This window comes from Oleiagrimonas sp. C23AA, assembly GCF_011759385.1.
Classification (GTDB): domain Bacteria; phylum Pseudomonadota; class Gammaproteobacteria; order Xanthomonadales; family Rhodanobacteraceae; genus Oleiagrimonas.
This window is the reverse complement of sequence record NZ_JAARLY010000010.1, coordinates 1-56,816: the sequence shown is the minus strand read 5'-3', so window position 1 is coordinate 56,816 and position 56,816 is coordinate 1. Positions and strand designations below refer to the sequence as shown.

Genomic DNA, 56,816 nt, shown 5'->3' with positions numbered 1-56,816 from the left:
CCAAGTACGCGCGTACCACGGAAGCGGCACGGGCCAAGTACTACAGCGCCGATCGCGCCATGGCCTGGCTGCTGGCGGGCGTATGCGTGTTGCTGTTGGGTGTGACGGCGCTGGGCATCGTCGGCCTGACCAGCTTCTGGGTGACCCAGCGGCGCCACCAGATTGGCATCCGCCGTGCCATCGGTGCCACGCGCCGCGACATTCTCACCTATTTCCAGACCGAGAATTTCCTGATTGCCAGCGCCGGCATCGTGCTCGGAATGGCGCTGGCCTACGGCATCAACTTGCTGCTGATGCAACGCTACGAGCTGCCGCGATTGCCGTTCTATTACTTCCCGGTGGGCGCACTGGTGTTGTGGGTGCTGGGGCAGTTGTCGGTGCTGGGGGCGGCCTTGCGTGCCACCCACGTGCCGCCAGTGGTGGCCACGCGAGCCGCGTGATGAAAGCAACGCACGCAACCACGTCGATCATGCGCATGGCCGGTGCGGTACGCCGGGCATGCATGGTGTGCGACAGGAGTTGACCGATGTTTGCCTATTACCTTGATCTGGCGATGCGCAGCCTTCGGCGCCACAAGATACTGACCGGCTTGATGGTGCTGGCCATCGCGCTGGGTATTGGCGCGTCCATGACCACGCTGACGGTGATGCATGTACTTTCCGGTGACCCGCTGCCTGGCAAGAGTGCGACGCTGTACTACCCGCAGCTTGACCCGCGTGACAGCCAGGATGTGCGTCCCGGGCAGGAGCCGCCGGCGCAGGTCAGCTGGATGGATGGCATGAACCTGCTCAAGGCCGGGCGCGCCGACCGGCAGGCGCTGATGACCGGCGGTGCGGTGCCCATCCAGCCGCCGGACGCGTCGATCGATCCGTTCTTCGAGGACGCACGGTTCACCACGCGCGAATTCTTCGCCATGTTCCATGTGCCGTTTCTGTACGGCCATGCCTGGAGCCGCGAGGATGACAGCAACGATGCACGCCTGGTGGTGCTGTCGCGCCGGATCAACGACAAGTTGTTCGGTGGCGCCGACAGCACCGGCAAGATGCTTCGCACCGGCGGCAAGGAGTTTCGCATCGTCGGCGTGATCGACGATTGGCGCCCGACGCCGCATTTCTACGATCTGATGACCGGGGGTTATGCGGACAGCGAGGGCGTGTATCTTCCGCTGCTGACCGCCACCGACCTGAAATTTCCCACCAATGGCTCGCGCGACTGCTGGGGCAATGGCGCCAACATCGACGCCAAGACCGCGCTGTGCACCTGGCTGCAGTTCTGGGTGGAGCTGGATACACCCGCCAAGGCCGCTGCCTACAAGCAGTTCCTGCTCAACTACTCGCGTCACCAGAAGTCGCTCGGTGTCTACCAGCGCGAGCCGAACGTGCGTCTTCGCAACGTCATGCAGTGGCTGGACCACAACCATGTGGTGCCATCGGACGTGCACCTTCAGTTTTGGCTGGCGATGGGCTTCCTGGTGGTGTGTCTGGTCAATACCGTAGGCCTGATGCTGGCCAAGTTTCTGCGTCGCGCCGGTGAGCTTGGGGTGCGCCGGGCGCTGGGGGCGTCGCGGCGATCGCTGTTCGCGCAGTTGCTGGTGGAGGCCGGGGCCGTCGGTTTGGTGGGCGGCCTGGGCGGTTTGCTGCTGTCGCTGCTGGGCTTGTGGGTTGTGCGCATGCAGCCTTCCGACTACGCGGCCCTGGCACATCTGGACCTGAGCATGTTGCTTGCCACTTTTGCGCTTGCCATTGGCGCGACGATGGTGGCCGGCCTGCTGCCCGCCTGGCGCGCCTGTCTGGTGCCGCCCGCCCTGCAACTGAAGAGTCAGTGACATGGACATCGGACCGATTCTCTCGACCCTGCGCCGGCACAAGATCACCGCCATGTTGCTGATCGTGGAAATGGCATTGACCTGCGCCATCGTGTGCAACGCGGTGTTCCTTATCAGCCAGCGGCTGGAGCGCATGCACATTCCCAGTGGCGTGGCCGAGCATCAACTGGTGATGGTGCAGGTGGCCAATATCGGTATCCAGCCCGACGCCAAGGCGCGCACGCAGGCCGACCTTGATGCCTTGCGCCGCATACCGGGTGTCAAACAGGCCACTCTGGCCAGCCAGGTGCCGTTTACCAACAGCTCGTCCAACACCAGCATTCGCCTCACGCCCACGCAGAAGCTGGCCACCGTCAATGCCACCCAATACATGGGCGAAGACCTGATCGACACCCTGGGTGCGCAGCTGATCGCCGGGCGCCGTTTCCGCGCCGATGAGTATCTGGATTACGACGCGGTGGTGCACAACCTGGATCTGGTGCGCAATCACACACCCTCGGTGATCATCACCAAGGCCTTGGCCGAGCGGCTGTGGCCAGGTGAATCAGGCCTTGGCAAACAGTTCTATTTCGCCGGCGTGGGCGTGCGCGTGGTGGGTGTGGTCAAGGCGCTGATTCGCCCGTCGCTGTCGCTGGGCGACGCTGCCGCGCATTGGTCGATGGTGTTTCCCATGCGCATGAGTTCGGACAACGCCAATCGGTACCTGTTGCGTACCGACCCCAAGGATCGGGATCGCGTGATGGCCGCGGCCGGCAAGGTGCTGCGGCAACTGGATCCCAATCGTATCGTGCTGGCCAAGAAAACACTGGATCAGTTGCGTGCCGATTTCTTCCGCAATGATCGGGCCATGACGGCGACCCTTCTCGGCGTGATCGTGGCGCTGCTCACCGTCACCGCGCTGGGCATTATCGGGCTGGCCAGCTTCTGGGTCGCGCAGCGTCGGCGCACCATCGGCGTGCGCCGGGCTCTGGGTGCCACCCGGGCACACATCCTGCGCTACTTCCAGACCGAGAATTTCCTGCTCGCCAGCATCGGCATCGCGCTGGGCATGGTGCTGGCGTGGGGCATCAACCTGTTCCTGATGCAGCACTACGAGTTGCCCCACCTGCCGTGGACCTACCTGCCCATCGGTGCCCTCGCGCTGTGGTTGATTGGTCAGCTGGCGGTGTTGGGCCCTGCGTTGCGTGCCTCGCGCGTGCCGCCGGTGGTGGCAACAAGGAGCGTGTGATGACGGCGAAGATGAAAGCACGAGGAGTGCGCATGGACCTCTCTCTCTTGCCGGCGGGGGGATATCGGGAAGGTGAGACATGTTGAAGTACTACCTGCAACTGGCCTTGCTCAGCTTGAGACAGCATCGCGTGCTCACTGCACTTATGGTGTTGACGCTGGCGGTGGGCATTGGCGCGAGCATGACCACGCTGACGGTGATGCGTGTGCTTTCCGGCGATCCGGTGCCCAGCCGTCAGGGGCAGCTGTTTCACCCAGAGGTCGACCCGTGGCCCATGGATCGCTACGTGGCGGGCCAGACCCAGCCACCGCCAAACCTGAGCTATGCCGATGCGATGGGGTTGATGCATGCCAGCCGCGCTACGCAACAAGTGACGCTGACCACGTCGCGCGCCAAGCTGCTGCCGCATGCAAATGGCGAGCATCCGTTTTTCGCCGATACGGTGATGACCACGCATGGCTTTTTCGGCACCTTCGATACGCCGTTCGAGTACGGAGGTGGCTGGAGCCAGGCACAGGACGACAGCCGCGAGCGCGTGATGGTGATTGCCGACGCGCTCAACCGCAAACTGTTTGGCGGCACCAACAGCGTTGGCAAATCATTGCGCGTGGCCGGACACGACTACCGCATCGTCGGCGTACTGGCACCCTGGGATCCACAGCCGCGCTTTTACGATTTGACCTTGCGCGGACGCGGCTATGGCGCGGGCGACATGTTGTACATGCCACTGGAAGCCGCGCTCGATGATGGACTGCATTCCAGCACCATGAACTGCTATGACAGCGGCGATTTCAGCAAGCCGCGTGTGGCGCCGTGCATGTGGCTTACGCTTTGGGTGCGCCTGACCTCGTCTGCCCAGCAGCGTGACTATCGCGCCATGCTGCATAGCTACGTCAAGCAACAGATCGCCATGGGCCGATTGCATCGGCCGGATGCGCGGCTGATGTCGATGCGCCAGTGGCTGGATGATCGCCAGGCAGTACCCGATGACGTACGCGTGCAAACCGGCATGGCGCTGGGCTTCTTGTTGATCTGCATCGTCAACACCATTGGCCTGTTGCTGGCCAAATGTCTGCGGCGCAGTCGCGAAATTGGTACGCGTCGTGCGCTGGGTGCCAGTCGCGCGGCCATCTTCGCGCAGTTCATGGTCGAGTCGGCCATCGTCGGCCTGAGTGGCGGGGTGCTGGGCCTGGTGCTGGCGGAGATCGGACTGTGGGGCGTGCGTCATCAGCCGGTGTCCTATGCCAGCTTGGCGCATCTGGACCCTTTGATGTTCGCGTTCACGTTCGTGGTGGCCGTCTCGGCGGCGTTGCTGGCGGGGCTGTTGCCGGCGTGGCGTGCGTGCGTGGTGGCGCCGGCGCCGCAGTTGAAGGCCGGTTGAGGGAGTGCCCTGATGAACATTCGTCCCATTCTGGCCAGCCTGCGCAAACATCGCCTGCCGGTGTTCTTGCTGGTGCTGGAAATTGCGCTGGCTTGCGCCGTGCTGTGCAACGCGGTGTCGATGATCGCGACCCGCTGGTCCGACCTTGGCGTCAACAGTGGCATTGAAGAACCGGGTTTGAGCCTGGTCACCGTCAACGGCAACGATGGCGACCGGGCGGCGGCGGATATCCCGCGAAATCTCGCGGCGCTGCACGGCATCGGCGGTGTCAGGTCCGCCGGTATGATCACCGGCGTGCCGCTGTCCAACAGCATGTGGGTGACGGCCACCGGCACCACGCCGTTCGACAGTACCGACATGCGCCAGAAGGCATCGAGTACGGCCGTCTATATCGCCGGTCGCGGTGCACTGGATACTCTGGGTGTAAGGCTGGTGGCCGGACGTCTGTTTCGCGATGAGGACTACATCGGCGCGGGTATACGCAGCGATTATCAATCCCAGGCGTCGGTCGTGCTGATCAGTCAGTCTTTCGCGCAAACGCTATGGCCGGGCCAGTCGGCGCTGGGCAAGACGATTTACAGCCTGGGGCACACGCACTACACCGTGGTGGGCGTGCTGGCCGATCTGGCCGCGCCAAGCCTGTCCGGCCTCGGTCCGAACACGCGTTATCACACCATCGTGTTTCCCGGCGCACCCAACAGCGAGTTCGACACCTATCTGATTCGCAGCCGTCCCAACGAGCAGGCGCGGGTGATGCGGGAAGCCATGGCGACCTTGCAGCGCCTGCAGCCGCAGGCGGTCATCAGTGCCAAAACCTACGCCAAAGTGCGGGCCGGCTATTTCGACGATGCGCGCAACATGATTGCCATGCTGGTGCTGGTGGCCGCGATCATGCTGGCGGTAACGGCGGTTGGCATCATTGGCCTGAGCAGCTTCTGGGTCAGCCAGCGCCGCCGGCAGATTGGCGTGCGACGCGCATTGGGCGCTCGGGCCATCGACATTCTGCGCTACTTCCAGACCGAGAACCTGTTGCTCAGTTGCGGCGGCATCGTGCTGGGCATGGCTGCGGCTTACGGCATCAACCTCTGGTTGACCATGCATTACGACGTACCACGCATGCCCTGGTTCTATTTGCCAGTGGGCGCCATCGCGCTGGCGTTGCTTGGCCAACTGGCGGTGTTGGGGCCGGCACTGCGCGCCTCGCGCGTGCCGCCGGTGGTGGCAACAAGGAGCGTGTGATGGTCATCCGTACGCAAGCGCCAGGCGCCGTGGGACATCTTCCTCCCCTGCTTGCAGGGGAGGGGCGGGGGGCGGTGAAGGCTTGTGGCGCGTATTTCACCCCCGCCCAGCCTGCCCCCGCAAGCGGGGGGAGGCGTTCAACCACACCGGAGTGGCGACCTGGAGCGCGTGCTTTGGTGCCAGCGTGGTCCATGGGTGCCAATCGCGCGGGACTCTGCGCTGTCCCTCTTGCGCGCGTCACTGGCCGTGGCGATACCGAACGCATGATGGCCATCCATACGCAACCGCGAGGCGCCGTGGGACATCTCCCTCCCCCGCTTGCAGGGGAGGGGCGGGGAGGGGTTAAGGCATATGGCAGGCGCATACCCCCTGAAAAACTCCCCCTGAACGCAGAGGAAGGCGTCAAGGAGGGCGACGCATGTTGAGGTATTACCTGCAACTGGCCTGGCGCAGCCTGCGTTCAAGCCGAATGTTGAGTGTGCTGATGATGCTGGCTGTCGGCCTGGGTATCGGCGCCAGCATGACGATGCTCACCGTGCTGCATGTGATGAGTGCCGATCCGCTGCCTCAGGCCAGTGCTCATCTATATGTGCCGCAGCTTGATCCACGCGGCATGGAGGGCGACGCCGAGGACGTCAAGCCGCCTTCCCAGATGAGCTGGCCTGATGCCATGAATCTGCTTCGCGAGCACAAGGGCGTGCAACAGGCGGCCATGGCCAGTGGCCAGGTGACGGTTATTCCCACCAGTGGTGCCAGTCATGCCTTTTCGGCGCAGGCGCGCTTTGCCACTGCAGACTTCTTCGGCATGTTTCATGTGCCCTTCCTGCACGGAAGTGGGTGGACAGCCGCAGACGACCAGAATCAGGCCCAGGTCGCCGTGATCGACCGGAAGCTGGCCGACAAGCTGTACGGAGCCGACCGCGCCGTGGGCAAGCTGCTGCATCTGGGCAGGAACGCCTACCGGATTGTCGGTGTGATCGGCGACTGGAATCCGACGCCGCATTTTTACGATATCAATCAGGGAGCCTATGCCGACGCGGCCGGCGTTTTCCTGCCCCTGCAGACGGCGATTGCGCTCAAGCAGGGTTGGTCCGGTGCACTGGAGTGCTGGGGCCGGTTCGACTTCAGTCAGGATATGCGCCAGGCCCCATGTGTCTGGCTTCAATACTGGGTGCGCCTGGATACGCCCGCTCAGGTCGTGGCCTACCGGCAGTACCTGGTCAATTATTCACGCTCGCAGAAGGAGACCGGTCGCTACCAGCGGCCGCCGAATGTCGGCCTGCACGACCTGATGGGCTGGCTGGCCTACAACCATGTGATTCCCGGCGCGGTGCAGATGCAGACGCTGCTGGCGCTTGGGTTCTTGCTGGTCTGTCTGGTCAATACGATGGCTTTGCTGCTGGTGCGTTTCCTGCGCCGTTCCGGCGAACTGGGCGTGCGTCGCGCGATGGGAGCCACGCGCGGATCGGTGTTTGCACAATTGCTGGCCGAAGCCGCGCTGTTGGGAGGCGGTGGAGGTGCGGCGGGTCTGGCGCTGGCCTGGGGCGGGTTGTGGATGGTGCGACAGCAACCGGTGGCCTACGCGAGTGCGGCGCATCTTGATCTGACCATGTTGATCGCCACGATCTGTGCCGCTGTGGTGGCTGCGGTCCTGGCCGCGGTGTTTCCTGCCTGGCGCGCCTGCCAATTGCAGCCGGCCCGTGCGCTCAAGTTGCAGTGAGGAGCTGATATGTCGTTGCCACCGGTTGTTTCCGCTCTCAAGCATCACAAGACCACCGTGGCGCTGGTGATCCTGGAGATTGCACTGGCCTGCGCCATTGTGACCAATGCGGTGTTCGTGATCGGACACACCCTGAGCACCATGCGCTATGACACCGGGCTGGATAACCGCTCGCTGGTGGTGGTAACGGCCAGCGACCTGGACATAGGCACCAGCCACCGGGGCACGCAGGCCAGCGACCTGGCCGCCCTGCGTGGTATCGCCGGCGTCACTTCGGCCAGTGTGGTCAATACCTTGCCGCTGTCGAATGGTTTCTGGGCCACAAGCCTGTGGCGCGCGCCGGGAGACAAGTCGTCTACGGTGAATAACGTCATCAGCTACGTCGCTACACCTGGCGTGATGAAGACACTGGGCCTGAAGCTGGCCTCCGGTCGCGGCTTTCGGCCCGATGAGTTCGTCGATTACAACATGTTCAAGGGCGATGCCCCGCCGTCGGTGGCCATTGTGCCCAAGGCTTTCGCCGAGTCCTTGTGGCCGGGAAAGAATCCGCTGGGCCAGCGCTTATACCTTGGCCAGGGTGGCAAATACCCGGTGCAGGTTATCGGTGTGGTCGATCACCTGCTCAACGCCTCGATCGATCCTGCCCATGGATCGGAGCGCAATTTCCTTCTGCCAGTTGCCTCGGTGGAGGGTGGTCGTTATGTGCTGCGCACCGATCCCGCGCAGCGTGGCCGGGTGATCGCCGCCGCGCGCAAGGCGCTACTGGCCATCGATCCGGCACGCATGGTCAAGGCGCGTGCCTATACCGATATCGTGCAAGCGTATTTCCATGACGATCGTTCGGTCATTTGGCTACTGGTGGCGGTGGTGGCCTGCTTGCTGGCGGTCTCCGCACTGGGAGTGGTGGGTCTTTCCAGTTTCTGGGTACAGCAGCGCACGCGGCAGATCGGCATTCGTCGTGCGGTAGGTGCCAGACAGCGCGACATTCTGGGTTATTTCCACGCGGAGAACCTGCTGATCGTTAGTGTGGGGGCCCTGCTTGGCGCAGCTGGCGCGGTGCTGTTGAACCTGTGGCTGATGAAGCACTACGAATTGCCGCGCCTCTCGCTGGGTTATCTACCGGTGGGCGCGGTGTTGCTGTGCGTGCTCGGACAGCTGTCGGTGCTCGGCCCTGCCTGGCGCGCTTCGCGCGTACCGCCGGTGGTGGCCACGCGAGGCAGTTGAGTATCACTCCCTCCCTTGCTTGCAGGGGAGGGCTGGGGAGGGGTAAAGGCGGGCGGCACCGCTTACGGCCTCTCAATCTCTCCCGTAAGGCAGAGGACGACATCAAGGAGGGTCACGAGTGTTGAGGTATTACCTGCAACTGGCCTGGCGCAGCCTGCGTCGGCATCCGGTGATGAGCGGTCTGATGGTGTTGGCCATCGGGCTGGGTATCGGCGCCAGCATGACCATGCTCACCGTGTTGCACGTGATGGATGCCGATCCCTTGCCGGGGCGGAGCGCGCAGCTGTTTCGGCCATACCTCAACCCCTTGCCGCGCAGCTACACCAACAACGGCCTTGGGCCCGACCCTTCCATCAATCTCACTTGGCCCGACGCCATGGCGCTATTGCAGGCCGGCAAGGGTGCACAGCAGGCCGCCATGGCCGGTACCCGTGCGTTGGTGATGCCCGGTGGTAACCGCCGTCCGTTCCGGGCTCAGGGGCGCATGACCACTCGGGGCTTTTTTGCCATGTTCGGGCTGCACTTTGTCGATGGCGCTTCGTGGTCGTCTGCTGACGGCAGTTCGGCGGCGCAGGTGGTGGTGATCAGTCAAGGCCTGGCCCGGCGTGTCTTCGGCTCGAACCAGGTGGTCGGGCGCAGTCTGCATCTGGATAGTCACGATTATCGCGTGGTCGGCGTGGTGCGCGACTGGGCGCCGCGACCCATGTTCTACGTGGATGATTCGGCCCAGCGCTACAAGGGCGCGGATGACTACTTCGTGCCGCTGTCCACGGCAGTCAGCCTTGGCCTTCGCGTCAGCGGTAATCAAAGCGGTTGGGGCAAGGATGGCATCGGTCCCAAAAGCGCCACCATGAGCTGGCTGCAGTTCTGGGTGCAGCTGGATACCCCGGTGCAGGTGGCCGCTTATCGGCGTTTCCTGCACAACTACGCGGCGCAGCAAAAGGCGGCCGGTCGCTTCGAGCGTTCACCGGAAAAGGCTGCCCGGCTTTACAGCCTGATGGGCTGGCTGGCGGCGCGGCATATCGTGCCGGGTGATGTGAGCATGCAGGCTGGATTGGCCATGGCGTTTTTGCTGGTGTGCCTGGTCAATATCGTGGCCTTGCTGCTGGCCAAATTTCTGCGCCGAGCGGGGGAGATCAGCGTGCGCCGTGCGCTGGGCGCACGGCGGCGCGACATCTTTGCGCAGTTCTGTATCGAATCGGCGGCGGTGGGCGTGCTGGGCGGTGCGTTGGGCTTGCTGCTGGCAGAGCTGGGTCTGTGGAGTGTGCGCCAGCGCCCGGACGATTACGCGCATCTGGCACAGATGGACGTGGGCATGCTCGGCCTGACGATCGCGGCTGCCGTGGTCGCCAGTCTATGTGCCGGTGTGTTGCCAGCCTGGCGTGCTGCCCGGGTGGCCCCCGCGTTGCAACTAAAGGCCTTGTGAGGCGATGACCATGCGACTACCTCCGATGATCGCCAGCCTGCGCAAGCACAAGCTCACCGCCTGGCTGTTGGCCCTGCAGGTGGCGGTAACCTGCGCCGTGGTCTGCAATGCGGCGTTTCTTATCGTGCAACGCATGCAGCGGGTGGATGTGCCAAGCGGACTGACTGAGGCCGGCCTCTCGGGCATCATGCTGGCGCCGTTGCATCCGGGGAGCTTTCCTTTGGACGGCTATCTGGCCGACGTCAACGCCGTGCGTGGTATTGCCGGCGTGCAGTCGGCCTCGCTGATCGACGAGTTTCCGCTCGATGGCAGTGAAAGCTCGGCCACCGTGTGTGGCAGCCTGAAGGCCGCACAAGCGCTGATCGCCAGCCATAGTCGCCGGGTGCCCGGTTGTGCGCAGCCAGCGCTGTATGCCGGCAGCGAGCACATCGTGCGCACGCTGGGGCTGAAGATGGTGCAGGGACGCGCACTTCAGATGTCGGATTTCGTACCCGGCAAGCCCGGCTATCAAACCGGCCCGGTGGCGACGGTGATTATCTCGCAGGCGCTGGCCGATCACCTTTATCCCGGTAAATCGGCCGTCGGCCAGCCGCTGTACTACGAAGGTGGCCTCGCCAGCGGCAAGGCGGTGCGCGTTGGCGGCGTGGCCGCGCATTTGCAGCGTGGACGACTCAGCAATCCGGCCGATGTCGATCTGGGCATGCTGTTGCCCTCCGAGCCGGATGATCCCGAGGTTTTTCTGGCCATCCGAAGCAATGCGCTCGATCAGGCGCGCGTACTCAAAGCCGCTACTGCACTGCTACGAAAACGTCACCCTGATGCACTGGCCGATGCCTATCGCGGGCAAACCTATGCGCAGATCCGTGCGCGCTACTTCCAGCGCGATACCACCATGATCGGGCTGCTGATGGCCGCTGCCATCGGCCTGCTGTTCGTCACCGCGCTGGGCATTGGCGGGCTGGCCAATTTCTGGGTGGGGCAGCGCACCCGTGCCATCGGTATCCGCCGCGCCGTGGGCGCGCGTCAGCGCGACATCCTGGCTTACTTCCACACCGAGAACGCGTTGATTGTCGGTGTCGGCGTGGTGTTCGGATTGCTGCTGGCCTACGCGCTGAACATCTATCTGATGCACCGCTACGAAATTCACCGCCTGCCGTGGATTTACCTGCCCATCGGGGCACTGGCGCTATGGGCGCTGGGCCAGTTATCGGTATTCCACCCGGCGCTGCGCGCCTCGCGCGTGCCGCCGGTGGTGGCCACGCGGGCGGTCTAGCGGATGTTGTGCTTATTTTTTGCTGCGGGAGTTGGGATGTTCGGCTATAGCGTCAATCTGGCCTGGCAGGGCGTTAAGCGCCACCCACGCAGCAGTGCGATGGCGGTGGTGGTGATGGCCTTGGGGTTGGCCGCGTGCATGACCGTATTGACGGTGTTTCATGCGTTGGCCGCCGATCCCCTGCCGGGGCGCAGTGGCGTGCTGACCACGGTGCTGTTGCCCCGGCACGGTGAGGCATCCAATCGAACGGATGCCACCTTGAGCGTGGATATGGCGCAACGTGCGTTGGGTCAGCTTTCGGGCGTGCGGATGGCGGCGGTGATTCCCGCCAATGGTGGCGTTGGACTGGCGGACACGGATACGCCGTCGCTATCCAATGTGGATATCCTGGCGACGACCTCAAACGTTGGCGAGGTGTTCGATATCCCGCTGATACGTGGCCGCTGGTGGTCGGCGCAGGATGATGCCTCGGCGACACCGGTGGCGGTGATATCGCAACGCTTGGCGCAGCGGCTGTTCGGTTCGACGTCGGCGCTGGGACAGCAGATCAAGGTAGGCGGCAAATTGGTACGTGTGGTGGGCGTGCACGCGCCATGGGCGCCGTCGCTTCGCTTCTACGCGCAGCTTGACGCGGTGTACGACCGTGATCCGGCACAGGTGATCATGCCGATGTCGGTGGCCAGTGGCTTGAGCCTGTATTCAAGTTCCACCTCGTGCCCCAGTGTTTCGCTGACCAACCGCGACTGGCACAGCTGCTCGGCCGCTTCCTTGTGGGCGTATGACCTGTCGCCAGCGCAACGGCAGCGCCTGCGTGCGGTGGCCAAGGATATCGGCGCTCATCTGCCGGTGGCTAGCAACGACACGTCTTTGCCGCGCGCAGTGAAGCTGCTGAACGTGGACGGCTGGCTGCGCTTGCAGCGGGCTGTGCCCGATAGCATGCGAGCTTATGTATGGGTGGCACTTTCGTTTCTGGCGCTGTGCCTTTTCAACGCCGCCGGTGTGCTGGCTGCACGCTTCATGCGCCGCGGCTCGGAGCTGGGTATTCGGCGCGCGCTGGGGGCATCGCAGCGCGATGTCTTTGCGCAGCACCTGGTGGAATCGGGGGCGCTGGCCGTATTGGGCGGTGCGCTGGCATGGCCACTGATTCTGGGCGGCATGGATCTGCTACGCATGCAGCAACTGGCGTATGGCGACCTGGTTCGTTTTGATATCGGAACCTTTCTGGCCTTGTGTCTGGCGACCTTGATCACCGGTTTGGCGGTGGGCGTCTATCCGGCCTGGCGCGCGGCGATGGTGCCGCCCGCGCTGCAAGTGAAGCAGAATTAGGGGTGGGTGCGATGGCCGGTTCAATCATGCTCAAAACACTGCGTCGCAACGGTTTCATGCCACTGCTGGTGATGGCGCAGGTGATATTCGCACTGGTGGTGCTGGTCAATGTGGGCACTTTGTTGCGCCAGCAGCTGGCGCCCGTGTTGGCTGACAGTGGCGTACCCCCAGGGCAGATATTGATGACCAAGAGCATCAGCGCGGACCTTGCTTCACGCAGCCTGTGGAAGGCGAGCGATGTAAAGACCGCCGAGCATGCCGTGAAGTCCATCCCCGGTGTGCAGGCCGTCAGCGTCGGCGCGGGCTTGCCGATGATGGCCTCGGGTTTGTGGATGCATCTTCTGCCCACGGTGGTAGGGAGCCATATCGAAGCCGACGCTGACGGCTTTGCTGGTGATGATGTTGCCAATGCGCTGGGTCTTCGACTGCTGGCCGGCAGCCAGTTTTCGCCCGATCAACTGGTGCGCGGCGGACTGGACAAGGTCTTCTCTGATACCCGCGCGGTGATGCTGACCCAGTCACTGGCCAGGCAACTGTTTGCGCACCAAAGTGCGGTGGGCAAGCGCATCTGGCTGTTGCCGAAGAAAGATCCCAATGCGCCCGCACTACGCGTGGTGGGCGTGGTCAGCAATACCTTGCGTGGTGCAGTGGTGGGGCATGGCACGCACAAGACCTATAACGCGGTCATCCTGCCCTATCAACTGGATGACTTTCCCCAAGTCGCGATGATTGTGCGCGCTACGCCACAGCGGCGAGACGCGGTGGCCAAACAGCTGCCCGGCGTACTGGAATCAGCCTTGGGCATAGACAAGCCGGGAAGCATCAAGGTGATGCGTTACGAAGACCTTCGCGAGCACACCTTGCATGGCAACAAGGTGGCCGCCTTGTTGCTGGCCGTGGTGTTGCTGATGGTCGGGGTGGTGGTGATTCTCGGCATTACCGGGCTCAGCGGCTTCTGGGTGCAAAAGCGCATCCGCGACATCGGCGTGCGCCGCGCATTGGGAGCACGACGCGGGGACATCTTGCGCCAATATCAGTTTGAAAATCTGGCCGTGGTCGGCGCCGGTGCCGTGATCGGCGTCGTGTTGGGGTTGCTGGTATCGGTATGGCTGCAAACGCACTTCGAACTGGCCAAACCTTCGTGGTTGGCGTGGGGGCTGGGCGTATTGCTGATGCTGCTGTTCGGGCAGCTTGCCGTGCTTGGCCCGGCATTACGTGCCTCGCGGGTACCGCCGGTGGTGGCCACGCGGGCCGTATAAGGGCGCTGCAAGGAAGGGATGGAGGAAAGGATGCTGACCTACTACCTGTCGCTCGCCTGGCAGCGCGCCATCAAGGGGCCGTGGATCACCGGGCTGATCGTGCTCACCATGGCCGTGGGCATTGCTGCCTGCATGACCGCGCTGACGGTATCGCGCGCGCTCTCGGGCGAACCGCTGCCCGGCGTTAGCGAGCATTTGTATATCGCCAGTGTGGATGCCTGCGCGGACCCGACGTGTTCGAGTAGCAACCGCTCCAAGCCCTCCCTGCTCGGCCTTGATGATGCCCGCGAGGTAGTGGACAAGGCGCCGGTTCGCGTTGCCGCGGCTGTTGCGCAAGCGCAGGTGACGCTGAGCACGAGTGACGATCAGCGTGGTGGTGTCAGTGAGCGGGGACTGATCGCTTACGGGCGCCCACTGGCGCTATTGGGCCTGCCTATGCGCCTTGGTCGCGGATGGACCGCCGCCGAGGAGGCATCGGCGGCTCCGGTGATGGTGATCGACGTCTGGCTGGCGCGCCAGCTGTTTGGGCAGGCCGATGTTCTGGGGCGTACCGTAACCATCGGTGGCCATGGCTTTCGGGTGATCGGCGTCAGCGCACCGCGCACGCCGCGTATCCAGTTTCTCGATGTGGCCCGCAATAACGACATCACGGGAGTCGCCCAGCATTTCTACCTTCCGGTCACGGCGGCGCTTGCCGCAGGTATCGGGCCAACCGATTCGGGCATCTGCGCAGGCGGCACGTCACGCAAGACATTCGGCAGCACCATGCTTGCCCATTGCGTGTGGCTGAACGTGTGGGCCCGTGTGCCGGATGTCAGCGCACGGGACAGGTACGCGCGTTGGTGGCGTGCTTTTGTGATCGACCATCAACACGATGGTCGGTATGACAACAAGACACCAGGGCGCCTGTATCGAGCGTCCCGTTGGACCAAACTCAATAACGTGGTGCCGCCGCAGGTGGGCATGAACACCTTGATCGCCTTTGGCTTGTTGGCGCTGTGCATGATCAATGTGGCTGGCCTGCTGGCGGCACGGTTTCTCAGACGCCAGGGTGATATCGGCGTGCGGCGGGCTTTGGGGGCGCCTCGACAAAGCATTTTTGCGCAGCATGTGATCGAGTCGCTAGGCCTGGGGCTGATCGCCGGCCTGTTGGGGTGGCCGCTGACTTGGCTGGGCTTGTGGATCGTGCGCATGCAGCCGGTGGGGTACGCCGATAGGGCTCATATGCATCCGGCGACCTTTGCGTGGCTTCTGGGCATGGCCGCGCTGGTGGGTGTCACCGTAGGCATCATGCCCGCCTGGCGTATGTGCCTGCTTTCACCAGCTTTACAGATCAAGCGGACGTGAGAGGGATGGCGATGCGACAACTGGTAAAGCCATTGGCACGCCGTCCGATGCTGCCCTTGCTGGTGCTTTTGCAGGTGGCGGTAGCAAGTGCCATGGCGTGCAATATCGCTTTTTTGCTTGCCCGCCAACTGACGCCGTTGATGACCAGTGATGGCATCGGGGACCCGTCACATTTGCTGCTGGCTTACAACATCGTGGCGCGCGGCAAGCCGTTTTCCTACGCGGAAACGCAGGCCGTGGAGGCTTCGTTGAAGGCCATCCCCGGGGCGCGCCTGGTATCGACCATGCCGATGTTGCCGATGGTCTCGCTTACCAGCGCCAATGCCGATGTAAACCGACCCGGCCATACGACAAAGGCGAACGCGGCACTCTATCTGGGCGATCACGTGATGCGCACGCTGCGCCTCCGGATAGTGGCCGGCCGCGATTTTCTGCCGGAAGAGCACAGTCTGGTGGGTGGCGGCATGGGCTTTCATTCGGCTGGCCCGGTGATTATCAATCGGGCGCTGGCACGGCGCTTGTTTCCCACGGGGACAGCCGTGGGCGGACATATCGTCATCGACAGCAAACAGGTGCCGCAGGGACGCACTGTGGTTGGGGTGGTGGCGAATCTGGCCCGCAACGATCTCGATCAGTCCGATTCGGGTAACGATTGCGCCATGTTTTTCCCGGATTTGCCCAGGCATTGGCCGGTGACCGGGTTCGCCATACGTACCGAAGGTCACGACTCCAGCTTGCTTAAAAAGGTACGCGAGCACGTCGAAGGTGTGCTGGCAGGGCGGTTGTTCACGCGCATGGGGGTGGCGCCCTACGCGCAGATCCGCGCGCAGGCGCAGGCGCCGTATCGTTCGGCGGTGTGGTTGCTGAGTGGATTGAGTGTGGTGGTATTGCTGATTTCACTGGCCGGCATCATGGGCATGACCGGGTATTGGGTGCAGCAGCGCACGCACACCATTGGCGTGCGCCGCGCCTTGGGCGCGCGGGTGGCGCAGATTCGCCGCGAAATTCAGCTGGAAAACCTGCTGGTGGTCGGCGCTGGCCTGGTCTTGGGTGTGGTCGCGGCGGAGGGGCTCAACCTTTGGCTGATGCAGCATTACGAGGTGCCGCGCATGCCGTGGACTTATCTTCCGGTAGGGGCGGCGGTGTTGCTGGTGCTCGGGCAACTGGCGGCGCTGGCACCGGCCATTCGCGCTTCGCGGGTGCCACCCGTGGTGGCCACACGGGCGATGTGATGCAGCGGGCGGCTCGAATGACCGCCAGGCGCGCGGGGGAAGGGAGGTATGGCAAGGGTTTACCCCCTCCCAACCTCCCCCTGCGAGCAGGGGGAGAAGCCAAGGGCATGCGGGGCTGTGTCGGTGGTGTCTCCCTCCCCTGCTTGCAGGGGAGGGTTGGGGGAGGGGTGAAGTCGTGCGGCAAGGGTTTATCGATCTTTGTACCCCCTCTCTCGGCACGGGCCGAGGCTTGTCCGCGTGCAGTAGGGTTATTTTCAGGATCAAGGACATCAGAGGGGCGGATGCCCGCCTTATGAGTCTTTCAACCTTTTTCCGCATGGACGCGTCCATGCATGCATGTGCAGAAAACCGATGCGAACCGTACTGATCATCGATGACAACCCGGCCGTGGGTGAGGCCTTGTCGCTGCTGCTGTCGTTGCACGAGATTCGTCCCGTGACGGCGCTTTCGGCCGAGGAGGGTCTGGCCACACTGGCACGCGGACACATCGACGTGGTGATCCAGGACATGAACTTCTCGGCCGACACCACCTCGGGCGAGGAGGGCGTGCAGCTGTTCCGGGCCATCCGCGAGCGCCATCCGGACCTGCCAGTGATTTTGCTGACGGCCTGGACGCATCTGGAAACGGCGGTGGAGCTGGTCAAGGCGGGCGCCGCCGATTACCTGGCCAAGCCGTGGGACGACGCCAAACTGCTGGCCACGGTGGAGAATCTGCTGGAGCTGGCCGAATCCAGTCGCGAGGTGTCGCGCCACCGCACCGATCGGCGCCGCCTGCGCGAGAAGCTGGAGGCCAATTTCGATCTGGATGGATTGGTGTTCGCCTCCGACGCCATGGCGCGCACGGTGGAGCTGGCCGGTCAGGTGGCGCGTTCGGATGTGCCGGTGCTGATTACCGGCCCCAACGGGGCGGGCAAGGAGCGCATTGCCGCCATCGTGCACAAGAATTCGGCGGTGCGCCGCGGGCCATTTGTGGCAGTCAATTGCGGCGCCTTGCCGGGTGAGCTGATCGAGGCCGAGCTGTTTGGTGCCGACGCTGGTGCCTACACCGGCGCCAACAAAGCGCGCGAAGGGCGGTTCGAGCTGGCCGATGGCGGTACGCTGTTCCTGGACGAGATCGGCAATTTGCCGTTGTCCGGCCAGGTGAAGTTGCTGCGTGTGCTGGAAACCGGGCAGTTCGAGCGCCTGGGCTCGGGCCGCACGCGGCGCGCCAATGTGCGCGTGATCAGCGCCACCAATGCCGACCTCAAGGCGATGATTGCCGAAGGCAGCTTCCGCGAGGATTTGTATTACCGCCTCAATGTAATCGAGGTGAATCTGCCGCCGCTGGCCGAGCGCATGGACGATGTGCCGGTGCTGGCCGAGCATTTTCTGGGCGATCGCGGCACCTTGTCGGACGAGGCGCGCGATGCGTTGGTTGGCCATGATTGGCCAGGCAATGTGCGCGAGCTGAAAAACGCCATCGAGCGTGCGCGTCTGCTGGCCGGCGACGGTGCGATCGAGGCTGCCCACCTCAATTTGCCGGCACCGCGCCATCAAGGTGCGCGCAATCTGGACGAGCCCTCGCGCGAGGCTGTCGAGGGTGCGCTGGATCGCGCCGGGGGCGTGGTTTCTCGCGCCGCCCAGCAACTGGGGCTGTCGCGTCAGGCCCTGTATCGACGCATGGAGCGTTACGGCATCCCCACACAGGCGTAAAGTGGGCAGGGGCGCCGAGGGGGTGCCGGGAGGAGTCGCTTATGTCACGTTTCTGGATGATCACGATGCTGACCGCCTTAGCACTGACCATGGCGTGCGCCAGCAGGGCCAAGCCGCCGGTGGCCGCGTCGTCTACTGCAACGCCCCAGCCCTCGCTGTCATCGCTGCTGGATCAGGGCGCCCACTCGGCCGAGCGTGCTGACGGCCAGGCTACTGAGGGCGAGGAAGCCCAGTCGCCGCGTTTCAAGTTCAAGGACAGCACGCGCGACCGGGCGCGCCAGCGGCAGACCGATCCGGCGGCGCTGGGTCGCATGATGCCGCCGCAGCATGCCAATGCCACACCGCAAAGCTGCGCCGAGAATCCGCATCAGCCGCAGTGCTGATCCGATCACACGATGATGCGCGGCAGCGTTCATTGGCGCCGGGATCGCGCTAGGATGAAGCGCTATCGGTAACGCAGATAGAAGGGTTGGCAAGATGATGACACGGGCTATTCGACACGCAGTCGGCGTCGGCGCCGCTGTGCTGGCGCTGACGCCCGCGCTTGCGGCGGCCTATTCCTGCCGTAACTGGCTGGCCCCGCCGGGGCTGGAGTCGCTGCTGCGTCAGGCCGCAGCAGCGGCGCCTCATGCCAGCGATCTTTCGACCCATGGTGATGGCGCCGCGTCGGTGTCAGCTCGCTCGCGTGCCATACCGGCGTTGTTCCAGTTGCCGGCGCCATCGCAGTCATCCACGCGCCCGTACTGGCATGCGGCAGTGGTGCCTGTCTCCGCCCCTGTGGGCGACAAGCATGTCGCCCATTGCGCGCGGCACGCAGCCCATCCTCACGATTGCCCATGACATGCGACTGACTTCGTTGCAGGGGCGCATGGCGCTCTGGATGGGCCTGACCGCGACCGGCGGCATGCTGGTGTTCCTGGCCGTTTCGGTATGGCCGATACCCTCCATCTTGCGCGCGCTGATTGTTTCACTGGGAGGCGATGCCAGTGGCGTGGGCTGGCTGCAGCATCCGCTTGGTGCCGCACTGGTGACCATGGCGCTGGTAGTGCCGCTGTCGATGATGCTGGGTTTTCGCGCCATGCGACCGTTGGCCACGCTGTTGCGCGCGCTGGAAGGCGGCGTGGCCAGTTATCGCGATGGCGATTTCAGCTTTTCCATCGCCACGCGGCGCCACGACGAGCTGGGCGATCTGGTACGCATGCACAACCAGTTGGGGCACACCCTGCGCGAGCAGCGCCAGCACTTGGTGCAGCGTGAGTTGCTGCTGGACACGGTGGTGCAGAACACGCCGGTGGCGCTGGTCCTGGTCGATCGCTCCGAGCGCGTGGCCTACGCCAATATCGCCGCACGCCACCTGCTCAACGAGGGGCGCAGTCTGGCCGGCATGGCCTTCGCGCAGGTGCTCGACGCCATGCCCGAGGCCATGCGCATGGTCATCAGTGCCGGCGAGGACACGCTTTTCAGCATCGACAATGAAGGCATGGAAGAGACCTTCCACGTTTCGCAGCGTGGATTCCGCCTGCAGGGCAGGCCGCATCGCTTGTACCTGTTCCGGCGCATGACGCGCGAACTGGCGCGGCAGGAAGTGACCACCTGGAAGCGCGTGATCCGTGTCATCAGTCACGAGCTCAACAACTCGCTGGCTCCCATCTCGTCGATGGCGCATTCCGGTGCCGAACTGGCCCGCCGCGGCGAGCTGGATCGGCTGTCCGGCGTATTTGGCACCATCAGCGAGCGTGTGAAGCATCTGCACAACTTCATTTCCGGCTATGCCAATGTGGCCAAGCTGCCGTCGCCGCGGCCCGAGCCGGTGGACTGGCAGCGCTTTGTCGAGGCGTTGGCGCGGCATTGCCAGTTCACGCTGGTCTCGGAGGTGCCCGCCGAGCAGGGGCATTTCGATGCCGGGCAGATCGAACAGGTGTTGATCAATCTGATCAAGAACGCGCACGAGTCGGGCAGCCCGCCCGAGGCGGTGGCGTTGAACATCCAGCGCGGGCTGCGCGAATGGCGCGTGGATGTGCTCGACGGCGGACCGGGCATGAGCGAGACGGTGCTGGCGCAGGCGCTGTTGCCCTTCTATTCCACCAAGCGTTCCGGCACCGGGCTGGGTCTGGCCCTGGCCCGTGAGATTGTCGAGGCGCATGGTGGCCGGCTGGCGCTGGCCAATCGCGACGAGGGCGGCTTGCGCGTCACCCTGGTGCTTCCCGAGCGCCATATCTGACGCCCTGCTGGTGGCTAAGCGCCGGGCCTCAGCCGATGTTGAACGTGGCCAGTAGATAGACGTCCAGGCCCACCACCAGCGCGGTGGCCAGTATGGCGATGGCCAGGTGCAGGCGGCCAAGGGCAAAGCGTCCCATCAACTGGCGGCGTGCGCACAGCATCAGCAGCGGCACCAGCGCGAACGGCAGGGCCAGCCCCAGAATGCACTGGCTCAATACCAGCAACGTGTCGGCATTGGCGTTGGGCAGCAAAGTGATCAGCGCGAATCCCGCCAGCACGCCGCCCAGGCGGCTCAGCACGCCGCGCAGCAGCAAGGTGCGCGGGCCGCGATCGAAACCGGCGCTGATGGTTTGTCCGGCCATGACGCTGGTGATGGCCGAGCTTTGCCCGGCGGCGTACAGCGCCACGGCAAAGATGATGGCGGCGCTGATGCCCAGCTCCGAACCCAGCGCCTGATAGGCGCCGGCAAGGCTTTGCACGGGCACTTGCAGGTGGCCGAACGAGGCGGCCGCCACCAGCAGCATGGACAGGTTCACCACCATGGCCACCGCCAGCGCCGCGCGCGAATCGCTGATCGACAGGCGCATCGCGTAACGGCGCTGGCGTGTATCGACATCGGTCATGCGTTCGGCCACCAGTCCCGAATGCAGGTACAGGTTGTGCGGCATCACCGTGGCGCCGACAATGCCCAAGGCCACCGCCAGCATGCCCGGATGGGTCACTACTTCCAGACCGCGCGCGGCGCCGTGCAGCATGCCGGCGAGCGGCGGCTGCGCCCGGATCAGCAGCCACAGGAAGCTGACCGAGACCAGCGCCAGCAGCAGGCCGACCACCCGTTCGTGCAGTTGCTGATGACGTGACGACAGCGCCATGACCGCCAGCGTGCCGCCGGCGGTCACCAGCATGCCGCCCAGCAGCGGCAGGTCAAACAGCAGGTGCAGGGCCAGCGCGCCGCCAATCAGTTCGGCCAGTGCCGTGGCCACGATGGCCAGCTCCCCCGCCAGCCAGGCGGCGATGGCCAGCCCGTGCGGCAGGTGTTCGTGGGTCAGTCGTGCCAGGTCCTTGCCGGTGGCAATGGCCAGGCGCGCGCACAGGCCCTGGAACAGCATGCCCAGCAGGCTGGCGATGATCACCGTGCCGACCAGCACATAGCCAAAGCGCGAGCCGGCGGCAATGTCGGTGGCCCAGTTGCCGGGATCGACATAGCCCACGGCCACCAGCAGACCGGGGCCGATCAGCCGGCGCAGCGCGGCCGGCAGGCGTGGTCGATGGTGTCGGCCCGGCAGGTGGTGCGAGAAGCTGGCGATAAGCGCGGTCATGAGGTCAGATGAGAATGATTCGCAACGATGGCTCACTGTGCTTGGCGCTGCGTGCGGCGTCCATTCGAATGTGCCAATGGCGGTGATCGACGCAGCCAATGATCCATGCGGTGACGTTCTTGATGCTGGCATGCCCCATGTGCACGGCATGGCATGAAAACTTTTCGCTTTTTGTTGGCGCTGCTTTGCCGATAATGCGCCATCGCTTAACGTATGACCCATCATGCCTTGGTGTTTCCTCCGCCCTGAATTGGCTCGCACTACTGCGCGGTGTCACCCCGCGAAGGCGCGTGCGCGCGCATGAATATCGAGCCATTGCCGCTGGCAGCCACTGCGGCTCTCAACACACGCATTGTCTTCGTGATCGAGTTGGCGCGCCGGTTGCATCAGTTCGGCACCGCTGCGCCGCGTCTGGAGGACGCCGTGTCCAGCGCAGCGCAGCGCCTGGGCATGCGCGCCGAGGTCTGGTCCAGCCCCACTGCCATCATCCTGTCCTTCGCCGACCAGGCGCAGGGCGATGACAGCGTGGCGCAGGTGACGCAGGTGATTCGCCTGGCCCCGGGTGACGTAAACCTGGCGCGCCTGTGCGAAGCCGATGCCATTGCCGATGGCGTGATCGGTGGGCGCATCGGCATCGAAGAGGGAGCGCGTCAGTTGCGGGCTCTGCCCAAGCCACTGGACCGCTTTACCCGACGCAGCATGGTGCTCGGTTATGGGCTGTCGGCAGGCACCTTCGCCGTCCTGATCAATGCCGCCTGGCCAGATGTGTTCATGGCCGGTCTGATCGGGCTGGTGATCGGGGCCATCGTATTGCTGGCCGGTTCACGCCCCCGCATGGCACCGGCCACCGAGGCCGGTTCGGCGATGGTTGCCACGCTGATCGCCTCGCTGACCAGTGCCTGGGTAGTGCCGCTCAATGTGAACCTGGTGGTGTTGGCATCGATGATCGTGCTGGTGCCGGGCATGATGCTGACCACTGCCGTACGCGAACTGTCCGCGCAGCATCTGGCCTCGGGTGTGTCGCGCCTTTTCGGTGCGCTGGCCAGCTTGCTGAAGCTGATCTTCGGCGTGGTCGCGGTGGTCCAGATCCTGGGCTGGTTTGGCGTGGCCACCCCCAGTGTGCAGGCTCCGGCGGTCCCGGCCTGGGTGCAGTGGCCCACCTTGCCGGTAGCCGGTGCCGGCTTTGCCATGGTGTTCCTGGCCGCGCGTCGCGACTGGGTGCTGGTGGCGCTCAGCGCCATGACTGGCTACGTGGTCGCGACGCTGATCGGTCATACCTTTGGCCCGGCCTTTGGCGTGTTTGCCGGTGGGCTGGTTCTGGCCGCGGCCAGCAATGTCTATGCGCGCATTACTCACCGACCAGGCGCGCTGGTACGTGAGCCGGGCATCATTTTGCTGGTGCCGGGCAGCGTGGGGTTTCGCACCTTTTCCTATCTGGCCGAAAACAACCTGGGTACAGGCACCCATACCGCTATTTTGCTGGTCACGCTATTGGTAGCGCTGGTGGCGGGGCTTTTGTTCGGCGATCTTCTGGTGGCGCCGCGTCGATCACTTTAGATGCGCGGTCACCGCCCACAAAAAAGCCGGCTTCAAAAGCCGGCTTTTTCTTAAAGCTTGAGCCGCCGAGCGATTACGACGGGATGCGCAGATCGTCTTCGCTCTTGCCCGAGGCCAGCGCGTCGTTGAACCAGCGCGGACGCTTGCCGCGGCCGGACCAGGTCTGCGACGGATCGGCCGGGTTCTGGAACTTCGGTGCCACGGTGCCGGTGCGACGCGTCTTGCGGCCCGGGGCACGGTTACCGAACACGTCTTCGAAGGTAAAACCTTCATCCTTGATGATGTTCAGGACCTTTTCGCGGACCTCGTTGAGCTTTTCCTTCTGCAGCTCTTCCTGGCGCACGCGGGCCTGGTTGATGAGGTCGTTCAGTTCATTATGGTTGAGGTTCTTGATATCGACAGCCATGGTGGCTCCTCAGAATGTATCGGGGGACAGATAAAAACGCATTTGGGACGGCGCTAGGCCAGCGCTTCGCGCAGGATTTTCTCTCATGTGACGTTCATATGCAAAAGACATTGCACGAATGGTGAAGGTTCCCGTTCATTTTTAAAGTCGGTAGATAAAAAAACGCGCCCGGCGGGGCGCGCTTTTACAAAGCCGATAGTGGCTTTTGGACCGATTAAATATTGCCCTCAGCCAAAAGTGGCTTGTCGAGAAGTTCAAAAAGTTCTTCGCGGGTAACGGCCTTCGAATCGGCTTCATGGCGCGCGCGGTATTCAAACGTGCCCGCCGCGAGGCCGCGCTCACTGACCACGATGCGGTGCGGAATGCCGATCAGTTCCATGTCGGCAAACATCGGTCCCGGGCGCAGGCCGCGATCGTCCAGCACACATTCGATGCCGCGCCCGGCCAGGGCCTGATAAAGCTCGGTAGCCGCATCCAACGCCTGCGTGCTGCCCTTGTTGCCGATCACGCAGATAGCCACGCGCCACGGCGCCATCGGTTCGGGCCAGAGGATGCCGCGCTCGTCGTGATTCTGTTCAATGGCTGCGGCGACGATGCGGCTGACACCCACGCCGTAGCAGCCCATCAACATGCTGCGCGACTTGCCACCCTCGTCGAGCACGTTGGCGCCCATCGATTCGGCATAGCGGCCACCGAGCTGGAACACGTGGCCCACCTCGATGCCACGAGCCAGGCGCAGCGTGCCTTCGCCGTCGGGAGACAGGTCGCCGGCGACTACCTTGCGGATGTCGGCCACGCGCGCAATGCGTGCGTCACGCTCCCAGTTGGCACCGACATAATGAGTGCCGTTGGCATTGCCGCCGCAGACAAAGTCGGCCAGTACGGCCGCGCTGCGGTCGACGATGACCGGGATGGAATCAGGCAGGCCAACCGGGCCGATGAAGCCCGGTTGCGCACCAACGGCGGCGAGGATTTCCTGCTCGCTGGCCAGCACCGACTCGCCCGGCAATTCCTCGAGCTTGGCCGCCTTGACCTCATTGACCTCGTGATCGCCGCGCACGCACAGAGCCACCAGACCCTCAGTGCCGCGTACCATCACGGTTTTCACGCAATGGCGCGGATCTTCGCCGAGAAAATCGGTGACTTCGGTGATGCTGCGCTGGGTCGGGGTATTGACCCGTTCCAGCTCGGCCAACGGTGCCGGACGCTCGCCTTCCGGGGCCTTGGCTTCGGCCAGTTCCACGTTGGCTGCGTAATCGGAACCATCCGAATAGGCCAGTGCGTCTTCGCCCGAATCGGCCAATACCTGGAATTCGTGACTGGCATGGCCGCCAATAGCACCGGTATCGGCCTGCACCGCGCGAAAACGCAACCCCAGGCGCGAGAAAATACGCGCATAGGCGTCGTACATGGTGCGGTAGGTGTTATCCAGCGACTCCATATCCAGATGGAAGGAATAGGCATCCTTCATCATGAATTCGCGCGCGCGCATCACACCAAAGCGCGGACGGATCTCGTCACGGAATTTGGTCTGGATCTGATAAAACGTGATCGGCAGCTGTTTGTAGCTTTTCAGCTCATTGCGCGCAAAATCGGTGATCACTTCTTCGTGTGTCGGGCCGTAGCAGAATTCCTGCTCCTTGCGATCACGAATTTTCAGCAGCTGACCACCGAATTTCTCCCAGCGCCCGGTTTCCTCCCACAGTTCGCGCGGCTGGATCGACGGCATCAGCATTTCGATGGCACCGGCGCGATCCATTTCTTCGCGCACCACCGTTTCGACCTTGCGCAACACGCGCAGGCCCAGCGGGGTCCATGTATAGATGCCAGCGGCCAGTTTGCGCAGCATGCCGGCGCGCAGCATCAGACGGTGGCTGGCAATCTCCGCGTCGGCGGGGACTTCCTTGACGGTGGCGAGGTGAAACTGGCTCAGGCGCATGGGCGATCCGAACTTGGGTGGGGGCGGGACAAAAGGGGGCGAGTATAGCGTGCCAGTCAAGCGCAGGGAGCCCCCCGCGATAGACGCTTTCATGGCAGACCGGGCGTGGCGTGGAGCGTGTTCAGCCGCTCACGGCTGGCAGTGCTCCTTGTAGTCGTGCTGGGCAGTGGCCAGTTGCTGGCGGCGTTGCTGGTCGGAAAGCTGGTTGAGCTGGCCGTTGTCGCCGTGGATGGACAGCTTCTGATCACCGGAGAGCAGTGCCATATTCTGCTTGGTCTGCGTGCAGAAACTGTCACGGTTCTTGGGCGTGTTGGCCATGGCGCCCGTGCCGGCGGTCCGCTCCGACGGTTTGGGCGAGTGGGCCTGATCGGTCGGCGCCTGGTCCTCGGGCGTGGGCGTGGTGCGCGCGTTCTCGCGCGTGTGCAGCTTGTCGAACTGGGTGCCCTGCGGCGGCGGCGCGTCGGAGTAGTGCACCGTGCCCTTGGCGTCGGTCCACTTGTATACCTGGGCCTGGGCGGCCAGCGGCAAAGCCAGCACCAGCAGGGGCAAAAGCAGGGTAGGGATGCGTTTCATCACGGACTCTCCGATCGCGTGCCGCTTGACTCAAGGCGTCCTTGTTAACACCGCCACGATGGCGGCACAAGCACGTGGCGTGCGATGGTTTACACTTCGCCGCACGATTTCCCACCCGTGATACGACGCTGCACCACATGAGCCAGACCCCGCCCGCACGCGCACCCCGCCATCGCGGCATCTATCTGTTGCCGAACCTGTTGACGACCGGTGCCATGTTTGCCGGCTTCTACGCCATCGTGGCCGCCATCGATGCGCGCTTTGCCGATGCCGCCATTGCCGTGTTCATTGCCGCGTTGCTGGATGGCACCGACGGCCGCGTGGCGCGCCTGACCGGCACACAGAGCGAGTTTGGCGTGCAGTACGACTCGTTGTCGGACCTGGTCAGCTTCGGGCTGGCGCCGGCGCTGGTGATGTACACCTGGTCACTGAGCGCGCTCAAGGCATTCGGTCCGTTCTGGGGCAAGGTCGGCTGGGCGGCCGCTTTCATCTATGCCGCCTGCGGCGCGCTGCGCCTGGCCCGCTTCAACACCCAGGCCGGGGTGGCCGACAAGCGCTACTTCCAGGGCCTGGCCAGTCCCGCGGCGGCCTCGGTACTGATGGCGTTTGTCTGGGCGATGACGCGCGACGGCGTCTCCGGTGACATGGTGTGCGCGTTCACTCCCTTGCTGGTGATCTTCGCCGGCCTGCTGATGGTCAGTGGCGTGCGCTACTACAGCTTCAAGGCCTGGCCGCGACAGGACCGCGTGCCATTTGTGTGGGTGATTGCCGCCGTGCTGATTCTGGTGCTGCTGGCGCTGGATCCGCCACACGTGCTGCTGGCGGTGTTCGGCCTGTACATGTTGTCGGGGCCGGTGCTGACCATTGGTGGCCGCATGCGCCACCGCGCGCGCCGTGCACGGGGGCAGGGATGAGTGCGCTGCCGTTGCGCGCCGGCGCGCATCGCCAGCGCATGCTGCGCGCCATGGGCATCACGCCGATGCGTCTGCGCCACGTATCTGCCGCTCAGCTGCCGCCGGCCGAGACGATAGCGGCCGATGTGCCCACCTCGCCGATGGCGGCTGCGGCACCGCTGGCGCTGGTGCTTCCGGCCGGGACCGAACCGCGCTTGCTGGACCTGCTGGGGCGGGCCATGCAGGTCGGTGGTGCGGCTTTCGCCCGCGCACCGCGCCTGGAAGTGGTCGATGGCCAGTTGCGTCAGCCGCCGGTGCACGCCGGTGCCTATCTGGCCTTTGGCCAGGAACAGGCACGTGCGCTGGGACGCGCCTTGCCGGTCGAGGTGATGTCGGTGGCGCAGGTGATGCTGGTCGAGCCGCCCGAGGCGCTGCGACTGGCCGATGGCAAGCGCAAGTTGTGGTCGGCGATGCATGCGCTGTGGCGTCAGGTTCGCCGCAACGGCTGAAAGCCGCGGCCCGTATGTGCCGAGTGATCGGCCGCTGAGAGGAAAAAGCGATGGTGGCGGTGGTTCAAACCCCGGTTCCTTCCATGCGGGCGATGCGTCCGGAGGATATTCCCGCCGTGTTTGCCATCGAGCAGCGCGCGTACCTGTTTCCCTGGACCGTCGGGATTTTCCGTGATTGTCTGCAGGCTGGCCATCCCAGCTGGGTGATGCTGGAGAACAACGCCATCATCGGCTATGGCGTGATTTCCGTCGGTGCCGGCGAGGCGCATGTGCTGAACGTGTGCGTGGCGCCCGAACATCAGGGGCGGGGCTTGGGACGGCGCATGCTGCGCCGCCTGGTCGATCTGGCGCGCTGGCACCGCTGTCAGCGCATGTTTCTGGAGGTGCGCGTATCCAACCTGGCCGCACAGCACCTTTACGACAGCGAAGGCTTCAACGAGATTGGCCGGCGTCCGAACTACTACCCGGATCGCAAGGGGCGCGAAGATGCGCTGGTGATGGCGCGCGAGCTGATTTGCGACGACGTGTAGTGCGCCGTGTTGCCGCGCATGAAAAAAGCCGCGACCTGACAAGGCCGCGGCTTTTTTGCTTCCACGTGAGCCTATCGATCAGCCCAGGCGGGCGGCCTGTTCGCGCAGCGTGGTCAGCTGGGCGCTCCAGTCGCTCAGGCGCTCGCGCTCCTGCGCCACCACCTCGTCGGGGGCGTTGGCGACAAAGCGCTCGTTGCCGAGCTTGCCTTCGCATTTCTTGATCTCCACCTCGACGCGCTTGATCTCTTTTTCCAGGCGCGCCTTTTCGGCGGAAAGATCGATCAGGCCTTGCAGCGGAATCAGCACGCGCAGCTTGCCCACCACGGTCGCCGCGGCGGCCGGTTCGGCCTCGCCTTCGGCCAGCCAGCGCTGCGCCTCGATGCGACCCAGGAAGGCAATCTGTGCGCTCATCTTCTCGGCGCGCTGGCGATCCCCGGCGTCGCCATCGGTGAACAGCAGCGGGATGGTCTTGCCCGGGGCAATGTTCATCTCGGCGCGAATGCGGCGCACGCCGGTGAGCACCGCCTTGATCCACTCGATGTCCGCTTCCGACTCGGCCGCCACCGGCAGCGTCTCGGCCTGCGGGTAGTCGCGCAGCATGATGGTGTCGCCGTCGATGCCCAGCTTCGGCGCCACCGACTGCCAGATTTCCTCGGTGACGAACGGAATCAGCGGGTGCAGTGCGCGCAGCAGGGTTTCCAGCACGTACAAAAGGGTGTGGCGCGTGGAATCGGCGGCGGCCTGGTCGTCGCCTTGCAGCGCCGGTTTGGCCAGCTCGACGAACCAGTCGCAGTACTCGTTCCAGGTGAATTCGTACAGCGCGTGGCTGACCAGATCGAAGCGATAGGCGGCAAACTGCGTTTTCACCTCGGCCAGGGTGTGATGCAGGCGGGTCAGAATCCAGCGCTCGGCGGCGGTGGCCGCGGCCGGCTCGCCGGCCGGTGCGGTGTATCCGTCGGCGTGCATCATCACGAAGCGCGCGGCGTTCCACAGCTTGTTGCAGAACGCCTTGTAGCCGGCGCAGCGGTCCATGTCGAACTTGATGTCGCGCCCGTGCGTGGCCAGCGAGGCGAAGGTGAAGCGCAGCGCGTCGGTGCCGAACGCCGGGATGCCCTCGGGGAATTCCTTGCGCGTGGCCTTTTCGATCTTGGCGGCCATCTGCGGCTGCATCAGGCCGCGCGTGCGCTTGGCCACCAGCGCGTCGGCGTCGATGCCGTCGATCAAATCCAGCGGGTCGAGCACGTTGCCCTTGGACTTGGACATCTTCTGGCCCTGCGCATCGCGGATCAGGCCGGTGATGTAGACATCGCGGAACGGCACCTTGCCGGTGAAGTGATCGGTCATCATGATCATCCGGGCCACCCAGAAGAAGATGATGTCAAACCCGGTGACCAGCACGCTGGTCGGCAGGTAACGGTCGAAGCCGTAGGTCTTTTCGTCGTCCGGATCGGGCCAGCCCAGCGTGGAGTGCGACCACAGCGAGGACGAGAACCAGGTCTCCAGCACGTCCGGGTCCTGTTCCAGCGGCCCGGTGTACCCGGCCTTGTCGGCCGCGGCGCGCGCCTGCGCCTCGTCGTGACCGACGAAGATCTGCCCGTCCTGGCCGTACCAGGCCGGAATGCGATGGCCCCAGGTCAGCTGGCGGCTGATGCACCAGTCCTGGATGTTGTTCAGCCAGTGGCGGTAGGTGTTGATCCAGTTGCCCGGCACGAAGCGCACATCGCCCGGCTTTCCATCGACACCTTCGACCAGTTCCAGGCCGCGCTTGGCCAGGCCGTCCATTTTCACGAACCACTGCCAGGTCAGGTACGGCTCGATCACCTGACCGGTGCGATCGCCGCGCGGCACCTGCAGCGTGTGCGCCTTGGTCTCGACCAGCAGACCCTGCGCGTCAAGATCGGCCAGCATCTGCTTGCGCGCCTCGTAGCGGTCCAGCCCTCGGTAAGTTTCAGGTATGAACTCGCTGCTTTTGACGCGTTCGTAGTGACTGCTCTGGATCGTTACTCCCGAGTCGCCTGTCGTTTGCATCGACCTATGGACGAAGTCAGTGCGCTCCGCCGTTTCATGGATGCGCGCATCGTCGGTGAATACGTTGATGATAGGGAGATTGTGACGTTCCCCGACGGCATAGTCGTTGAAATCGTGCGCCGGGGTGATCTTCACGCAGCCGGTGCCGAAATCGCGCTCGACGTAATCGTCGGCAATGATCGGAATCTGGCGATCGGACAGCGGCAGGCGCAGCGTCTTGCCGACCAGGTGCGCGTAGCGCTCGTCGTCCGGGTGCACGGCCACGGCGACATCGCCCAGCATGGTTTCCGGGCGCGTGGTGGCCACGATCAGGCCCGGCTTGCCATCGGTGCCGACCAGCGAGCTGTCGCTGAACGGATAGAAGATGGACCACAGGTGGCCCGACTCTTCCTCGTTGACCACTTCCAGATCGGAAATGGCCGTCTTCAACACCGGATCCCAGTTGACCAGCTTCTGGCCGCGGTAGATCAGGCCTTCCTCGTGCAGGCGCACGAAGGTTTCGATCACCGCCTTGGACAGGCCTTCGTCCATGGTGAAACGCTCGCGGCTCCAGTCGCCGGAGCTGCCCATGCGGCGCATCTGCCGGCCGATGGTGTCGCCCGATTCTTCCTTCCACTCCCAGATGCGCTCGATGAAGGCCTCGCGCGTGAAATCGGCGCGGCTCTTGCCCTCGGCGACCAGCTGACGGGTGACCACCATCTCGGTAGCGATGCCGGCGTGATCGGCGCCCAGCTGCCACAGCGTGTCGTGGCCGAGCATCCGGTGATAGCGGATCAGCGTGTCCATCAGCGTGTGCTGGAACGCATGGCCCATGTGCAGCGTGCCGGTCACGTTCGGCGGCGGCAGCACGATGCTGTAGGGCTGGCCCTGGCCGGACGGCTTGAAATAGCCGTTATGTTCCCAGTGGCTGTACCACTTCGACTCGATCTGGCTGGGTTCGAAACTCTTGTCCATGGGCAGGCCTGTACATGGCGCCGCAGCGGCAGCGCAAAGACGTAACGGAAAAGTGCGTCATTGTACGGGCCGCGCCGGCCAGGCCCAAGCGCTCAGGCAGGTTCGGCCAGCATCGCTGCGTTGGCGGCGGGTGCTTCGGCGGGTGTGCCCACCTGCGCCTCGTGCACGCGCAGCACCAGCCGGGCAAAGCTCAAGGCGGCGATGATGGCCAGCACGCGAGCCACTATTTCCATGCCGATGGCAATCAGCATCAGGTCCTTGTTGTCCTTGGCCAGTGCCTGCGAACCGCGCAGCAGGATGCCGTAGAAAAGGTAGGTGAGCCACCAGGTGGTGACCAGTCCGGGCGTGCCGTGCTCGACCCACTTGTCTCGCCAGCGACTGCCGCGGTCGATCTCGCTGACCACGCGGTACGGCATCACCAGGTTGGCCACGGGAATGAACCACCAACCCACGCACCAGCCCGGCGAGTAGTTGAGCCCCGCCACGTTGAGTGCGTCCAGGTTGGCACGGCTGCGGTGCAGCCAGAAGAAGCTGAGCAAGGCGGTAACAAGTAGGCCGGCAACAATCAGCACGGACAATTTCGGCGAAAGCCAGACGGCGCTGCGCACGGCCATGATCATGGCGCTGGAAAATGGTACATCGGCGCCGTGCGAGCGGATGTAGAACACCGCGAAAAACAGTGCGTCGGCCAGAATGTAGGCGCCGAACAGCAATACGCTGGTGTAACACAGCCAGGCAATCCAGCGGCTCAGTCCGGCCGTGGGCTTGATGGTTTGCATGTGTTGTCTCCCCCTTGGTGAGGGGAGATTAGCAACAAGTCAGGGCGCACGAGTAGGTGCGGGCGCGAAGCGCGCGCGGCCTGCGATCAGCGCTTTCTGATCCGCCTTCCGGCGTCGTGCACCGCATCGACCAGTGCCCTGACGTGATCCGGGTCCACGCCCGGCGTGACGCCGTGACCTAAGTTGAACACATGCCCCGGATGCGGGCCGAAGTCGGTGATGGCCGCGTGTACCTCGCGGGTGATGATCTCCGGCGAGGCGTACAACGTGGAGGGGTCCAGATTGCCCTGCAGCGCGACCTTGTCACCGACGCGGTGGCGCGCCTCGCTCAGGGCGATGGTCCAGTCCAGGCCCAGCGCGTCACAGCCGGTGCCGGCCAGCGCCTCCAGGTGGCCATTGGCGCCCTTGGAAAACAGCACCAGCGGCAACTCGGCGGTGGCGGAGTGCGCTTTCAGCGCATGCGTCACCTGCGCCAGATAGCGCAGCGAGAATTCGTGGAACATGCCCGGCGAGAGCAGACCGCCCCAGGTGTCGAATACCATCAGTGCCTGCGCACCGGCCTCGGCCTGGGCGATCAGATAAGTGGCCACCGATTGGGCCACGGTGTCGAGCAGGCGGTGCATCAGCGCCGGCGCGTTCCAGGCCATGGCCTTGACCTTGGCAAAGTCACGCGAGCCCGAGCCCTGCACCATGTAGCAGGCCAGCGTCCACGGACTGCCGGAGAAGCCGATCAGCGGCACGCGGCCGGCCAGCTCGCTGCGGATCAGGCGCACCGCGTCCATCACGTAGCGCAGCTCGTCGTCCATGTCCGGCACGCGGAGCTTGTCGACATCGGCAGCGCTGTCGATGGGACGCTCGAATTTCGGCCCTTCACCCTCGGCAAAATACAGCCCCAGGCCCATTGCATCGGGAATGGTCAGGATGTCCGAAAACAGGATGGCCGCGTCCAGGTCGAAACGCTGCAGCGGCTGCAGCGTGACCTCGCAGGCCAGTTCCGGCGCCTGTGCCAGCGCCATGAAGCTGCCGGCGCGGGCGCGCGTGGCGCGGTACTCGGGCAGGTAGCGCCCGGCCTGGCGCATGATCCATACCGGCGTGGTATCGGTTTCCTCGCGGCGCAGGGCGCGCAGGAAGCGGTCGTTGGCAAGCGTTTCAGCCATGGGTGGTTTCCGTGCCCTGGGCAAACATCACCTTGAAGCCGCGTTTGAGCTGGGTGTCGCGCGCGCGGACGAAGGCGGCCAGGGCTTCTTCGCGTTCAAGGAAAACGTCACGACGCAGCGTGCTGCGGCCGCCCTGCGCACCGCTTTCGCGGTACAGGGTCCAGCCGCCAAGCAGGTCCTGCTCCAGTGCCAGCTGCACGAAGCGCGGCGTCTGGCCGGGTTCCGGATGGGTCTGCATGTAGATGCGCATGGGCGTGAAGTGTAACGGCTACGGGCTTAATGCCCGACAGGCGCCGCATTGTACAGAGCCGGAAGGGGACAGCGGGGAGCGAGAGCGCAAGTGAGGAGTGAGGAGTGAGAAGTGAGAAGTGAGAAGTGAGAAGTGAGAAGTGAGAAGTGAGAAGTGAGAAGTGCGGCGCTTGGTTGGTGCCGCAGGCGCTTAAGGCGCTCGATGCGGTGTTCGGTGCCAAGACGCTCGACGACCAGGGCGTCATGTTTGAACCCACCACGATGCCCACGCCGGCGACAGCGCATGGGCCCCGATCTCACTTCTCACCCCTCCACTCTCACTTTTTCGCTCTTCAACCCAGCACCGCGCGCACGTCGGCAGGATCGATGGCATCGACGATCTCGGCCCGACCGATACCGCGCCAAAGGATGAAGCGCAGCGTGCCGCCGTGGTTTTTCTTGTCCAGCTTCATGTGGCCCAGCAGGGCATCGGCGGCAAGGCCCGCGGGCGGCGCGGTGGGCAGGCCAAGGGTGTCGAGCAAGGTCTGCAAGCGCTCGGCATCGGCGGCGCCGGCCAGCCCCAGTCGCTGTGACAGGCGCGCGGCCTGGCCCATGCCGATGGCCACCGCTTCGCCGTGCAGCAGGGTGCCGTAGCCGCATTCGGCTTCCAGCGCGTGGCCGAAGGTATGGCCGAAATTGAGCAATGCGCGTTCGCCGCGCTCGGTTTCATCGCGCGCCACCACGCCGGCCTTGAAGGCGCAGCTGTGTGCAATCACCTCGGCCAGTGCCGCCTCGTCACGCGCGGCCAGCGGCTGCGCCAGCGCTTCCAGGCGTGCGAAGTACTCGGCATCGCCCAGCGCGCTGTGCTTGACGATTTCGGCCAACCCGGCGCGGTATTCGCGGTCGGGCAGGGTGGCCAGGGTGCCGGTGTCGGCAATCACCGCCTTGGGCTGGTGAAAGGCGCCGACCAGGTTCTTGCCCGCCGGCAGATTGACCGCGGTCTTGCCGCCCACCGAGGAATCGACCATCGCCAGCAGCGTGGTCGGCATCTGCACAAAATCGATGCCGCGCATCCAGCAGGCGGCGGCGAAACCGGCCAGGTCGCCGATGACGCCGCCACCCAGTGCCAGGATGGTGGCGTCGCGACTGGCGCCCATCGCTGCCAGCGCGTCGAAAATGCGTTCGGCCTGGGCCAGGCTCTTGTAGGCCTCGCCATCGGGCAGGGCGATCGATTGATGTTCGAACCCCTCAAGCCCCGCCTGCACGCGAGCCAGATACAACGGCGCCACGGTGGTGTTGCTGACTACCAGCACGTGCCGGCCGGCGATGGCGCGGCGCCAGATGGCGGCATCGTCGAGCGCGCCATTGCCGATGTGGATGGGGTAACTGCGGGCCCCAAGGGCCACGTTGAGCGTTTGCGTCATGCCGATTGCCGGGAGTCTTGGCGTTGCCAGTGCGTGTCGATAAGGGAGATGGCGCGGCGCGAGGCGGCCGCTACCGGTTCGTGGCGGCCGGGCACAGCCAGGTCGGCCAGTGATTGATAAAGCGGCTCGCGTTCGCGCGCCATGGTTTCGAAGCGGGTGTGTCGATCATCGCCGGCCAGCAAGGGGCGGCTGGCATCGTGCTGCAGGCGCTCGACCTGCTGGGCGATGCTGGCCTGAAGCCACACCACATAGCCGTGCGCGCGGAGGATGGTTCGATTGGCGTCGGCCAGCACGGCGCCGGCGCCGGTGGCCAGCACCACCCCCTGGGCATGGGCGCATGCGGCCAGCGTCTCGCTTTCGCGGTGGCGAAAACCGGCCTCGCCTTCAATATCGAAAATGGTGGGAATGTCCACGCCGGTACGCGCCTCGATCTCGTGATCCAGGTCGAGAAAGGGCAGGCCATAATGGGCGGCCAGGCGACGGCCGATCGAGGTCTTGCCGGCGCCCGTCGGCCCGATAACGAACAGGTTGGGCGAGGGGTTCATGTCATCATGCTAACAGTGGGTCAAAGGCACTTTATATGACGAAACGTGTGCTGATAGCCGGTTGTGGCGATGTCGGCCTGCGCGTGGCGCAGCGTTTGATGGCGCGCGGCGAGCGCGTACTGGGGCTGCGCCGGCATGTGCCGCAGGCCGCCGGAGTGCCGATGCTGGCCGCCGATCTCAGCGACGTGGACAGTCTTCGCGCGCTGCCGGATGACATCGACCAGGTGGTCTATCTGCCCACGCCAGGCGCGCGTGAGCCGGCGGCGTATCGGGCCGTGTTTGTCGATGGCTTAGGTCACCTGCTGGACGCGCTTTCCGCGCAGAGGGTCAGGCGCTGGGTGTGGGTATCCTCCAGTGCGGTCTACGGCGATCACGCCGGCGGCTGGGTGGATGAAACCACGCCGACAGCGCCGCCTGGCTTCAACGGCCAGGTGTTGCTGGAGGGCGAGCGGCTGCTGGCCGAACGATTGGGTCAGCGCGCCGTGGTGCTGCGCCTGGCCGGACTGTACGGCCCGGGCAGAGCCGGTTTGATAGAGCGCATCGCGCAGGGTCGCGCAAAAGCGGTGCGTGAACCGGCGCACTGGGCCAACCGCATGCACGTGGATGATGCGGCGGCCGCCATCGTGCATCTGCTGGATCTGGCCGATCCGCACGCCTTGTATCTGGGCGTGGACGACACCCCATTGCCGATCGACGTGCTCTATGCCCGCATCGCCCAATGCCTGGGGGTAGCGGTGCCGGCCGAAGGTCCGGCACCGGCGGGCGTGGGCAGCAAGCGGCTGAGCAATGCACGTCTGCGCGCCAGCGGGTTCGTGCCGCGCTGGCCGGATGCGCGCGAAGGTTACGCCGCACAGATCAAGGCGATGCGCGCTACAGCCGGCTGAGCGTGACCACCGGCGCGCGGCCGGCATCCAGCCAGACTATGAGGTCGGCCAGCGCCGGTAATCTGGCCAATGCCTGGCGGCTGATGCGCTCGTAGTGGGCGATGAAACGCGCCAGCGCTTCGGTGTCCATGGCGTGCTTGGCACCGGCCTCGCGCGCAGCCTGTTCGGCCTCGTCGCGCCAGTGGCGAACCACCGACCAGTTCGGCGCCTGCAGCACGGCCAGCGCATCAAAGCGCTGCCACAGCGCCTGGTAATCGATCAGGCGCAGGTTGACCCGATGCCGCCACAGGCCGTCGGCGTCTTCCTCCGCTTCCAGGGTGTTGATCGGCGCGTCCAGTTCGGCCTCGGTTTGCGCCGGCACGCCCAGGCACCAGCCTTCGACGATCAGCAGCCTGGGCGGCTGCGACTGGTGACGCCAGCGCGAACGCGGCAGCCGGGTGTCGCGGCCCTTGTCAAAGCGCGGCACGATCAGCGGCTGCGCGGGGCTGATGGCGTTGATGCCGTCGATGGCCGCGATCAGCGCATCGAGATCGTGGGTGCCGGGCACGCCGCGGGTGATCATCAGCGGATGCATCTTGCGCGCCAGTGTGCGCCGGTCGCCGCGACCCAGATAGTAGTCGTCCAGCGACAGAACCAGTGTTGGCAGGTCTCTCGCTTGCGCGGCCTCGGCCAGGGCCTGGGCCAGGGTGCTTTTGCCGCTGCCCTGCAAGCCGGAAAGACCCAGCACGAAGGTGCCCTCCGATGCCTGAATGGACGGCTGAAGGCGGGTCAGCAGATGCGCGGCCAGGGCCGCGGCGGGCGTGCTAGCATTCGTCTCACTCATCACGGTGTCGCGTTCCGTCGATGGCCCTCAAGCATAACGGGCGCGCGCCGAATCACCACCTCCGGCCCGCGCGGGCCGTTTTTCAGGCCGATCCATGCTGAGTCCAGAGATCCTCGACACCTTCCGCAGCCTGCTGGACGAGGCCAAGTCCTCGCCCGATCCCGAACCCACGGCCATGACGCTGTCCACGGCCAATGCCGATGGTCGCGTGTTCTCGCGTGTGGTGTTGCTCAAGGCCGTTGACGAGAGCGGTCTGCGCTTTTACACCAACTACGAAAGCGCCAAGGCCGAGCAGATGGCCGAGCATGCGCAGGTGGCGCTGTGCTTTCACTGGAAGCACCTTCGTGAAGGCGTGCAGGTGCGTATCGAAGGCCGTGTGAGCAAGGTCACCGAGGCCGACTCGGATGCCTACTTCGCCAGCCGTCCGCGTGGCAGCCAGATCGGCGCCTGGGCCTCCAAGCAATCGCAGACATTGCCCGATCGGGACACCTTCGAGGAGCGCGTGGCGCATTACGAGGCCGAGTTCGAGGGCCAGGACGTGCCGCGACCGCCGCACTGGGGCGGCTACCGCGTGGAGCCGGATGTCATCGAGTTCTGGTACGGCGCACGCTATCGCCTGCACGAGCGCCAGGTGTATCGCCGCGACGGCCAGACCTGGAGCAAGAGGATGCTGTACCCATGAGCGATCAGGTTCACGTGTTTCAAAAACGGTTTGCCGTCTCCACGCGAGGCCGCGGTCCGCAGGAGATCACCGACTACGTGGCCGACATCGTCGCCGAGTCGGGCGTGCGCACCGGCACCGTGCAGGTATTCACCCATCACACCAGCTGCGGCCTGCTGATCGGCGAAAATGCCGACCCCAGCGTATGCCGCGATCTGGACCGTTTCTTCGGCAAGGTGGCGCCCGATGGCGACCCGATGTTCGAGCACGATGCCGAGGGCGACGATGACATGCCGGCGCACGTGCGCTCGGTGCTGACCGGGGTCAGCCTGGGCATCCCGGTAAGCGACGGACGCGCGGCGCTGGGTACCTGGCAGGGCATTTTCGTGTGGGAGCACCGCACCGTGCCGCACGAGCGCAGGGTCACAGTCACAGTGACGGGTCTTCGCGGTGGTTGAGGGCTATCCCGAGCGCATCGTCTGCCTGACCGAGGAGCCGACGGAGGTGCTGTATGCCCTGGGGCAGCAGCATCGCATCGTCGGCATTTCCGGCTTCACCGTGCGCCCGCCACAGGCGCGCAAGGAAAAGCCCAAGGTCTCGGCCTTCACCAGCGCCAAGGTGGACAAGATCCTGGCGCTGGAGCCGGATCTGGCAATCGGTTTCTCCGACATCCAGGCCGATATCGCGCAGGCGCTGATCAAGGCCGGGGTGGAAGTGTGGATTGCCAACCACCGCAGTGTGGCCGGCATCCTGGGCTACATCCGAAGGCTGGGGGCGATGGTCGGCCAGGCCGAGGCGGCCGAGGCGCTGGCAGCGCGCGCCCAAGCCCATCTCGATGACATTACCGCGGCGGCCGCGTGTCTGCCGCGCCGACCCAGGGTCTATTTCGAAGAATGGGACGAACCGGCCATCACCGGCATCCGCTGGGTCGCCGAGCTGCTGCGCATCGCTGGCGGCGATGACATTTTCCCGGAGCTGGCCGAGAAATCGCTGGCCCGCGATCGCATCCTGGCCGATCACCAGCAGGCGGCGGCACGCGCGCCGGATATCGTCATCGGTTCGTGGTGCGGCAAGAAATTCCAGCCCGGGCATGTGGCCGCGCGGGACGGTTGGCACAGCGTGCCGGCGGTACGCGATGGCGAGCTGCATGAGGTGAAGTCGCCGATCATCCTGCAGCCGGGACCGGCCGCGTTGTTCGACGGCATCGACGCGCTGCACGGCATCATTCGCGGCTGGGCGCAGCGCCACGCCGCCTGAAGAGCGCTACGGCGATCCGTTTCCGGTGATGTAGTCGTGATTGAACTGCACATGCGTGGTGACGCCGGCCGGATCGGTCACCGCCAGTGAAAAGCGCAGCGTATCGGTGCCCGGCACCTTGAAGGTGCCCAGGTAGCTGATGCCGTTGTCGTCCTTCACGGTGCGAAAGCGGATCGGCACGTCGGTGCCGGTCAGTGTTACCGCGTGGCCTTCCACCGATGCCGGTACGGTGGGCGCATCCGGCCCTTCGCCGCGCGTGACGATGACATTGACCAGTCCCTGGCTGGCGCTGCGCGGAAGGTGCAGCGCGCGTACCGCCGTGGCTGGCAGCGCGGTTGCCGACAACGCGTTGTAACGCAGGGTGTAGTCACCGGCATGCACCTGTCCGGGTGCGGCCGTCTGGGCAAGGGCCGGCGCGCTGCATAGCGCGACGGCCAACAGGGCGAGACGAGCGTACATGACCACAAGCCCCCTTGGCGGTAGTAGGGCGAAGCCTACGCCCGATCAGCCACCCAGGGCCAGTCGGGTGCCCAGGTCGATCAGCGGCTGGATCAGCAGGATGCGCGCCAACGCCAGCAACAGCATCACCACCGCCGGCGAGAAATCCAGCCCACCCAGACTGGGCATGCGCCGACGCACCGGGCGTACCGCCGGTTCCACCATGCAGGTGAGCAGGCGCGCCACCGGGTGGACTGGCGAGGTGCCGAGCATGCTCATCAGCGCCCAGGCAAACACCAGCACCAGGTACACCAGTGCAATGAAGTCGGCCAGCTCGGCCACGCCCAGCAGCAACAGGCCGCCGATGGCCGGCGCCGCGCCCATCAGGGCGAAATTGAGCGCAATTTCCAGCATCTGCAACACCCAGGCCACCAGCAGCGCGGCCAGGTTGACGCGGCGCCAGTTGGGTATGGCGCGACGTACCGGCGCCAGCACCGGGTTGGTGGTGCGATACAGGAACTGGCTGAGCGGATTGTGGAAATCCGCGCGGCAGGCCTCGGCCAGCAGGCGGAACACAAACAGGCCGATCAGCGCGCTGAAGATGAAACCGACCAGCAGCTGGCCGGCATTGGCTAGGTAACTCATGGGCCCTCACGGGTCAGGTGCATGCTCTGGGCCGCAAGTATGCCCGAACGCGGGTGCCTGTCCGAAGCACCCGGCGCACCGGCGCCGGAACCCGAAAGCGCCGGCACCGGTGGGTATCACGGAAAGTTCAGTCGTTTTCGTCGGCCAGCTCGCCACCGCGCTTGCGCGCCGCGGCCACGGCGCGAGCCACGATCCGGCGCAGGTTGTCATTGGCGAAGCTGTCCAGCGCGGCCTGCGTGGTGCCGTTGGGCGAGGTCACGCGGCGGCGCAGTTCGTCCGGCGCCTCGCCGCTCTCGACCATCATGCGGCCGGCGCCCAGGCAGGTTTGCGAGGCCAGCCGGCGCGCTACGTCGCGGCCCAGGCCTTCGGCCACGCCGGCTTCTTCCAGCGCCTCGACCATCAGGAAGAAGTAGGCCGGCGCCGAGCCGGCGATGCCGGTGACCACGTCGATGAGCTTTTCCTCCTCGACCCAGGCCACTTCGCCGGCGGCCGAGAGAATGTGCTCGGCCTGCGCGCGCTGCGGGGCGCTGACGCGGGCATTGGCATACAGCCCGCTGGCGCCGGCGCCGATCAGGGCCGGCGTGTTGGGCATGCAGCGCACCACCGTGGCCTTGCCACCAAGCCAACGCTCGATCTGGTCGGTGCGGATGCCGGCGGCAATGGAGATGACCATCGGGCGGCTGGTCTGCAAGGTCTCGGCCAGTTCCTGGCATACCTTGGGCAGAATCTGCGGCTTGACCGCCAGCACCACGGTTTCGGCACCAGCCACCGCTTCGGCGTTGTCGGCGAAGGTCTTCACGCCGAACTCGCGGGCCAGCGACTCGCGCGCCTCGGCGTTGGGCTCGGCCACGGCAATGGCGCTGCCGCCGGCACTTTTGGCCATGCCGCCGATCAGACTGCGTGCCATGTTGCCGCCGCCGATGAATGCAATGCTGGTCATATCCGCTCGCTCTCCTTATCTGTTTCAGGGTGTCGGCACACGGCGGGCCGCGTGCGTGGGCACTAAAGAAAGACGATGGGGCCGATCGCCCCGCGCCTCAAGCGCTGGCGTTACCTGGCGCTCAGCCTGCACCATGCGGACGTCGCGGCTTTGGCGTGGTTATACTGACGGTTAATGTGACGACACGGGCCGTTCGCGTCTGACAACTTGTCGCGGACAGCTCCAGGTCGAGCGCCTCACATGTGTGCGGTAGCCAGGGCGCTCTGCAAAGGTGAGGATGCGGAAGCCGGCTTTTTTCTTCCCAGGGGAACGCCTTACATGGATATCGCCGAACTGTTGGCCTTTTCGGTCAAGAACAAGGCATCGGATTTGCACCTGTCGGCCGGTCTGCCGCCGATGATTCGTGTCGACGGCGACGTGCGACGCATCAACATTCCTGCGTTTGACCACAAGCAGGTGCACGCGCTGATCTATGACATCATGTCGGACAAACAGCGCCGCGACTACGAGGAGTTCCTCGAGGTCGATTTCTCGTTCGAGATTCCCGGCCTGGCGCGTTTTCGCGTCAACGCTTTCAACCAGCAGCGTGGCGCGGCGGCGGTGTTCCGTACCATTCCGTCCGAAGTGCTGACGCTGGAAGACCTGGGTTCACCGCGCATCTTCCGCGAGCTGATCGAGCAGCCGCAGGGCCTGATCCTGGTCACCGGCCCCACTGGCTCGGGCAAGTCGACCACGCTGGCGGCGATGGTCGACCACATCAACAAGAACGAATACGGTCACATCCTCACCATTGAGGACCCGATCGAATTTGTGCATACCTCGCAAAAGTGCCTGATCAACCAGCGCGAGGTGCACCGCGACACGCACGGCTTCAACGAGGCGCTGCGCTCGGCGCTGCGCGAGGACCCGGACTACGTGCTGGTCGGCGAGTTGCGTGACCTGGAGACCATCCGCCTGGCGCTGACCGCGGCCGAAACCGGCCATCTGGTATTCGGCACCCTGCATACCAGCTCGGCGGCCAAGACCATCGACCGCATCATCGACGTGTTCCCGGCCGGAGAAAAGCCGATGGTGCGCTCGATGCTGTCCGAGAGTCTGCGCGCGGTGATCGCGCAGTCGCTTCTGAAGAAGGTGGGTGGTGGCCGCATGGCCGCGCACGAGATCATGGTCGGCATCCCGGCGATCCGAAACCTGATCCGCGAGGACAAGGTGGCGCAGATGTACTCGGCCATTCAGACCGGCCAGCAGCACGGGATGCAGACGCTGGATCAGTGCCTGCAGGATCTGGTCAAGCGCGGTCTGATCACGCGCCAGCAGGCCATGTCCTACGCCAAGAACAAGGAAACCTTCCGCTAAGGGTGCCTGCCGTGATGCCCTTGCCGATGTTCACACCACGCACTGACGAGATACGCCGCCATGGCTGATGTCGATTTCACCTCATTCCTGAAGCTGATGGTGCACAAGAAGGCATCGGACCTTTTCATCACCGCCGGCATGCCACCGTCGATGAAGGTGAACGGGCGCATCATGCCGATCACCCAGCAGCCACTGAGCGCACAGCAGTCGCGCGACATGGTGCTGAACGTGATGACACCGACCCAGCGCGAAGAGTTCGAGAAAACCCACGAGTGCCAATTCGCCATTTCGGCGCACGGCGTGGGGCGGTTTCGTGTCTCGTGCTTCTACCAGCGCAACTGCGTGGGTATGGTGCTGCGTCGCATCGAGACGCAGATTCCCACCATCGAGGATCTGAACCTGCCGTCGGTGATCCAGCAGCTGGCCATGACCAAGCGCGGCATCATCATCTTCGTCGGCGCCACCGGCACGGGCAAGTCCACCTCGCTGGCGGCGATGATTGGCTATCGCAACCAGAACTCGACCGGCCACATCATCACCATCGAAGACCCGATCGAGTATGTGCACCGCCACGCCGGCTGCATCATCACCCAGCGCGAGCTGGGCATCGACACCGACTCCTGGGACAACGCGCTGAAGAACACGCTGCGCCAGGCGCCGGACGTGATCATGATCGGCGAGGTGCGCACACGCGAGACCATGGAGCATGCCATCAACTTTTCCGAGACCGGTCATCTGTGCCTGTGCACGCTGCACGCCAACAACGCCAACCAGGCGATCGATCGCATCATCCACTTCTTCCCGGAAGATCGCCGCTCGCAGTTGTTCATGGACCTGTCGCTGAACCTCAAGGGCATCATTGCGCAGCAGCTGATCCCGACGCCCGACGGCAAGGCACGGCGCGTGGCCATGGAGGTGTTGCTGGGCACGCCGCTGGTGCAGGACTACATCCGCCAGGGCGAGATCCACAAGATCAAGCAGGTGATGAAGGAGTCGACCAATCTGGGCATGCGCACCTTCGACCAGAGCCTGGTCGAGCTTTACCACGCCGGCGAGATTTCCTACGAGGATGCGCTGCGCCACGCCGACAGCGCCAACGAGGTGCGCCTGAACATCAAGCTGGCCCAGGGCGGCGATGCGCACAGCCTGTCGCAGGGGCTGGAAGGCGTGGATCTGGTCGACAACGGCGAGGAACGTCGCAACCATTTCTAAGCGTCGGCGCGCGGCGCCTGGCCGGAGCAGGCGTCGCTCCTGCGTTGATCTTCGCGCCACAAGAAAAGCCCCGCCGGGACTTAACCGGGCGGGGCTTTTTGTGGGCGATGGCGCGGTGCTGCGCTTACTGCTTCCAGCGCGTGCTGGAGGTCAGCACCAGACCCTCGTTCTCCATGCGCACGTTGAGCGACACCGATTCGATCTTGTCGAACTGCTGTTTCATCGCCTTGGCCTGCTGATCCAGGCGCATCGCCGCGGCCGGATCCTTGGCTGCCAGCTGCTGGCTGGCACGCTGCATGAAGGTGGTTATCCACTTGCCGTACATCGGACCGGACACATACATGCGCGCCAGCGCTCCGTGCTTGCCGCCCGAGCCCTGCATCAGCGAGCCGAGCTTGGCGTCTTCGCCGTCACCGGCAGCCACGCCCAGCGCCTTGTTGTTCATGGCGACCCAGGCCTTGCCACCGGCCAGTGCCGCCAGCTGCGCCGGCAGCGCCACCGGCTTGCCGTCCTTGCCCACGTCGAGCTTGGCCAGCGCCGGTACCATGGCCTGACCGATGGCCAGCAGGCCGGCGGGGTTCTTCGAGGCCACCAGCAATGCGCCCGAGGCGGTCGGCTTGCCCTGCGCCGGCACCGCCACCTGATCCAGGGTCAGATGGAAGCCCAGTACGTCGCCCAACGGCGGAATGCCCAACTTGCCGACCTGGGCGCCGAGCTTGGCGAAGCTGTCATTGAGCTTGTTCAGGGCCGGACAGGTGAACGGCTTGGCTGTGACTGCTTTGGCCTGGGCACTCCAGAAGTCGCGAACCTGCATCATGGGCATGGCCACACTCAGGTCGAATGGCGCGACGTGGCCGCTGTCGCCCAGCCCCGGCACATTCACCGCAAGATCGGCGAACGGCTGGGTGATGTCCTTGGCCAGCCTGATGTCCACACGCTGGTCGATGCGGCCAGGGACCAGCTTGGTATAGCCCAGGCTGATGCGCGGCACGCGCGAGGCGACGCGATTGATGTCGTCGCGACAGGCCACGGGCATGGGCGGTAGCGCCTGTGCCGGCTTGTGTTGCGATGCGCGTACGAAGTCGTAGAAGGCCTGCGCCATCGGGTCCTTGCCGCCGGTGATCAGCGGGGCCAGCCGGGTCAGGTCCAGATAGCCGGTGGCGTAGGGCGAGTAATCCTTCGATTCGGCCAGCTTCTCCAGCGTATCCTCGTCCTGCACGCTGTGGGCGGGGCGCTTGGCGCCGAGCACCTGTTCGATCAGCGCCGGCTTGGCGTCGGCCGGTACCAGCGCCAGTACCGCCTGATCATGCTCGATGGCGCTTAGAAGCTGTAGCGGCGACTGTCCCAGCGCGGCGCTGCGATAGTGCAGGGAGCCGGCGCTCCTGTCCTGCAGTGGACTGCCCGCGGCGGTGGCCAGGCGCTGCACGAAGGCTTCGAAACGCTTGGCATCAGTCACCTGCGTGCGTAGCACCGGCATCAGGCCGACGCCGTAAAACGCGCCCAGGCCGTGTATGTCGGTGCCAATGTCCTTGGCAATCTGCTGGTAGCTGGTCTTGCCGTCGAACTCCTTGATCAGGGCGTCGATGAAGTTGGCCAGGCCATCCTCGTGCTTGGCATGCAGGTCGGCGGCGGCCTGTCGCAGTTGCAGCAATTGCGCTGGCAGCTGGCTATTAGCCTGCGCCAGCAGCGCCTTGCTGGCGTCGTCGTCGAGCGGCTTCAGGTTGGCGGCGACAAACGCGGTGTCGGCCGGCACGTAGGCCAGCGGTGCGTTCTCGTCCTTGTGATGACAGGCGGCCAGCAAAAGCAGGCCACTGGCCAGAAGTGCGGCACGGATCGGGCTACGCATGGCGTCTCTCCCCTTTTTAGAACATGCGATTAAATAAACGTCCCCGCGGCCATTATGCCCAAGCGGCGCACAAAACATAGCGTCCGGTGCATGTTTGCGCGTGCCGGCCGGCACGCGGTGCCCATTGCTTCACGGCCGCCGCCGCCGGGTATCAGCGCCCCATGACCTCAGCGAGCACCGCCATGCGCACGAATACACCGTTGCCGACCTGCTCCAGAATGCGTGACTGCGGACCATCGGCTACGTCCGGTGAAATTTCGATGCCACGGTTGATTGGCCCCGGATGCATCACCAGGCAGCCCTTCGCGGCACGCTTCAGGCGCTCGCTGTCCAGGCCGAACTGGCGGAAATAGGCCTGTTCGTCCGGCAGCAGGGTGGCGGCCATGCGCTCTTTCTGCAGGCGCAGCATGATGATCGCGTGCGCACCTTCCACGGCCTCGTCGAACGATTCCACAAAACGGCACTCGGGAAAGTCCGACGGCGCCGGCATCAGCGTCTGTGGCCCGCACAGGCGCAACTCGCCCACGCCGAGGTTGGTCAGCGCATCGATATCCGAGCGCGCCACCCGCGAGTGCAGGATGTCGCCGCAGATGGTCACGTTGAGCTTGGAAAAATCCGGGTGGTGATGACGGATGGTCAGCGCATCGAGCAAACCCTGCGTGGGATGGGCGTGGTTGCCGTCGCCGGCGTTGACCACCGCCACCCCGCTCATGGCGTGACGGGTCATGAATTCGGGGGTGCCCGCTTCCTTGTGCCGCACCACCAGGGCATCCAGGTGCATGGCCTCGAGCGTGTGCAGGGTGTCGAGCAGGGTTTCGCCCTTGTTGGTGGACGAGGAGGCGATATCGAAATTGACCACATCGGCGCCCAGCCGGCGCGCAGCCAGTTCAAACGAGGTGCGCGTGCGCGTGGAAGGCTCGAAGAACAGGTTCAGCACGGTGCGGCCGGCCAGCGTGTCCAGACGGCGCGTGCCGTGGGCGCTGGCGTCGCGCATGGCATCGGCGCGGTCGAGCAGGCGGTGCATGGTGGCACGGTCCAGTCCGTGCAGCGAGATCAGGTGGCGCAGGCGGTGTGTCATCGATCGACCTCGGGCAAATCAGGCGAAAGGGTTCAGGACAGGGGGGTGGGTGGCAGGCCGCTGAGCCAGGTCTCGACGATCACTGCGGCGGCCTCGGCGTCGACCTTGGCGCCATCGCGCCGGCGCTTGAGGCCGGCCTTGCGCTGGCGCGCGAAACGCTGCGCGGCCTCCTGCGAGGAATGGCGCTCGTCGGCGAAGTCCGGGTTGATGCCATAGCGCGTGCGCAGCTCGGCACCGAAGCGGCGGGCCGTGCGCGTCATCGGCTGGCGTGAGCCATCAAGCGCCAGCGGCAGGCCGACCACCAGCGCCTGCGGCTGCCAGTCGCGCATCAGGCGATCCAGCGCTTCCCAGTCGGGCACCTTGTCGCGCATCGGCACCACGGTCAGGGCGCGTGCGTCGCCAGTGATGCGGTTGCCAATGGCCACGCCAATCAGGCGCGTGCCTACGTCGAAACCCAGCACGCAGCTCATGCGTGCCCGGCGTAGCCGGTCAGGTGTGAAGGATCGATGCCGACCAGGCGCGTGGCGGCACTCCAGCGATCTTCCAGCGGCGTGTCGAACACGATGTGCTCGTCGGCCGGGGTGGTCAGCCAGGCGTTTTCCTTCAGCTCGTTTTCCAGCTGCCCGGCGCCCCAGCCGGCATAGCCCAGCGCGACCACGGCACGCTCGGGGCCCTCGCCGGCAGCCATCGCCGACAGAATGTCGCGCGAGGTAGTGACCGCCCACCGCTCGCTGATCTGATAGCTGGAGTCGAAATGATGCCGGCTCTGGTGCAGCACGAAGCCGCGCTCGGGCTGCACCGGGCCGCCCAGCAGCACCGGCGCATCGGTGATGGCCTCGTCATCGCAAGACAGCTTCATCTGCGCCAGCACATCGCCCAGGCGGAACTCCGACAGCCGGTTCACGACCAGACCGATGGCACCCTCGTCGTTGTGCTGGCACACGAAGGTGACGCCCCGGGCAAAATCCGGGTCGTCCATGGCGGGCATGGCGATGAGGAACTGGCCGGCGAGGCTGATCGGGCTATTCATGGCCGCCATTGTACGCGTTGTGACCGGTAAATCGGCGTGCCGCGTTCAGTGAGTGACCAGGGTGCCGCCGCGTTTGAACTGGTAGGTTCGGGTGATGTAGAGCTCGTCGACCCTTTCCGAGGTCTTGGGGATCGGCGGAAAGGGGGCGGCCAGCTTGACGATGCGTACCGCGGCCTGGTCCAGCACGGCGCGACCGGAGCTCTCGATCACGTCTACGCTCTTGATGGTGCCGTCGCGGTGCAGGCCCACGGTAAGGATCAGATCGCCGCCCGCGGCGCCGGTGCGCGCGGCGTCGGGGAAGTTGAGTGTGCCCACACGTTCGACCCGCTTGGTCCAGGCGCGCATGTAGGTGGCGTAGGCGTAGGCCTTGGTGTTGGCCGAGATGAATTTCTTGCGCGGGCGCTTGGCCATGGCCTGGGTTTCGGCGCGCACCTCCGCACTCAGGCGGGCCATCTGCATGCGCCGACGGATATCGCGGTCAGCCTGGGGCAGGTCCAGATCCGGGTGTTCAGGGCTGGCCGGTGTGCTGGGTACGGCGAAGTCGGCGGCGCTGGTGGTGGTGACCAGGCGCGGATCGCTGGCCTGGCTGGGCTTGCGCGTGGACGGGTCCATCGGCTGAGGCGCCAGCCCATGCGTGGGCAGTGGTAGCGGGCTTGAGACCTGCTGCGAGGGGCGGTGCGCCTGCCTGGCCGTGCCGCCGCCGCGGTTGCTCGCCTGCGCCAGGTAGTCGGCCTTGTCCGGTTTCTGGCTGTTGGCGGTGTTGACCAGGGTGACATCCAGTGTCGGCAGCGCCACTTTGGGCTTGGCGATGGTGAACCCCAGGCCGAGAATCAGCACACCGTGCACGATCAGCGAAAACACGAAGGCCGCACTCATGGTGTCGGCACTGCCGGGCGCTGCGCCCGTGGCCGGCACGGCCTCGTCGCCAATCGACTCGGTTTGATCCGGTTCGGCCTGGACTACCTGGGGGCTCACGCGTGCTGTTTCTCGATGGCGTCGAACATCAATCCGGCAATATTAAGCCCGAATTGCGCATCCAGTTCACGTATACAGGTCGGCGATGTGACGTTGATCTCGGTAAGGTAGTCGCCGATCACATCCAGACCCACGAAGAGCAGGCCGCGCCGCTTCAGCTCCGGCGCCACCTGCGCCACGATCCAGCGGTCGCGCTCGGACAACGGCACGCCCTCGCCACGGCCGCCGGCAGCGAGGTTGCCACGGAATTCGTCACCCTGGGGAATGCGCGCCAGCGCGTACGGCACCGGTTCGCCGTCCACCACCAATATACGCTTGTCGCCGGCGCTGATCTGCGCGATGAACTTTTGCGCCACGGCGAAGCGCTCGCCGTCGATCAGCAGCGTTTCCAGCATCGAGTTGAGGTTGGGATCGCCGCGGCGGGTACGGAAAATGCCGCGTCCGCCCATGCCGTCCAGCGGCTTGAGCACCACCTCGTCATGTTCGGCGACAAACGCACGAAGTTCCTCGCGGTCACGCGACACCAGTGTCGGCGCGCAACACTGCGGAAAGGCCAGCGCGAACAGCTTCTCGTTGCAGTCGCGCAGGGCCTGCGGCTTGTTGACCACGTGCGTGCCTTCGCGCTCGGCCTGTTCCAACACCATGGTGTCGTAGATGAACTGGGCATCCACCGGTGGATCCTTGCGCGCCAGCACCACGTCGACCTCGGCCAGCGGCCGCCACTGGGCCTGGCCCAAGGCATACCAGTCGTTGGCGTCTTCCTTGACGCTCAGCGGCGTCAGCCGGGCCATGGCACGGCCGTCGCGCAGGGCCAGATCGCCTTGACGCATGTAGTAGATCGCGTGCCCGCGCCGCTGCGCTTCCAGCAGCATGGCGAAGGTGGAATCCTTGGCGATCTTGATGGCCGAAATCGGGTCCATCAGCACAGCGACCGAAAGCGTCATGGGGTTCTCCTGCAAGGCCCGCGTGCCAAAAAGCGGGAATTGCGCACAGTGGGTGGGAAAGGGCTGATTTATGCTGGGGGCTTGTTCGGCGCGATCCAAGTCATGACCGTGCAGACACAGCGAAAGGCGATAGTCGCCGACATGCCAGCGCGTGTTCAACTTGACAGTTTCAGCGGGCAGGCGCTAAACAACCGGGGCAATACGCAGATTTCACGGAACGTGTGTCTTGCGCCGTACAGGGGATGTGGCATGCAGATGATTGCTGCAGTGGGCGTGAAGCCGTTCCAACCAGAACAACTCAAACCTGTGCCCGGACGCGGGACACCAGGGGGGCGGTAAGTGAACGACACGGGTAAGCAGGCCAGCCTGACCGGTCTTCGGGTGATGGTCATCGACGACTCGAAGACCATTCGTCGCACGGCGGAGACGCTGCTCAAAAAAGAAGGCTGTGACGTGCTCACCGCCGTAGACGGATTCGAGGCGTTGTCCAAGATTTCCGACCTGAAGCCGCACATCATCTTCGTCGACATCATGATGCCGCGCCTGGACGGGTATCAGACCTGCGCGCTGATCAAGAACAACCAGCAATTCCGCGCCACGCCGGTGATCATGCTCAGCTCCAAGGACGGCCTGTTCGACAAGGCGCGTGGGCGCATCGTCGGCGCCGAGCAATATCTGACCAAACCCTTCACGCGCGACGAGCTGCTCGATGCCATTCGTCGCCATGCAGAGGTGGCCTGACGGCCGGATTGCCAGACACCTATCAAGGGGAAAGGGAAACAATGGCCCACATTCTCATCATTGATGATTCGCCCACGGACGTGCGCGTGTTCACCACGTTGCTGGAGAAATCCGGCTACCAGATTTCCACCGCCGGCAACGGCGAGGACGGGGTCGAGCTGGTCAAGAAGCTCAAGCCGGATCTGGTCATCATGGACGTCATCATGCCCGGCATGAACGGCTTTCAGGCCACGCGCACGCTCAGCCGCGATCCGGAAACGGCCAAGGTGCCGGTGCTGATCATCACCACCAAGTCGATGGAGACCGATCGCGTCTGGGGGCTGCGTCAGGGTGCGCGTGATTTCATCACCAAGCCGGTCAGCGAAAAGGACCTGCTGACGCGCATCCAGAAACTTCTGGCCGAAGTGGCTTGAGGCGGCCATGAGCACGGCTAACGCAACGCCTTTCGAGCTGCTGGCCGACTACGAGCGCCGCAGCCTGGCCCATAGCGCCGGTCAGCCCGAACAGATCGAGACGCCGGGTCTGTGGCGAGGTATCGGCTTTCGCGTGGGTCATCGCGTGCTGGCCAGTGCCATCGACGAGGTCAGTGAGCTGCTGACGCCGCCGTCGCTGACGCCGGTGCCCGGCACGCAGGACTGGCTGCTGGGCATTGCCAATATTCGCGGCAACCTGGTGCCGGTGGTCGACCTTGGCTGGTTCCTGTTTGATCAGCGCACGCTACCGGGCGACCGCAGCCGTGTGCTGCTGGTGCGCCAGCAGGGTGGACATGTGGGATTGCTGGTCGACGAGGTACTGGGCCAGCGCAACGTGGTGGAAGAGCAACGCGCCAACGCGCAATCAGAGGACGATGCGCGCCTGTCGCGGTTCGTCCTGGAAAACGTCACCACCAGTGACGAGACCCTGGGCCTGTTCAGCATGAGCCGACTGGCCCGGGCACCGGACTTTCTGCAAGCGGCGGCCTGAACGGCCGCGCATATCGACGACTCGACGGGGCGAGGGAAGCGTATGAGCACGACAACAGGGGGCGAGAGCAGGGAGGGCGGTTACACCGTCCTGATCATCCTGCTGCTGCTGGCTATCGGCATTGCCGCGGCCGACTTCTTCATGCTCAATCAGAAGAACGGCGAAGACCGGCAGGCCGTGGCACTGACCACCCAGGTGCAGGTGCTCTCGCAGCAAACGGCGAAGTACGCACTGGAGGCATCCAGCGGCAACATCGATTCGTTCAAGGAACTGGAAACCACCCGCAACACCATCGACTCGGCAGTCAAGCGACTGCGCAGTGGCGACGCCAAGGCCGGCATGCCGGCCTACGCCAAGAATTCGCTCACCGCCCGTTCCGTGGCGGCGCTGGGCAACGCCTGGTCGCAGCTCGACGGCGACATCCGCAAGATCCTGTCCAACCAGAGCTTGGTACTGCAGTCGACCCAGCAGGCCAGCACCTTCTCGCACAAGATGCCGGCGCTGAACTCGCAGATGGATCAGGTGGCCTCGATCCTGCAGCAGCACGGTACGCCCGAGCAGACCTACACCGCCTCGCGCCAGATGGTGCTGGCCGACCGCATGATTCGCCGCGTGCAGGAAATTCTGCAGGGTGGCGAGGACGCACAGGCCGCCGCCGATGGTCTGGCCCGCGACGCGCAGCTGTACGGCAGCGTGCTGGAAGGGTTGCTCAAGGGCAACAGCGACGTCGGCGTGCGCGCCCTGAAGGATGCCAACGCGCGCAAGATTCTGGGCAACATGCAAGACAGCTGGAACCAGCTGACCGGCCCGGTCGCCAAGCTGGTATCGGCCTCGCCTGGCCTGCAGGAGATCAAGGATGCCGGCAACCAGGCCTCGCTTGATTCGCAGACGGTGTTGCTGCGCGCCAATGACGTGGCCGAGCAGATCGGCAAGCTGCCGACGCAGCGCCTGTTCCCTAATGTGTGGTGGGGTCTGATCGCCGCAGTCGGCGCATTTGCCTTCGCCTTGCTGCTGGTGATCACCCTGGTGCGTGACCAGCGCCGTCGCCTGGAAGATACCGCCGACCTCAACCGTCGCAACCAGGAGGCGATCATGCGCCTGCTGGACGAGATGGGCGCGCTGGCCGAAGGCGACCTGACGGTGAAAACCACGGTGACCGAGGACATCACCGGCGCCATCGCCGACTCCATGAACTACGCCGTGGACGAGCTGCGCCGCCTGGTGGCCACCATCAACGAGACCGCCGTGCAGGTCTCGGCGGCCGCGCAGGAAACCCAGGCCACAGCCATGCATCTGGCCGAGGCGGCCGAGCATCAGGCGCAGCAGATCACATCAGCGTCAGCGGCCATTTCCGACATGGCCAGCTCCATCGACCAGGTCTCGAAGAACTCGGCCGACTCGGCCGACGTGGCCCAGCGCTCGGTGCAGATTGCCTCGCGCGGTGCCGAAGTGGTGCGCGAAACCATTCAGGGCATGGACTCGATCCGCGATCAGATCCAGGAGACCTCCAAGCGCATCAAGCGCCTGGGTGAATCCTCGCAGGAAATCGGCTCGATCGTGGAGCTGATCAACGACATTGCCGAGCAGACCAACGTGCTGGCTCTGAACGCGGCCATCCAGGCGGCCTCGGCCGGCGAGGCCGGTCGCGGCTTCGCGGTGGTGGCCGATGAGGTGCAGCGTCTGGCCGAGCGTGCCTCCAACGCCACCAAACGTATCGAGACCCTGGTGCAGACCATTCAGTCCGATACCAACGAAGCGGTCAGCTCCATGGAGCAGACCACCGCTGAGGTGGTGGCCGGTGCGCGGCTGGCCGAGGATGCCGGTACCGCGCTGGGGGACATCGAGCGCGTGTCCAACGACCTGGCCGAATTGATTGGCAACATCTCGGCCGAGGCGCGTCAGCAGTCGGCCGCGGCCACCAACATCACCACCACCATGAATGCGATTCAGGAGATCACCTCGCAGACCTCCATGGGTGCCAGCCAGACCGCCGAGTCGATCGGCAATCTGGCCCAGTTGGCCAACGACTTGCGGCGCTCGGTCGCCGACTTCAAGCTGCCCGAATAAGCGGCAGCCACGTCAATCGGAGTCATTCTTGAAGCAGTCCATCTCCATCGACATCGTCCCGCTTCGCAGCTGCGCTCATGGCGCGCCGCGACGGGCAGCCGTGCAGGTGCCGCTTCGGGGCTTGTGTAAGGGGGCGCTCGCAGTCGCATGAGACTCGAAGACGATATCGATTTCACCACGCTCAACTGGGTCAAGCCGGAGCTGGACGAAGCCCTGGGCCGTGCCCGCGAGGCGCTGGAGCGTTATGTGGCCGATCCCGGCGATGCCGGCGCCATGCGTGAATGCGCGGCACAGCTGCACGTGGTGCAGGGCACGCTGCGCATGGTCGAGCTGTACGGCGCGGCCATGGTGATCAAGGACATGGAGCAGCTGGCCGAGGCTCTTCTCGAGGGCAGCGTGCGCCAGCGCGAGGATGCCTACAGCACGATGATGCGCGGCCTGGTGCAGCTGCCCGATTATCTGGAGCGACTGCAGGGTGGCCATCGTGATCTGCCGGTGGTGCTGTTGCCGCTGCTGAACGATCTGCGCGCCTGTCGTGGTGTCGAGGCATTGCATGAATCGGCCATGTTCACGCCGAATCTGCAGGCGCTGCTGCCGGCTTCGGTGGGGCGTGCCGACCCACCCCTTCCGCGCGAACAACAGGTGGCGCAGGTCAAGACGTTGCGCATGCGTTTCCAGTCGCCGTTGCTGGCCTGGTTCCGTGGTCAGGGCGGTGCGCCAGCGTTGCGTGCCATGCGGGATGTGCTGGACGGCATCACCGCTTGCTGCAGCTCGCTGGCGGCGCGGCGCCTGTGGTGGGTCACCGCCAGCGTGATCGATGGTCTGGAGCGTGGTGTGCTCGACGCCCACGGCGCCGAGGTCAAACAGCTGATCGGCCGTGTCGACCGCTACATACGAGCGCTGATCGAACAGGGTGAAGTGGCGCTGGCCGATGACGATGCCGATGAGCTGGTTCGGCGTTTGCTTTATTACGCCGCCCAGGCCAAGCCGGGCAGCGAGCGTCTGCAGCAGTTGGGTCAGACCTATGGTCTGTCCACGCTACTGGCTGACGAGGAAGAGCTCGACCATGCCCGCGGTGCCATGGCCGGCCACAACCGCGCCTTGCTCGATACCGTCTCGCAGGCCATCAAGGAAGACCTGCTGAAGGTCAAGGATGGACTGGATCTGTTCCTGCGCCGGCGCGACGCCAGCCCCGACGAGCTGTCCGGGCAGTTGGAGGTGCTCGATCGCGTCGGCGATACCCTGGGCATGCTGGGTCTGGCCATGCCGCGGCGCGTGGTTGGCGAGCAACACCGTGTGGTCGAGTCGATCATCAACGGCTCGCAGCCGGCGGACGAGAACACGCTGCTGGACGTAGCCGGTGCACTGCTCTACGTCGAGGCCTCGCTGGATGACCACATCGAACGCCTGGGTGCCGAAGGCGAGGATGTCGCCATCGAGGTGGAGGAGCCGGCGCCCGGCAAGCTGCCACGCAGTGAAGCGCGTCAGGTGCTGGCCGCGCTGATGCGCGAGGCCGTGAACAACCTGATGAAGGTGAAGGAGGCCGTGGTCGCCTTCATCGAATCGCCGTGGGAGCACGCCCAGCTCAATGCCGTGCCGCAGCTGCTGGAAGAAATCGGCGGCGCTCTGCGCATGCTCGACGAGCAGCGTCCGGCCGATCTGGTCGAGGGCATCGGCCGCTTCATCGAGCAGGAATTGGCGATGGAGCAGCGCATTCCCACCGCCGAACAGATGGACAAGCTGGCCGATGCGCTGGCTTCCATCGAATATTACCTGGAGGCAGCGCGCGAGCACCGCAGCGGCCTGGCGCACATTCTCGATGTCACCGAGCAGAGTCTGGCCGCGCTGGGTTACTGGCCGGTGCCGCCGCGCCGCGAGCCGGTGCCGCAGGCGCCGGTGGCGTCGATCGATTCGGACTTGAACGAGGCGCCCACGCCGGAGCTGACCGAAAGTGTCAGCGTGGCCGATGGCGATTCGCTGGACGCGCTGGTGGTTGGCGACGGCGCCACGACCGAGGCGGACAGCCACGATGTCGACGGCCTGCGACTGGCCGATACCGAGGCCACCTTGCCGCCTGATGGCGAGGACTGGGTTCAGATCGAGGAAACCGTCGAGGAAGAACTTCCGCTGGCCGACCCGATGGCCCGCGAGGCCGGTTTCCAGGCCGGCAGCGACGAGATCGACGACGACATCCGCGAGGTCTTCCTGGAAGAGGTCCAGGAAGAAATCGACAACCTCGCGCTTACCCGCGAGGCCTGGCTGGCAAAGCCTGACGACAAGGACCGGCTCACGCCGATCCGTCGTGCCTTCCACACGCTCAAGGGCTCAGGCCGTCTGGTCGGCGCACGCGTGCTGGGCGAGTTCGCCTGGAAGATCGAAAACATGCTCAACCGCGTGCTCGATGACAGCATCGAGCCGCACGCCGGCGTGCAGGATACGGTCAAGGCCGCTGTCGATGCGCTGCCCGAGCTGCTCAAGGCGCTTCATGATGCCGATCACGTGCCACGCGCGCCGTTGTCGGCCATTGCCGAAACCGCCGACCGCCTGGCCGAGGGTGATGAAGCGGCCAGGGTGAGCGATCTGGCCGAGACGCGTACCGAGCGAGTTTCGCGCACCATCATCCGCCGCGTCCCGCGCGAGGAAGCCGAGGCCGCTGCCGCCGGTGTTCCCGATGACGCGCTGAGTACGCTACCTGAAGTGTCGGAGCCGATGGGCGACGCGGGTGGAGTGGCGCCAGCCGATAACGATGTCATCGATATCCGCGCGCTGCCGCCGATGGATGAGGTGCTGTTGGATATCCTGCGCAGCGAGATCAGCCAGCACCTGGGCACTGTACGTCGCCACCTGGCCGATGCCGATGAGCAGGGCATGATCATCGATGAACCGGTCCTGCGCGCCGTGCATACCTTGAATGGTGCCATCGCCATGGTCGAGGTGCCGGTGCTGGGGCAGGTGCTGGCGCCGCTGGAAAGCTACCTGAAGCGTCTGCGCGCCATCAATGAGCCGACGCCGGAAGCAGGGATGCAGGCGGTGGCTGACGCCGCTGACCTGATCGAGCAGGTCGCCGCACAGTTGGATGCCGACGATCCGCAGGTGCCCGATTCCACGCCGCTGGCCACGCGCCTGACCGAATTGCGTGATGCGCTGCCCGAGCCCAATGTGTCCCATGTGCTCTACGAGGAGCTGCCGGGTGAAGTTCCAGTCGCCGATGAGCCGGAGCTGGATGACGAAGGCATACCCGTGCCCCCGGACACGGGCGGCGATGAAGCGTATGCCGCCGAGGGTGAGCCGGCCGATGCCTTAACCGACATGCAAGCGCAGGGTCAGGATATCGACTCGGCGTCGGCACCGGTCGCCGATAATACCGATACCGATGTTGAGCCGGACGATGCCGGTGACGAGGTTGATCTGAGCGCGGCTTTTGCGGCGGCCTTCGAGGACGAGTCCGGGCATCGCGCCCCGGAATCGGAAGACGGCACGCCGGCGGACGCCGCGCCGCAGATCGAGCTGTCCGAACTGATCGGTGCTGGTGCGCTGGACGATACCGATCTCGAGCGTTCGCTCGAGGACGAGGCGCGCGCCTCGTCCGAGCCGGAAGCCGAGCCGGAAGCCGAGCCGGAAGCCGAGCCGGAAGCCGAGCCGGAAGCCGAGCCGGAAGCCGAGCCGGAAGCCGAGACCGAAGCCGAGACCGAAGCCGAGACCGAAGCCGAGACCGAAGCCGAG

General features: G+C 65.0%; 51 protein-coding genes (1 of these 51 running past the window's edge). 31 read left to right on the top strand and 20 right to left on the bottom strand.

The annotated features are described in order from the left end of the window. The 16 genes from HBF24_RS15295 to HBF24_RS15220 all read left to right on the top strand — a co-directional run. Nucleotides 1–440, top strand: partial view of an FtsX-like permease family protein gene (locus tag HBF24_RS15295; RefSeq protein WP_167174792.1) — the end only. 787 nt of this gene lie to the left of the window's left edge; 440 of the gene's 1,227 nt are visible here — the last part of the coding sequence; its start codon lies off the left edge, out of view; it ends in the stop codon at nucleotides 438–440. An 86-nt stretch (nucleotides 441–526) separates the two neighbouring features. After that, nucleotides 527–1,825, top strand: coding sequence for an ABC transporter permease (locus HBF24_RS15290; protein WP_167174789.1), 1,299 nt, complete (start codon nucleotides 527–529; stop codon nucleotides 1,823–1,825). A gap of 1 nt (nucleotide 1,826) precedes the next feature. Then, nucleotides 1,827–3,053 (top strand): FtsX-like permease family protein, encoded by a 1,227-nt coding sequence (locus HBF24_RS15285; protein ID WP_167174786.1) that lies wholly within the window; start codon nucleotides 1,827–1,829, stop codon nucleotides 3,051–3,053. Nucleotides 3,054–3,132: 79 nt separating this feature from the next. Continuing rightward, on the top strand, nucleotides 3,133–4,434 hold the full coding sequence (locus tag HBF24_RS15280) for an ABC transporter permease (protein WP_167174783.1): 1,302 nt from the start codon (nucleotides 3,133–3,135) through the stop codon (nucleotides 4,432–4,434). A gap of 12 nt (nucleotides 4,435–4,446) precedes the next feature. Further along, nucleotides 4,447–5,673, top strand: coding sequence for an FtsX-like permease family protein (locus tag HBF24_RS15275; protein ID WP_167174779.1), 1,227 nt, complete (start codon nucleotides 4,447–4,449; stop codon nucleotides 5,671–5,673). 418 nt (nucleotides 5,674–6,091) lie between these two features. Next, nucleotides 6,092–7,393: an ABC transporter permease gene (locus HBF24_RS15270; RefSeq protein WP_167174776.1), complete on the top strand. Its 1,302-nt coding sequence runs from the start codon at nucleotides 6,092–6,094 to the stop codon at nucleotides 7,391–7,393. Between the two features lie 9 nt (nucleotides 7,394–7,402). Next, nucleotides 7,403–8,617, top strand: coding sequence for an FtsX-like permease family protein (locus HBF24_RS15265; protein WP_240922615.1), 1,215 nt, complete (start codon nucleotides 7,403–7,405; stop codon nucleotides 8,615–8,617). A 118-nt stretch (nucleotides 8,618–8,735) separates the two neighbouring features. Then, the gene (locus tag HBF24_RS15260; protein ID WP_167174773.1) at nucleotides 8,736–10,043 is read left to right on the top strand and encodes an ABC transporter permease; all 1,308 of its coding nucleotides are present in this window, start codon (nucleotides 8,736–8,738) and stop codon (nucleotides 10,041–10,043) included. A gap of 10 nt (nucleotides 10,044–10,053) precedes the next feature. Next, nucleotides 10,054–11,316 carry an FtsX-like permease family protein gene (locus HBF24_RS15255; RefSeq protein WP_167174769.1) on the top strand — a complete coding sequence of 421 codons (1,263 nt, stop codon included), beginning with the start codon at nucleotides 10,054–10,056 and terminating at the stop codon, nucleotides 11,314–11,316. Between the two features lie 36 nt (nucleotides 11,317–11,352). Then, on the top strand, nucleotides 11,353–12,642 hold the full coding sequence (locus HBF24_RS15250; protein WP_167174766.1) for an ABC transporter permease: 1,290 nt from the start codon (nucleotides 11,353–11,355) through the stop codon (nucleotides 12,640–12,642). A 26-nt stretch (nucleotides 12,643–12,668) separates the two neighbouring features. Beyond that, nucleotides 12,669–13,901: an FtsX-like permease family protein gene (locus tag HBF24_RS15245; protein ID WP_167174763.1), complete on the top strand. Its 1,233-nt coding sequence runs from the start codon at nucleotides 12,669–12,671 to the stop codon at nucleotides 13,899–13,901. A gap of 30 nt (nucleotides 13,902–13,931) precedes the next feature. Beyond that, a complete protein-coding gene (locus tag HBF24_RS15240) occupies nucleotides 13,932–15,248 on the top strand; it encodes an ABC transporter permease (protein WP_167174760.1) in 1,317 nt (438 codons plus the stop codon). A gap of 11 nt (nucleotides 15,249–15,259) precedes the next feature. Further along, nucleotides 15,260–16,480, top strand: coding sequence for an FtsX-like permease family protein (locus tag HBF24_RS15235; protein WP_167174757.1), 1,221 nt, complete (start codon nucleotides 15,260–15,262; stop codon nucleotides 16,478–16,480). A gap of 351 nt (nucleotides 16,481–16,831) precedes the next feature. Further along, nucleotides 16,832–18,172, top strand: coding sequence for a sigma-54 dependent transcriptional regulator (locus HBF24_RS15230; RefSeq protein WP_167174754.1), 1,341 nt, complete (start codon nucleotides 16,832–16,834; stop codon nucleotides 18,170–18,172). A gap of 41 nt (nucleotides 18,173–18,213) precedes the next feature. Continuing rightward, a complete protein-coding gene (locus HBF24_RS15225) occupies nucleotides 18,214–18,555 on the top strand; it encodes a hypothetical protein (RefSeq protein WP_167174751.1) in 342 nt (113 codons plus the stop codon). 458 nt (nucleotides 18,556–19,013) lie between these two features. Then, nucleotides 19,014–20,393 (top strand): ATP-binding protein, encoded by a 1,380-nt coding sequence (locus HBF24_RS15220; RefSeq protein ID WP_167174748.1) that lies wholly within the window; start codon nucleotides 19,014–19,016, stop codon nucleotides 20,391–20,393. Between the two features lie 28 nt (nucleotides 20,394–20,421). On the opposite strand, the gene HBF24_RS15215 is transcribed toward HBF24_RS15220, so the two are convergent. Next, the gene (locus tag HBF24_RS15215; RefSeq protein ID WP_167174745.1) at nucleotides 20,422–21,711 is read right to left on the bottom strand and encodes an Nramp family divalent metal transporter; all 1,290 of its coding nucleotides are present in this window, start codon (nucleotides 21,709–21,711) and stop codon (nucleotides 20,422–20,424) included. A 300-nt stretch (nucleotides 21,712–22,011) separates the two neighbouring features. On the opposite strand from HBF24_RS15215, the gene HBF24_RS15210 reads away from it, so the two are divergent. Further along, nucleotides 22,012–23,268, top strand: coding sequence for a threonine/serine exporter family protein (locus HBF24_RS15210; protein ID WP_167174742.1), 1,257 nt, complete (start codon nucleotides 22,012–22,014; stop codon nucleotides 23,266–23,268). A gap of 73 nt (nucleotides 23,269–23,341) precedes the next feature. On the opposite strand, the gene HBF24_RS15205 is transcribed toward HBF24_RS15210, so the two are convergent. The 3 genes from HBF24_RS15205 to HBF24_RS15195 form a co-directional block, all read right to left on the bottom strand. Further along, the gene (locus HBF24_RS15205) at nucleotides 23,342–23,674 is read right to left on the bottom strand and encodes an H-NS histone family protein (RefSeq protein WP_167174739.1); all 333 of its coding nucleotides are present in this window, start codon (nucleotides 23,672–23,674) and stop codon (nucleotides 23,342–23,344) included. Nucleotides 23,675–23,888: 214 nt separating this feature from the next. Continuing rightward, nucleotides 23,889–25,613 (bottom strand): proline--tRNA ligase, encoded by a 1,725-nt coding sequence (locus HBF24_RS15200; protein WP_167174736.1) that lies wholly within the window; start codon nucleotides 25,611–25,613, stop codon nucleotides 23,889–23,891. Nucleotides 25,614–25,742: 129 nt separating this feature from the next. Next, complete coding sequence (locus HBF24_RS15195) at nucleotides 25,743–26,186, bottom strand: DUF4124 domain-containing protein (RefSeq protein ID WP_167174733.1); 444 nt, start codon at nucleotides 26,184–26,186, stop codon at nucleotides 25,743–25,745. Between the two features lie 137 nt (nucleotides 26,187–26,323). Here HBF24_RS15195 and HBF24_RS15190 point away from each other — a divergent pair, with 137 nt between their 5' ends. The 3 genes from HBF24_RS15190 to rimI are packed head-to-tail and all read left to right on the top strand — an operon-like array spanning nucleotide 26,324 to nucleotide 28,118. After that, entirely contained in the window at nucleotides 26,324–27,100 is a 777-nt protein-coding gene (locus tag HBF24_RS15190) for a phosphatidylcholine/phosphatidylserine synthase (protein WP_167174730.1), read from the top strand. Next, nucleotides 27,097–27,588: a hypothetical protein gene (locus HBF24_RS15185; RefSeq protein WP_167174727.1), complete on the top strand. Its 492-nt coding sequence runs from the start codon at nucleotides 27,097–27,099 to the stop codon at nucleotides 27,586–27,588. The genes HBF24_RS15190 and HBF24_RS15185 overlap by 4 nt, the downstream gene beginning before the upstream one ends. A 50-nt stretch (nucleotides 27,589–27,638) precedes the next feature. Then, on the top strand, nucleotides 27,639–28,118 hold the full coding sequence (gene rimI, locus HBF24_RS15180) for a ribosomal protein S18-alanine N-acetyltransferase (RefSeq protein WP_167174725.1): 480 nt from the start codon (nucleotides 27,639–27,641) through the stop codon (nucleotides 28,116–28,118). Nucleotides 28,119–28,196: 78 nt separating this feature from the next. Here the strand turns inward: rimI and HBF24_RS15175 are convergent, their stop codons facing one another. The 6 genes from HBF24_RS15175 to HBF24_RS15150 all read right to left on the bottom strand — a co-directional run bounded on the left by HBF24_RS15175 (nucleotide 28,197) and on the right by HBF24_RS15150 (nucleotide 35,233). Further along, nucleotides 28,197–31,100: a valine--tRNA ligase gene (locus HBF24_RS15175; RefSeq protein WP_167174722.1), complete on the bottom strand. Its 2,904-nt coding sequence runs from the start codon at nucleotides 31,098–31,100 to the stop codon at nucleotides 28,197–28,199. 92 nt (nucleotides 31,101–31,192) lie between these two features. Next, nucleotides 31,193–31,879: a DUF4328 domain-containing protein gene (locus tag HBF24_RS15170; RefSeq protein WP_167174719.1), complete on the bottom strand. Its 687-nt coding sequence runs from the start codon at nucleotides 31,877–31,879 to the stop codon at nucleotides 31,193–31,195. An 86-nt stretch (nucleotides 31,880–31,965) separates the two neighbouring features. Continuing rightward, nucleotides 31,966–33,036: a uroporphyrinogen decarboxylase gene (gene hemE, locus HBF24_RS15165; protein WP_167174716.1), complete on the bottom strand. Its 1,071-nt coding sequence runs from the start codon at nucleotides 33,034–33,036 to the stop codon at nucleotides 31,966–31,968. Next, entirely contained in the window at nucleotides 33,029–33,286 is a 258-nt protein-coding gene (locus tag HBF24_RS15160; RefSeq protein ID WP_167174713.1) for a WGR domain-containing protein, read from the bottom strand. Before HBF24_RS15160 ends, hemE begins: the two co-directional genes overlap by 8 nt. 331 nt (nucleotides 33,287–33,617) lie before the next feature. Beyond that, nucleotides 33,618–34,688, bottom strand: a complete 1,071-nt coding sequence (gene aroB / locus HBF24_RS15155; protein WP_167174710.1) for a 3-dehydroquinate synthase — start codon at nucleotides 34,686–34,688, stop codon at nucleotides 33,618–33,620. Beyond that, nucleotides 34,685–35,233 (bottom strand): shikimate kinase, encoded by a 549-nt coding sequence (locus HBF24_RS15150; RefSeq protein ID WP_167174707.1) that lies wholly within the window; start codon nucleotides 35,231–35,233, stop codon nucleotides 34,685–34,687. Before HBF24_RS15150 ends, aroB begins: the two co-directional genes overlap by 4 nt. Nucleotides 35,234–35,268: 35 nt before the next feature. Between HBF24_RS15150 and HBF24_RS15145 the strand changes: the two genes are divergently transcribed. Then, nucleotides 35,269–36,117 carry an NAD-dependent epimerase/dehydratase family protein gene (locus HBF24_RS15145; protein ID WP_167174704.1) on the top strand — a complete coding sequence of 283 codons (849 nt, stop codon included), beginning with the start codon at nucleotides 35,269–35,271 and terminating at the stop codon, nucleotides 36,115–36,117. Here the strand turns inward: HBF24_RS15145 and HBF24_RS15140 are convergent. Next, complete coding sequence (locus HBF24_RS15140; protein ID WP_240922614.1) at nucleotides 36,104–36,940, bottom strand: kinase; 837 nt, start codon at nucleotides 36,938–36,940, stop codon at nucleotides 36,104–36,106. The genes HBF24_RS15145 and HBF24_RS15140 overlap by 14 nt on opposite strands. 94 nt (nucleotides 36,941–37,034) lie before the next feature. Here HBF24_RS15140 and pdxH point away from each other — a divergent pair, with 94 nt between their 5' ends. From pdxH to HBF24_RS15125, 3 genes are read left to right on the top strand one after another with little or no spacing between them, the layout of a single operon-like run. Continuing rightward, entirely contained in the window at nucleotides 37,035–37,622 is a 588-nt protein-coding gene (gene pdxH, locus HBF24_RS15135; protein ID WP_167174700.1) for a pyridoxamine 5'-phosphate oxidase, read from the top strand. Next, complete coding sequence (locus HBF24_RS15130; RefSeq protein WP_167174697.1) at nucleotides 37,619–38,059, top strand: secondary thiamine-phosphate synthase enzyme YjbQ; 441 nt, start codon at nucleotides 37,619–37,621, stop codon at nucleotides 38,057–38,059. Before pdxH ends, HBF24_RS15130 begins: the two co-directional genes overlap by 4 nt. Then, the gene (locus HBF24_RS15125; protein WP_167174694.1) at nucleotides 38,052–38,858 is read left to right on the top strand and encodes an ABC transporter substrate-binding protein; all 807 of its coding nucleotides are present in this window, start codon (nucleotides 38,052–38,054) and stop codon (nucleotides 38,856–38,858) included. The genes HBF24_RS15130 and HBF24_RS15125 overlap by 8 nt, the downstream gene beginning before the upstream one ends. A gap of 6 nt (nucleotides 38,859–38,864) precedes the next feature. Here the strand turns inward: HBF24_RS15125 and HBF24_RS15120 are convergent, their stop codons facing one another. The 3 genes from HBF24_RS15120 to proC form a co-directional block, all read right to left on the bottom strand. Then, a complete protein-coding gene (locus HBF24_RS15120) occupies nucleotides 38,865–39,317 on the bottom strand; it encodes a DUF4426 domain-containing protein (protein ID WP_167174691.1) in 453 nt (150 codons plus the stop codon). Nucleotides 39,318–39,362: 45 nt separating this feature from the next. Next, entirely contained in the window at nucleotides 39,363–39,941 is a 579-nt protein-coding gene (locus tag HBF24_RS15115; RefSeq protein WP_167174688.1) for a YggT family protein, read from the bottom strand. Nucleotides 39,942–40,068: 127 nt separating this feature from the next. Next, nucleotides 40,069–40,881, bottom strand: coding sequence for a pyrroline-5-carboxylate reductase (gene proC / locus HBF24_RS15110; RefSeq protein ID WP_167174685.1), 813 nt, complete (start codon nucleotides 40,879–40,881; stop codon nucleotides 40,069–40,071). 318 nt (nucleotides 40,882–41,199) lie between these two features. Here proC and HBF24_RS15105 point away from each other — a divergent pair, with 318 nt between their 5' ends. Then, a complete protein-coding gene (locus HBF24_RS15105) occupies nucleotides 41,200–42,237 on the top strand; it encodes a type IV pilus twitching motility protein PilT (RefSeq protein ID WP_167174682.1) in 1,038 nt (345 codons plus the stop codon). Between the two features lie 60 nt (nucleotides 42,238–42,297). Continuing rightward, nucleotides 42,298–43,449 carry a PilT/PilU family type 4a pilus ATPase gene (locus HBF24_RS15100; protein ID WP_167174679.1) on the top strand — a complete coding sequence of 384 codons (1,152 nt, stop codon included), beginning with the start codon at nucleotides 42,298–42,300 and terminating at the stop codon, nucleotides 43,447–43,449. 124 nt (nucleotides 43,450–43,573) lie between these two features. Here the strand turns inward: HBF24_RS15100 and HBF24_RS15095 are convergent, their stop codons facing one another. From HBF24_RS15095 to gshB, 6 genes are all read right to left on the bottom strand, one after another. Beyond that, nucleotides 43,574–45,295 carry a hypothetical protein gene (locus HBF24_RS15095; RefSeq protein ID WP_167174676.1) on the bottom strand — a complete coding sequence of 574 codons (1,722 nt, stop codon included), beginning with the start codon at nucleotides 45,293–45,295 and terminating at the stop codon, nucleotides 43,574–43,576. 151 nt (nucleotides 45,296–45,446) lie between these two features. Beyond that, complete coding sequence (locus HBF24_RS15090; protein ID WP_167174673.1) at nucleotides 45,447–46,373, bottom strand: aspartate carbamoyltransferase catalytic subunit; 927 nt, start codon at nucleotides 46,371–46,373, stop codon at nucleotides 45,447–45,449. A 32-nt stretch (nucleotides 46,374–46,405) separates the two neighbouring features. Then, entirely contained in the window at nucleotides 46,406–46,843 is a 438-nt protein-coding gene (ruvX, locus tag HBF24_RS15085; RefSeq protein WP_167174670.1) for a Holliday junction resolvase RuvX, read from the bottom strand. Further along, nucleotides 46,840–47,412, bottom strand: coding sequence for a YqgE/AlgH family protein (locus tag HBF24_RS15080; RefSeq protein ID WP_167174667.1), 573 nt, complete (start codon nucleotides 47,410–47,412; stop codon nucleotides 46,840–46,842). Before HBF24_RS15080 ends, ruvX begins: the two co-directional genes overlap by 4 nt. 36 nt (nucleotides 47,413–47,448) lie before the next feature. After that, nucleotides 47,449–48,378: a TonB family protein gene (locus tag HBF24_RS15075; RefSeq protein WP_343162778.1), complete on the bottom strand. Its 930-nt coding sequence runs from the start codon at nucleotides 48,376–48,378 to the stop codon at nucleotides 47,449–47,451. Next, entirely contained in the window at nucleotides 48,375–49,322 is a 948-nt protein-coding gene (gshB, locus tag HBF24_RS15070) for a glutathione synthase (RefSeq protein WP_167174664.1), read from the bottom strand. The genes HBF24_RS15075 and gshB overlap by 4 nt, the downstream gene beginning before the upstream one ends. Before the next feature lie 384 nt (nucleotides 49,323–49,706). On the opposite strand from gshB, the gene HBF24_RS15065 reads away from it, so the two are divergent. The 5 genes from HBF24_RS15065 to HBF24_RS15045 form a co-directional block, all read left to right on the top strand. Next, nucleotides 49,707–50,063 carry a response regulator gene (locus HBF24_RS15065; protein WP_167175076.1) on the top strand — a complete coding sequence of 119 codons (357 nt, stop codon included), beginning with the start codon at nucleotides 49,707–49,709 and terminating at the stop codon, nucleotides 50,061–50,063. Nucleotides 50,064–50,104: 41 nt separating this feature from the next. After that, nucleotides 50,105–50,476, top strand: a complete 372-nt coding sequence (locus HBF24_RS15060) for a response regulator (RefSeq protein WP_167174661.1) — start codon at nucleotides 50,105–50,107, stop codon at nucleotides 50,474–50,476. A gap of 7 nt (nucleotides 50,477–50,483) precedes the next feature. Further along, nucleotides 50,484–51,026: a chemotaxis protein CheW gene (locus HBF24_RS15055; protein WP_167174658.1), complete on the top strand. Its 543-nt coding sequence runs from the start codon at nucleotides 50,484–50,486 to the stop codon at nucleotides 51,024–51,026. Nucleotides 51,027–51,068: 42 nt separating this feature from the next. Next, a complete protein-coding gene (locus HBF24_RS15050) occupies nucleotides 51,069–53,093 on the top strand; it encodes a methyl-accepting chemotaxis protein (RefSeq protein ID WP_167174655.1) in 2,025 nt (674 codons plus the stop codon). 147 nt (nucleotides 53,094–53,240) lie between these two features. After that, nucleotides 53,241–56,816: Hpt domain-containing protein (locus tag HBF24_RS15045; RefSeq protein WP_206064377.1), on the top strand; the 3,576-nt coding region annotated here is incomplete at its 3' end.

Excerpts from the sequence above, each read along its gene's own strand:
- HBF24_RS15290 (WP_167174789.1), top strand. The coding sequence starts at position 527 with ATGTTTGCCTATTACCTTGATCTGGCGATGCGCAGCCTTCGGCGCCAC.
- HBF24_RS15285 (WP_167174786.1), top strand. The coding sequence starts at position 1,827 with ATGGACATCGGACCGATTCTCTCGACCCTGCGCCGGCACAAGATCACC.
- HBF24_RS15280 (WP_167174783.1), top strand. The coding sequence starts at position 3,133 with ATGTTGAAGTACTACCTGCAACTGGCCTTGCTCAGCTTGAGACAGCAT.
- HBF24_RS15275 (WP_167174779.1), top strand. The coding sequence starts at position 4,447 with ATGAACATTCGTCCCATTCTGGCCAGCCTGCGCAAACATCGCCTGCCG.
- HBF24_RS15270 (WP_167174776.1), top strand. The coding sequence starts at position 6,092 with ATGTTGAGGTATTACCTGCAACTGGCCTGGCGCAGCCTGCGTTCAAGC.
- HBF24_RS15265 (WP_240922615.1), top strand. The coding sequence starts at position 7,403 with ATGTCGTTGCCACCGGTTGTTTCCGCTCTCAAGCATCACAAGACCACC.
- HBF24_RS15255 (WP_167174769.1), top strand. The coding sequence starts at position 10,054 with ATGCGACTACCTCCGATGATCGCCAGCCTGCGCAAGCACAAGCTCACC.
- HBF24_RS15250 (WP_167174766.1), top strand. The coding sequence starts at position 11,353 with ATGTTCGGCTATAGCGTCAATCTGGCCTGGCAGGGCGTTAAGCGCCAC.
- HBF24_RS15245 (WP_167174763.1), top strand. The coding sequence starts at position 12,669 with ATGCTCAAAACACTGCGTCGCAACGGTTTCATGCCACTGCTGGTGATG.
- HBF24_RS15240 (WP_167174760.1), top strand. The coding sequence starts at position 13,932 with ATGCTGACCTACTACCTGTCGCTCGCCTGGCAGCGCGCCATCAAGGGG.
- HBF24_RS15235 (WP_167174757.1), top strand. The coding sequence starts at position 15,260 with ATGCGACAACTGGTAAAGCCATTGGCACGCCGTCCGATGCTGCCCTTG.
- HBF24_RS15230 (WP_167174754.1), top strand. The coding sequence starts at position 16,832 with ATGCGAACCGTACTGATCATCGATGACAACCCGGCCGTGGGTGAGGCC.
- HBF24_RS15225 (WP_167174751.1), top strand. The coding sequence starts at position 18,214 with ATGTCACGTTTCTGGATGATCACGATGCTGACCGCCTTAGCACTGACC.
- HBF24_RS15220 (WP_167174748.1), top strand. The coding sequence starts at position 19,014 with ATGCGACTGACTTCGTTGCAGGGGCGCATGGCGCTCTGGATGGGCCTG.
- HBF24_RS15215 (WP_167174745.1), bottom strand. The coding sequence starts at position 21,711 with ATGACCGCGCTTATCGCCAGCTTCTCGCACCACCTGCCGGGCCGACAC.
- HBF24_RS15210 (WP_167174742.1), top strand. The coding sequence starts at position 22,012 with ATGAATATCGAGCCATTGCCGCTGGCAGCCACTGCGGCTCTCAACACA.
- HBF24_RS15205 (WP_167174739.1), bottom strand. The coding sequence starts at position 23,674 with ATGGCTGTCGATATCAAGAACCTCAACCATAATGAACTGAACGACCTC.
- HBF24_RS15200 (WP_167174736.1), bottom strand. The coding sequence starts at position 25,613 with ATGCGCCTGAGCCAGTTTCACCTCGCCACCGTCAAGGAAGTCCCCGCC.
- HBF24_RS15195 (WP_167174733.1), bottom strand. The coding sequence starts at position 26,186 with ATGAAACGCATCCCTACCCTGCTTTTGCCCCTGCTGGTGCTGGCTTTG.
- HBF24_RS15190 (WP_167174730.1), top strand. The coding sequence starts at position 26,324 with ATGAGCCAGACCCCGCCCGCACGCGCACCCCGCCATCGCGGCATCTAT.
- HBF24_RS15185 (WP_167174727.1), top strand. The coding sequence starts at position 27,097 with ATGAGTGCGCTGCCGTTGCGCGCCGGCGCGCATCGCCAGCGCATGCTG.
- rimI (WP_167174725.1), top strand. The coding sequence starts at position 27,639 with ATGGTGGCGGTGGTTCAAACCCCGGTTCCTTCCATGCGGGCGATGCGT.
- HBF24_RS15175 (WP_167174722.1), bottom strand. The coding sequence starts at position 31,100 with ATGGACAAGAGTTTCGAACCCAGCCAGATCGAGTCGAAGTGGTACAGC.
- HBF24_RS15170 (WP_167174719.1), bottom strand. The coding sequence starts at position 31,879 with ATGCAAACCATCAAGCCCACGGCCGGACTGAGCCGCTGGATTGCCTGG.
- hemE (WP_167174716.1), bottom strand. The coding sequence starts at position 33,036 with ATGGCTGAAACGCTTGCCAACGACCGCTTCCTGCGCGCCCTGCGCCGC.
- HBF24_RS15160 (WP_167174713.1), bottom strand. The coding sequence starts at position 33,286 with ATGCGCATCTACATGCAGACCCATCCGGAACCCGGCCAGACGCCGCGC.
- aroB (WP_167174710.1), bottom strand. The coding sequence starts at position 34,688 with ATGACGCAAACGCTCAACGTGGCCCTTGGGGCCCGCAGTTACCCCATC.
- HBF24_RS15150 (WP_167174707.1), bottom strand. The coding sequence starts at position 35,233 with ATGAACCCCTCGCCCAACCTGTTCGTTATCGGGCCGACGGGCGCCGGC.
- HBF24_RS15145 (WP_167174704.1), top strand. The coding sequence starts at position 35,269 with ATGACGAAACGTGTGCTGATAGCCGGTTGTGGCGATGTCGGCCTGCGC.
- HBF24_RS15140 (WP_240922614.1), bottom strand. The coding sequence starts at position 36,940 with ATGAGTGAGACGAATGCTAGCACGCCCGCCGCGGCCCTGGCCGCGCAT.
- pdxH (WP_167174700.1), top strand. The coding sequence starts at position 37,035 with ATGCTGAGTCCAGAGATCCTCGACACCTTCCGCAGCCTGCTGGACGAG.
- HBF24_RS15130 (WP_167174697.1), top strand. The coding sequence starts at position 37,619 with ATGAGCGATCAGGTTCACGTGTTTCAAAAACGGTTTGCCGTCTCCACG.
- HBF24_RS15120 (WP_167174691.1), bottom strand. The coding sequence starts at position 39,317 with ATGTACGCTCGTCTCGCCCTGTTGGCCGTCGCGCTATGCAGCGCGCCG.
- HBF24_RS15115 (WP_167174688.1), bottom strand. The coding sequence starts at position 39,941 with ATGAGTTACCTAGCCAATGCCGGCCAGCTGCTGGTCGGTTTCATCTTC.
- proC (WP_167174685.1), bottom strand. The coding sequence starts at position 40,881 with ATGACCAGCATTGCATTCATCGGCGGCGGCAACATGGCACGCAGTCTG.
- HBF24_RS15105 (WP_167174682.1), top strand. The coding sequence starts at position 41,200 with ATGGATATCGCCGAACTGTTGGCCTTTTCGGTCAAGAACAAGGCATCG.
- HBF24_RS15100 (WP_167174679.1), top strand. The coding sequence starts at position 42,298 with ATGGCTGATGTCGATTTCACCTCATTCCTGAAGCTGATGGTGCACAAG.
- HBF24_RS15095 (WP_167174676.1), bottom strand. The coding sequence starts at position 45,295 with ATGCGTAGCCCGATCCGTGCCGCACTTCTGGCCAGTGGCCTGCTTTTG.
- HBF24_RS15090 (WP_167174673.1), bottom strand. The coding sequence starts at position 46,373 with ATGACACACCGCCTGCGCCACCTGATCTCGCTGCACGGACTGGACCGT.
- ruvX (WP_167174670.1), bottom strand. The coding sequence starts at position 46,843 with ATGAGCTGCGTGCTGGGTTTCGACGTAGGCACGCGCCTGATTGGCGTG.
- HBF24_RS15080 (WP_167174667.1), bottom strand. The coding sequence starts at position 47,412 with ATGGCGGCCATGAATAGCCCGATCAGCCTCGCCGGCCAGTTCCTCATC.
- gshB (WP_167174664.1), bottom strand. The coding sequence starts at position 49,322 with ATGACGCTTTCGGTCGCTGTGCTGATGGACCCGATTTCGGCCATCAAG.
- HBF24_RS15065 (WP_167175076.1), top strand. The coding sequence starts at position 49,707 with ATGGTCATCGACGACTCGAAGACCATTCGTCGCACGGCGGAGACGCTG.
- HBF24_RS15060 (WP_167174661.1), top strand. The coding sequence starts at position 50,105 with ATGGCCCACATTCTCATCATTGATGATTCGCCCACGGACGTGCGCGTG.
- HBF24_RS15055 (WP_167174658.1), top strand. The coding sequence starts at position 50,484 with ATGAGCACGGCTAACGCAACGCCTTTCGAGCTGCTGGCCGACTACGAG.
- HBF24_RS15050 (WP_167174655.1), top strand. The coding sequence starts at position 51,069 with ATGAGCACGACAACAGGGGGCGAGAGCAGGGAGGGCGGTTACACCGTC.